Source organism: Aquamicrobium segne (assembly GCF_042656785.1).
Lineage (GTDB): Bacteria > Pseudomonadota > Alphaproteobacteria > Rhizobiales > Rhizobiaceae > Mesorhizobium > Mesorhizobium segne.
In genome coordinates this window covers 1-57671 of the sequence record NZ_JBHSLL010000023.1, presented here as the reverse complement: position 1 = coordinate 57671, position 57671 = coordinate 1, and the positions used below count along the sequence as shown (strand labels likewise).

Sequence of the window (57671 nt, the reverse complement as noted above, 5' to 3'; positions counted from 1 at the left end):
GTGATCATCGCCCTTGGCTGGCCGGTCAACAGCCTGCGCATTCTGGGCCTGTTCCTGGCAATCGACCTGATTTTCCAGGGCTGGGCACTGATTGCCTTCAGCCTTGCGCTCAGAAAATAAAATATTTTGTGATGCCAGATGACACTATCTGCACTCGCAAAATGCGCTAGAGCGCCGTGCGTCCTATCGGACGCACAAAGGACGCTCTAACTCTTTGAATGAGCATCGGAGTTATCCAAAAACCGATTCTACTTTTTGGTCCGATGCGCTAAAAACTTACACTGGCATCAAGGGCTGACAAGGGTCTCATGCCAGCCAGAAGCGCCCTCGCCTCTTGCTCGTCGCGCCTCATCTGCGCGACGAGTTCGTCAAGCCCGTTGAATTTTTCTTCACCACGCAAATAGCTGAAGAAAGAGACGGAACAGTCCTCACCATAAAGACTGTCTGAAAAATCAAAAACAAAAGTCTCCAGCAGCGGTGCGCCATTGTCGTCGACGGTCGGGCGGCGGCCAAAACTGGCAACCCCGTCATGCAGGCTGCCATCAGCCCGGCGAAACCTGACCGCATAAACACCTTCACGCAGTTCAACCGATTCCGGCAGGCGCATATTCGCCGTTGGAAAGCCCAGCGTCCGCCCCAGTTTTTGCCCGTTTATGACCGTCTCGCGCACAGTAAAGCGATAACCAAGCTGTCCGGCGGCCTCTGCCACATGGCCTTGTGCCAGCAATTGCCGAATGCCACTGGAAGAAATGATGTGCGCAGCCTCATCGCGAAAGGCATCGACCAGCGTCACCCCAAATCCATGGCGCCTGCCTGCATTCGTTAGAAATTCCGGCCCGCCTTCACGATCCTTGCCGAAATGAAAATTAAAACCGGTCACCGCATGGCAGATGCCAAGATTGTCCCGCAGGATTGATGTGATGAATGCCTCTGCCGATTTTTCAGACAGATCGTCAGTAAAAGCCTGCTCAACCACGGCAGAAAAGCCGAGATTGTTCAGCAATTGCGCCTTCATTTCAGGCGGGGTGAGAACAAACAGCGGGGATCGAGGCCGGAAAAATTTGCGTGGATGCGGATTGAAGGTCAAAACCAGTGCGGGCCTGTTGCGCTGTCGTGCTTCTGCCAGCGCAGTTTCAAGAACAGCCTGATGGCCGCGATGCACACCATCAAAATTCCCGATGGCGACCACACCATCACGCAAATGCTCAGGCAATGGCCCGGTTCCGGCAATTCGCTCCAGCATTTGAGACCTGCCTATCGCAGCCGTGGCATGACCGCCACAGGTGTGTAACCATGCGTTTTCAAAAATTCGGCCAGTTTTTGCGGGTCCGGGGTCAGTGCCTCGCCATAATCACGCGCATGAATGCCGCCTGAAATATAAAGTGCGGCCAGATCATTGTCGGATGCGCCCTTGATGTCGGTCATCATACCATCGCCAATGGCCAGAATTTCATGGCGCTCCAGATTGTGCCCGCTGCTCTCGACAGCCGCTTTCAAGGCAGCCTCATAGATTGGCCTGTGAGGCTTGCCGGCAATCAATGTGCGCCCTCCCATTTGCGCATAATCTCTGGCAATCGCGCCTGCACACCAGATCAGCCTGTCACCACGCTCCACCACAATATCGGGATTGGCGCAGATGAATGGCAAATTGCGCGAGCGCAAGCGCGCAAGCATGTCATGATAATCCTCCGGCGTCTCGGCCTCATCATCAAACAGCCCTGTGCAGACAACAGCTTGCGCCTCAAACTCCTCGACCAGTTCAACATCGAGGCCATCATAGATATTGGTGTCACGATCAGGGCCGATATGAAAAATGCGGCGCGGACCTTCCGCAATCAGGTCGCGTGTCACATCCCCGGAACTGACCAGCCTGTCATAAGTGTCGTCCGGCACCCCGATTTCACGCATTTGCCTGATGACATCGGCGCCCAGCCGAGGTGAATTGGTGATCATCACCACCGTTGTTCCGCGGTCGCGCGCGGCTTTAAGTGCGGCGGTTGCTGGCGCAAAATGCTCAATGCCATTGTGAACCACGCCCCAGACATCGCAGAAGATGGCAGTATAACGCCCTGATATGGTTTCAAGTGAGGCAATAAGGGGAGAAGAAACCGGCATATCGGCTGGTGCATCCATCATTTCAAATCTGTGTCTATGTGTTGTTTCCATGCAGGGATTAGCCGATACGCCCTGCCCTGTCATCATCATTCCAGTCCGATCAGGATCGGGACTGGTTAATCCCGGCTTAAAAAGCAATCTCATTTTGCACCTGTCATGCAAACCTGAAATTCAGTTGTCTATGTAATTTTAATCTCAGTTTTATTTCTACGCATGATCTTGTCCAAAGAAGAACCTGCGATTTTTTAAGACCATGCTCAAAATTTGGCAGCGGGGATTTGAGCCAGATGTTAAAAAAATTCCTGTCCGATATACGTGGCAACTATGCCATGATAACCGGATTGATCATGGCGCCGCTCTTTGGTGCAGTCGCACTTGCGGTTGATTATTCGGAAATGTCACGCCAGCGCGTGGCCACGCAAAACGCACTGGATGCGGCCAATGTAGCCACAGCGCGCGAGTTGCAATCGGGTATAAGTGATGCGCAAGCCATCACCTATGCCAATAATTTCTATTACACCAATCTGCGTCAGGTCTCACCGGATAAAAGTACACTCAATGTCAGATTGCCAAGCCAGGTGGTCGGCGGCGGCACCATGGAAATGTGCGCCACTTTAAATTATTCACCTTATTTCATGCCCGCTTCTGCAAGACTGATGGGCAAGCAGTCGCGTGATTTCGACTTCATCACCTGTTCGCAAGTGCGGCTGAAAAATACGCTGGAAGTGGCTCTGGTGCTGGATAATTCCGGGTCCATGGACACAAAAGGAACCGGCTCGTCGCAGACACGCATGCAATTGCTGAAAAAGGCTGCTGATGAACTGATCACCACCATGGTGCAGCAGGCCGACAGCGTAAAGCAACTGGAAAAACCCATCCAGTTTGCCGTGGTGCCGTTTGCCGCTTCGGTCAATGTGGGCAAGGACAACAAGAATGAGCCCTGGATGGACACGCGCGGTGTATCCCCCATCCATCATGAGAATTTTAACTGGGCAAGTTTCAACTGGCCCCGCCGCAAGATTCAAAAGCGCAGCGACGGCGTTTATGTCAAAACTGGAACTGACTGGGGCTCGCAGGAAGGCGACATTGTCACCCGCTTTACGCTTTATGATGAGTTGAAATATTACACCGACAGAAACAATACCAGAACCGCATCTTTTGCCGAATGGGATGGCTGTGTCGAGCAACGGCCCTACCCTTATGATGTGACCAATGAACCGGCGCGGCAAAACAACCCTGCTTCCCTGTTTGTGCCGATGTTTTATCCTGACAATGTCGCCAATGGTTATAATGACTGGCCGACACGAAACTCCGGCAGCTATTCGGCATCCTTTTCATGGGACCCGCAAGTGGGCAGCGGCAGGAATGTGACAGGTAATAATCTGTCCAGCTACATGCCCAAATATTTCGATATGCGCGTTACTGCTTCAGGCAGGACAGAACAACTCGGCTTTGTCGCACCTTATGGCTCGGCCAAACTTGCATCTGGAAAAGGCCCCAATGGCAGTTGCACCACTTCTGCGCTCACGCCGCTGGTTGATGTAACCAACGCAGCCGGCATGAAGAAGATCAAGGATGCAATCTCTGCCATGCAACCTTCAGGCGGCACCAGTGTGGGCAGCGGTCTGGGCTGGGGCTGGCGTCTGCTGGCCAGTGACGGCCCCTTTCCGCTCGGACGGCCTGAAACGGATCGCGGCAATGACAAGGTGGTCATTTTGCTGACTGATGGCGCCAATACCTATTATACGCCCGGAACTCTTTCACCCCTCAATGCCAGCGCGTCCCGCGCCAGTGACCAGGAAAGCCAAAGGTCAATCTATGCAGATTACGGCTTTCAGGCTCCTTTTGAGAAAACCACCACCTATGGCCGTCTCTTTATGGGGCTGACCAGCAATATCAACAAAAACAGCCACAGCAATGACAATTACTCACGCGCCATGAATGAAAGGCTGCAAATCCTGTGCGACAATGCCAAGGCTGCAGGGATAATGATCATGACTGTGGGGCTGGATCTGGAAGCGGAAGCCAGAAGAGACAGCAAGGTGCGCGATCAGATTGAGGGAATGAAGAATTGTTCTTCCAACTCCCGCAACCGACGTGATCCTGACAATCCGGCCAAGCCAGCCAAGCTGTTCTGGAACGCTTCAGGCAATGATTTATCCAATGCGTTTCGCGAAATTGCCGATGAATTGTCCAATCTGCGCATCACCGGCTAAAATTTATATTTATAAAGGCCGGCGCCATCCGGCCTTTATAAAAAAAATCCTGCCTGCTAAAAGCCATGATCTGAAGTCTATCAGGGCATCATGAAACAATCTCTGGCCCTGCCTGCTGCTGACACACCCTGTTGCAACCGCCGCACCCTGATCCTGGGTGCGGGTGCTTTTACCCTTGCCGGACTGGCCGGATGCGGCTCTCTTCCGGGCAAGGGAGCCGGTGGTGGCGCCTCTGCGTCAGCACAGACGGCAATGATGAAAATTCGCAAGCAAGCAGGGCTATCTGCTCTGTCAAGCGATCACCAATTGGAACGCGCCGCCCTTCAGCAGGCCCATTATATGGCCGCCAGCGGCAGGATGGATCACACAACCGGCATTGGCAAAGGCTTTGCTGCACGGATAAAAAGCAACAGGATCAAGGGGGCTGTGGCTGAAAACATCGCTGAAGGGCGCATGGACAGCGCCCGCGCCATCACCATGTGGATGAATTCCGCACCCCATCGGCGCAATATGCTGGATGGGCGCTTTACCCGTTTTGGCCTTGCCTGGGCCAGCCATCCTTCGCGCCCCGAATGGCGCTATTGGGCGATAATCCTGGCCAGCTAAAGCATTTTGCAGCCAGATACTTCCATCTGGCGTCGCAAGAATGCGGCTAAAACAAATATTTAAAGCATTTTAAAATCTTTCAAACTCGCTCCTTGACTCTGTTTGAAGCGCTCACTATCTCAGCCCCGTTAGCACTCTCATACTGTGAGTGCCAACAGGTCCGGTACTGCCGGATAGAGGAATTCTTTCTCATCATCATGACCTGAGGAAATCAAACAAATGGCACAAACGAAGTTCCGCCCGCTTCATGACCGCGTGGTCGTTCGCCGGGTCGAATCCGAAGAAAAAACGGCTGGTGGCATCATCATCCCCGACACAGCCAAGGAAAAGCCGCAGGAAGGCGAAATTGTCGCCGTAGGTTCCGGCGCCCGTGACGAAAGCGGCAAGATTGTCGCCCTTGATGTCAAGGCTGGCGATCGTGTTCTGTTCGGCAAGTGGTCGGGCACCGAAGTGAAGCTCAATGGCGAAGACCTTCTGATCATGAAGGAATCCGACATTATGGGCATCATCGGCTGATCTGCTGACCCCTTTCTCACCATTCACTGCAATCCGCATTTCGGGCCACAGGCCCAGGAGTAAGCAATGGCTGCCAAAGACGTAAAATTCTCCCGTGATGCCCGCGAGCGCATGCTGCGCGGCGTCAACATCCTTGCCGACGCGGTCAAGGTCACCCTTGGTCCCAAGGGCCGCAACGTTGTTATCGACAAGTCCTTCGGCGCTCCGCGCATCACCAAGGACGGCGTTTCCGTCGCCAAGGAAATCGAACTGGAAGACAAGTTCGAGAACATGGGCGCTCAGCTCGTTCGCGAAGTCGCTTCCAAGACCAATGACAAGGCCGGTGACGGCACCACCACCGCCACGGTTCTGACCCAGGCCATCGTTCAGGAAGGCCACAAGGCTGTTGCCGCCGGCATGAACCCGATGGATCTGAAGCGCGGCATCGATCAGGCTGTTGCCGAAGTTGTTGCTGATCTTCTCAAGAAGGCCACCAAGATCAAGACTTCGGAAGAAGTTGCCCAGGTCGGCACCATTTCCTCCAATGGCGAAAAAGAAATCGGCGAGATGATCGCCAAGGCCATGCAGAAGGTTGGCAACGAGGGTGTCATCACCGTCGAGGAAGCCAAGACGGCCGAGACCGAGCTTGAAGTCGTCGAAGGCATGCAGTTTGATCGTGGCTATCTGTCGCCTTACTTCATCACCAACCCTGACAAGATGGTTGCCGAGCTTGAGGATGTTTACATCCTGCTTCACGAAAAGAAGCTCTCCAACCTGCAGGCCATGCTGCCGGTTCTTGAGGCTGTCGTTCAGACCTCGAAGCCCCTGCTCATCATTGCCGAAGACGTTGAAGGCGAGGCTCTGGCTACGCTGGTCGTCAACAAGCTGCGTGGCGGCCTGAAGATTGCCGCTGTCAAGGCTCCCGGCTTTGGTGATCGCCGCAAGGCCATGCTGGAAGACATCGCCATCCTTACCGGTGGTCAGGTCATCTCCGAAGATCTCGGCATCAAGCTGGAAAACGTCAGCATCGACATGCTGGGCCGCGCCAAGCGGGTGCGCATCGAGAAGGAAAATACCACCATCGTTGATGGCGCCGGTCAGAAGAACGAGATCGAAGCCCGCGTTGGCCAGATCAAGGCTCAGATCGAAGAGACCACTTCCGACTACGACCGCGAAAAACTTCAGGAACGTCTTGCCAAGCTGGCTGGTGGCGTTGCTGTCATCCGCGTTGGCGGTTCGACCGAAGTTGAGGTCAAGGAAAAGAAGGATCGCGTTGACGATGCTCTGAACGCCACGCGCGCTGCCGTTGAAGAAGGCATCGTCCCCGGTGGCGGTGTTGCCCTGCTGCGTGCAACGCAGGCCATCAAGACTGAAGGCGCCAATGCCGATCAGGCTGCCGGTATTGCCATCGTTCGCCGCGCCCTTCAGGCTCCGGCTCGCCAGATTGCCAACAATGCGGGTGCGGAAGCCTCCATCATTGTCGGCAAGATCCTTGAAAACGACAGCGTCACCTTCGGCTACAATGCTGCGACCGACGAATATGGCGATCTGATCCAGCTCGGCATTGTCGATCCGGTCAAGGTTGTGCGCACAGCCCTTCAGGATGCGGCTTCCGTAGCCGGTCTGCTGGTCACCACCGAAGCCATGATTGCTGATGCTCCGCGCAAGGAAGCTGCAGCTCCTGCCATGCCTGACATGGGTGGCATGGGCGGCATGGGTGGCATGGGCTTCTAAGAAAGTCCTGATACCGATTGGAAAGGGCGGCTTTAAGTCGCCCTTTTCTTTATCTTCATTCCTTTGCAAAATATGTCCGGCTTTGTCCGCATCGCTGCCCTTGGGAAGTTCAAACGATTTGAATATTTTCCCGACCATTCTTTTCTTGAAGCTGGAAGAGCAAAGCGATAGGCCAAAGCTATCCTAATCCTCATTTTCAGGAGACCGGCAGTGAGCGCTCACCAGACCAGAACCGAAACCGATACGTTTGGCCCGATCGAAGTGGCTGCCGATCGCTATTGGGGTGCTCAGGCGCAACGCTCCCTCGACAATTTCAGGATCGGCTGGGAAAAGCAGCCAGCCTCGATCATTCGTGCGCTGGGCATCGTCAAGCGTGCCGCTGCCGAAACCAATATGGAACTGGGCAAGCTTGATCCGGCCATCGGCGCTTCTGTTGTGGAAGCGGCACAAGACGTTATCGACGGCAAGCTTGATGAGCATTTTCCGCTGGTGGTCTGGCAAACCGGCTCCGGCACCCAGTCCAACATGAATACCAATGAGGTGATCTCCAACCGGGCCATTGAAAAGCTTGGCGGCAAAATGGGCTCCAAAAAGCCGATCCATCCCAATGATCACGTCAATATGAGTCAGTCGTCCAACGATACCTACCCAACGGCCATGCATATTGCCTGTGCCGAGCAGGTGGTTCACGATCTATTGCCTGCACTCAAACATATATATGCAGCGCTTGACGCCAAGGCCAAAGCCTTTGACCATATTGTCAAGATCGGCCGCACCCACACGCAAGATGCAACGCCGCTGACGCTGGGACAGGAATTTTCCGGCTATGCGCAGCAGGTCAAGAACGGCATTGAGCGGATTGAAATGACGCTGCCCGCATTGATGGAACTGGCGCAGGGCGGTACTGCCGTTGGCACCGGGCTGAACGCTCCGTTTGGCTTTGCCGAAAAAGTGGCTGAAAAGATTTCAGCCATCACCGGTCTTGCGTTCACCTCGGCCCCCAACAAGTTCGAGGCGCTTGCCGCCCATGACGCCATGGTGTTCACGCATGGTGCAATCAACACGGTGGCCATGTCGCTGTTCAAGATTGCCAATGATATCCGCTTTCTTGGCTCTGGCCCGCGCGCTGGTCTGGGTGAGCTTGCCCTGCCGGAAAACGAGCCGGGTTCATCCATCATGCCCGGCAAGGTCAACCCCACCCAGTGTGAGGCCCTGACGCAGGTTTGCGTGCAGGTGTTCGGCAATAATGCGGCGTTGGGTTTTGCGGGCAGTCAGGGCCATTTTGAACTGAATGTCTACAACCCGCTGATGGCTTATAATTTCCTCCAGTCCGTCAGGCTTTTGGCGGATGCCTCCATCTCCTTTACCGACAATTGCATTGTCGGCATTGAGGCGCGCGAAGATAATATCAAACAGTCGCTGGATCGCTCCTTGATGCTGGTCACTGCCCTTGCCCCGACCATTGGCTATGATGCGGCGGCTCAAATTGCCAAGACCGCGCACAAGAATGGCACAACCTTGCGCGAAGAAGCGCTGGCAACGGGTCTGGTCAGCGCTGAAGATTATGATCGCATCGTGCGCCCGCAAGATATGACGCATCCGGGCTGAGCCTCTGGCTTTATGCGGTGTTTTCAGGCAATAGAAAGCCATGCGCTACGTTATTGTGATTATGATCATCACCTGCTTTTTAATCTGGGACGGCCTCTATAATGGAGGCCACTACATCAATGCGGGTGTGAAAACCTTGAATAACATGGTGCGCATGGTCACTGGTTGACGCAGTCCTGCCCTTAGAGCATCGGACCGAAAAGTGGAATCGGTTTTTGGATAATTCCGATGCTCATTCAAATAGTTAGAGCGTCCTTTGTGCGTCCGATAGGACGCACGGCGCTCTAATCAAAACAACATGAAATGCAATGCGCCGGTGGCGTCTGCTGCCTTTGTTCACCCTTCAGGAGGCCGATTTGATCCGGCACATCATCTTTTTCAGTGTCAAGCCAGGTACGGATGTTGAGACTGTCCGTGAAGGCTTGATGAATCTGGGCCGTATTCCTCATTCCAGCCATTTTGAAGTGACGCTCAATCGCAAACTCGACCTGTATGAAAACGAGGTTGATATCGTCGTTTATGCCGAGTTTGAAAATGAGGCGGCACTGCACGCCTATAAGGCCGATCCGATTTATGGGCAGACGACCGCCAATGTGCGTCCGATGCGCGAAATGCGTTTTTCCGCCGATGTGATTGCCGCAGACAAATAGTTAGATAATAAAATTTGCTAATGTCTCATCGTCACTGATGTCCTGATATTGTATGCCTTCAGCATCAAATCGGGCCTTGAGTGTCGTGAAATTGCGCCTGTCCTTCGTCTCGATGCCAATCAGCACCGAACCAAAATTGCGCGCTGATTTCTTCAGATATTCAAAGCGGGCAATATCGTCGTCAGGTCCAAGCATTTCCAGAAAATCCCGGAGCGCGCCGGGTCGCTGCGGCAAACGGATGATGAAATATTTCTTCAGGCCCTCAAAGCGCAGCGCCCGCTCCTTCACATCCGGCAGCCGTTCAAAATCAAAATTGCCGCCTGAAACGACAGCCACCACTGTCTTGCCGCGAAGGTCTTTTTTCGCAAAATCCTTCAGCACATCAATGGTTAGCGCGCCTGCAGGCTCCAGAACGACACCTTCAACATTCAGCATTTCAATCATGGTGGCACACAGGCGATTTTCAGGCACCAGGCGGCATGTTTCAGGCCCAAAGCCCTTCAATAATTGAAAATTTTCCCGCCCTATCTCACCAACGGCTGCGCCATCGACAAAATTATCCATCAAGGAAAGCTTGACCCGCTTGCCCGCCGCCAGACTGCGCATGAAGCTGGGGGCGCCTGCCGGTTCGCAGAAAATGAATTGGGACGCCTGATCAATGGCCTGAAAATATTGAGTGACACCCGCCGCCAGACCACCGCCACCAACCGGCAGCAGGACAATGTCAGGCACCCTGCCCGGCCCCAATTGTTCAACAATCTCTTGGGCAACCGTTGCCTGCCCTTCAATGATGTTCTTGTGATCGAAGGGCGGTACCATGTGGGCGCCTGCACTTTTCGTAAAATCCAGCGCGGCCTGATAGCAATCGTCAAAAAAGTCTCCCACCAGCCTGATCTCGACAAATTCGCCGCCAAACATGCGCGTCTTGTTGATCTTTTGCTGAGGTGTGGTGACCGGCATGAAAACCACGCCCTTGCGCTTGAAATGCTGACAGACAAAGGCAAAGCCTTGTGCATGATTGCCAGCTGAAGCACAGACAAACAGATCTGCACTGCCATCCAAAATCAGCGCCTTGCGGAAAAAATTTAACGCGCCTCTGATCTTGTAAGAGCGCACCGGCGACAGGTCTTCCCGCTTGAGAAAAATGCGCGCACCATATTTGCGCGACAGATATTCATTTTTCTGCAATGGCGTTTGCGGAAAAATTGCCCTGATCTCTTGTGCGGCTGCTGCAACCTTGTCGACAAAGCCTGTCATCTTGTCATCCCGATATTCTTAAATGAGCGGTGTTCCTGCCGTGAATTCGACCTTTTGGCAACACTGAAGCGCTTATGAAGGATCAACCGCTTGCCAATGGACAGTTCGACTTACTTCCGCCGCACTCTGCGGTTGGTTCAATACACGACTATACGCCTCACAAAATAACGGAAATCTTCAATTGCACCTGAAGCCCCTGCTCATCCTTGTGCTTTTTTTGTTTCTCGCCGGTTGCACCAGCAACAGGTCGGAAGAGATTCTGGGCAGCGCTATCGTGCCGGTTTCCGTTAGTGATATTGCTGGCAATCATTCGATCTTCATCGCCTCGACCCGCAAGCGCTCAGATGATCCGTCAAAAGTTTTTGACAATGAACGCTCCGGTTCTCTCAATTTCGCCCGCGTCAATGTCACGGTTCCGCGTGAGCACAAGACAGGCCGGATCGAGCGGCGCAAGCGGGGTAGTTCGGATGATCCGGCAAAATATTTCATGGCCTCCGATGCTGTCGGCTATCCGGGTGGGCCGCAATTTTCACAGGCGCTGAGTGCCGATATTGCAGCCCGTGGCGATCGGGTCATGGTTTTTGTTCATGGCTACAATACGGGGTTTGATGCCGGTGTCTATCGCGCTGCGCAGATCGTGCATGATTCGGGCTACCCAGGCACTGCGGTGCTGTTTTCCTGGGCTTCGGGCGGCTCCACCACCAGCTATGTCTATGACAAGGAAAGCGCCAGTGCGGCCCGCGACCAGCTTGAAATCACACTGCGCCTGCTGGCCCAAAGCGGCGCCCGGCGCATCGATGTGGTGGCTCATTCCATGGGAACATGGGTGACGATGGAAACGCTGCGCCAGCTTGCCCTGACCGGAAATCGTGATCTTGGCGGCAAGCTTGGCGATGTGGTGCTGGCTTCTCCCGACATTGATGTCGATGTTTTCAAAAGCCAGATGCAGCGCTATGGCAAACCACAAAAACCTTTTATCCTTCTGCTTTCCAAAGATGACAGGGCGTTGCGGCTTTCAGGAATACTTGCTGGTTCACGCCCGCGCGTTGGTGATTATGCCAATGCCAGCGCGGAACTGGAGCGCTATGGGGTCACTGTCATCGATCTTTCCACCGCAAAGGGGGCAGACAGCTTTAATCACACCAAATTTGCAGACAATCCTGCAATGGTGCAGATGCTGGGGCAACATTTGCGTGAGGATGACGGCTTTGCCAGTGAGCGCGACATTACGGACCGGATCCGGCAAGTGACCAGCGCCGGATTGTGATAAGCGCCTCCTTTTTCTTGAACTGGCAGGGATAAAGCGCCATGCGCCCTGTCGAATGTGCAAAGGGCGCTCATCTGTTTTTTAGCCGCATTTATGTAGCGCCAGATGGTATCATCTGTACTCACAAAATGCTCTAAGCTTTTGTTTTAGCCGCATTTGTGCGACGCCAAATGAAATCATCTGGCTGCAAAATGCTCTGGACCGGGACATTTTCTGCCGTTACTGGTTGTATGTTTTAAACGCCACAACTTCAGGAGCAAGAGCACAGTGCGTATCAAGACCTTATTGGCGATAGCGCTTGTGGCGTTGACTGCCGGATGTGTTGCCACAAACCGGCACGAACTGCTCAATACCTCCATTTTTCCAGCCAGCACGGCTGAAATTGCGGCGCAGCATGAGATTTTTGTCGCTACCACCCGCCGCGCCTCAACCAGCCAGCCGCGCATTGTCTATGGTGGTGAGCGCTCTCCCACTATCGCCTATGCCCAGGTCGAGATCACTGTCCCAAAAATTCATGAAACCGGCAGGATCGAACGCGCAAAGGGGCGGGCTCCGGCAGACCCTGCCAAAAATTTTACCGCACAGCGTGTGAATTTCTACAAGAGCGCATCGCAGTTTGAAAAAGCTGTCAATGCCAGTGTCGTCGACCATGAAGGCGAGCGCATTCTGGTTTTCATCCATGGCTTCAATAATGGCTTTGATGACGGGATCTATCGTGTCACCCAGATTGTTCACGATACCGGATATGTTGGAACACCAGTTCTGTTCTCATGGGCGTCAGCGGCAAAAACCACCGGCTACCTTTACGACAAGGAAAGCGCCAATGCCGCGCGTGACGATCTGGAAGCCTTGTTAAAAATGCTGGCCACGACCAAAGCCAAAAGCATCGACATCATTGCCCACTCGATGGGAAACTGGGTGACGATGGAGGCTTTGCGCCAGCTTGCTATCAGTGGTGATCGCACGCTTGGCGGCAAGCTTGGCATTGTGGTTCTTGCCTCGCCCGATATTGATGTCGATGTTTTCAAAAAGCAGATGCAGCGCTATGGCAAACCTGAGCATCCTTTCGTCGTCCTGTTGTCTGACGATGACCGCGCCCTTCAGCTTTCCAGCTTCCTTTCCGGCGACAAGCCTCGGGTGGGCGACTATAGCGATGCGGCCGATCTTGCCGCTCTTGGCGTTACCGTGGTTGACCTGACACAGGCCACGTCAGGTGGCCGACTCAACCATGCCAAATTCGCCGACAATCCTTTTTTGGTAAAATTACTGGGGCGTGAGCTTAGAAATGATGGCCTTGCCGCTGCTGCCACTGATGATTTTGGCGGACTTGGGGGGGGCACACTTGGCAAGGATATTGGTCAGGCTGTCGGATCCGTGGCCGACATTATCATCACCACGCCATTCAGGGTCTTGTCGATTGCTGTCGGCAATTGAGAGTTTAGGGCCAGAAGCCTAAAGCCTGCCTCTCGAACTCAAGAACCAGTTTCGAGATAAAGACATGCGTAAAAACAAAAGCTTAAAGCGGGGTGCGAGAATCTGAAAGAAGCGCGACGCGCTTTAAAATAAACTTTCACCTGATATCCTTTGATCTTTGGAACTTTTACTCGCCATACTGGTTTTGCATCTGCCTTGCTCAAGATGCGTGAGGAAAAGATAAGGATTGCCAAATGACATCAGGCAAAACGCTTTCCAACACTCAATACGCATCGCAAAGCCGGGTTGAAACGATCCCGTCTCAAAGGGCTTCCCTGCCCGGGCTCATATCGCTGGTCGGTGTTTCCGCCATTCTTTACCTTGGCCGTGAGGTCTTCCTGCCGGTTGCTGCCGCTTTTTTGCTGACATTTGCTCTGGCGCCGATTGTAACATTCCTGCGTAAAAAAGGGTTGCCCAAACCCGCAGCCGTTATTTTGACCGTAACGCTTACATTCGCGGCCCTTGGCCTGCTGGGAGCGATAGTCGCAACGCAGGTCACCAATCTGGCGCAGAACATTCCAACCTATCAGTCCAATATCATCACAAAAGTGCATTCGCTCAAGGAAATGGGAGCAAATGGCGGCATTATTGACCGTCTCAGCAGCGCCATGCAGCGCATTGGAGCCGAATTACAAGCCAGCACCCAGACCGTACAGACTGACGCTCAGGCAGTTCCTGAAGAAAACCCGATGCCGGTCAAGATCATTGCGCAAGACAGCACAATCGAGACGTTGAAAAACGTTATCACCCCGCTGGTCAGCCCATTCACAACCGCCGGTCTTGTTATCGTCGTCGTCATCTTCATGCTGCTTGAGCGCGAAGACCTTCGCGACCGCTTCATCCGGCTTGTCGGATATAGTGACGTGCATCGAACAACTGAAGCGTTGCAAGAGGCAGGCACGCGGGTCGGGCACTATCTGCTGATGCAACTGGTGGTCAACACCCTCTATGCTGTCCCGATAACTGCCGGCTTATGGTTGCTTGGCATTCCCAATGCGTTTTTATGGGGTCTGCTTACGCTGGTCCTGCGCTTTGTTCCCTATATTGGCCCGGCCATCGGCATGATATTCCCGTTGTTTCTTGCCCTTGCAGTCTCACCCGGCTGGTCGCTGCTATTGTGGACGGCTGCTCTGTTTCTGATCATGGAACTGATCAGTGGCAATATTATTGAGCCATTGCTTTATGGCTCAAAAACCGGCCTGTCACCGCTGGCCATTATTGTTGCAGCCATTTTCTGGACATGGCTGTGGGGACCGCTTGGTCTGCTTCTTTCAACACCGCTGACCGTGTGCATGGTGGTGCTTGGGCGCTATGTTCCGCAGTTTGAATTTCTGGGTGTCTTGCTGGGCAATGAGCCGGTTCTCGACCCGCCAACACAGCTTTACCAGCGGCTTTTATCCGGCAATGCCGATGAAGCAACCGATAAGGCGGAAGAGTTTCTGGAGAAAAAATATCTCGTCGATTATTACGACACAATCGGCATTCCAGCCTTGCTGCTTGCCGAGCAGGACCGACAGCGCGGCGCTTTGCGAAACGAGCAATCCCAGCGCCTTTACATGACGGTTCAGACACTTGTCACCAATCTGCAAGAAATTGCAGTCGAGGAAGAAAACGAAGAAGAAAACGAGATAGAAACCAGACCTGCCAACCTCTTGCAGGAAGAGGATGAAACGCTTGTCGATCTCTTGCCCGATGGCGAGGGCGTAAAACTTTTATGCGCCGGTGGTCGTGGCGATATTGATGATGCAGCCGCTGCCATGCTTGCCCAGATATTGGAGGTGCAAGGTGCAACCGCAACCTCGATTTCTTATGAAAACCTCCAGCCGCTGGCTGCACGTCAATTGGCGCTCGACAAGGTCGATGTGGTCATCATCACCTTTCTCAATCCGGCATCTGCAAGCCATGCGCGCATTGTGGTGCGTCGTCTCAAGACATTGCGTCCGGGTTTGAGGGTCGGGATTCTCGTTCCTGTCGAAGGTGGCTTTATCAAGGGCCGGACAGACGCGATCGGGGCCGATTTCATTGCTTCCAGTGCCTCGGAGGCAGTTATTGCCGGTTTGACGAAACAAGAGCCTGTTCGTGTTAAAAACGCTCCCCGACGGATAGCGCGATTAAAACCGCCAGCGAAAAGAACCAGCCCTGCCCCTGAACCGTCCCCCACCTGATAAAATAGCAGGCTTTAGATAGCGAACAAAGGCGCCAGTTCCCGCACAGCTGAAACAAACGGGTTGGCAATCAAAGCCATGACAAGCCTTTTTCCAGACAGCAGCTTGGCTCCCACCATTCTTTATGGTTAATTTGAATGGGCAAGGCGGGAGATAATTTAATTATGGATTATACAGGCGGTGAGCCACGCCCTTGGGCATGGGCGCTTTATGTTTGGGCCGCACTGGTCAGCAGCATGGCGGTTTATTTCTTGACAGGCCTGTTACCGGCGATCGCATGGTCATCATGCGTCATAAATTAGAGCTTGCCTCCTGCAAGAATGCCAGCACCTGCCAAAAATTGCAAATTGAACCAATCAAATGCAAAATATCTGTGGTGCGGACGACGGGAATCGAACCCGTACGATCAAAGATCGAGGGATTTTAAGTCCCTTGCGTCTACCAATTCCGCCACGTCCGCACGTGCCGTTTCTCACGTCTTATTGATCATTCGTCAACTGCTGTTTGAACAGTTCACCGTAAAAGGTGAATATGCGCGCTGATATTTGGCCCAATTCTGGCAATGATGTTTTGCCAGTCGAGCCTACCCAACAATTTTACGAAAGCTTTTTTTAAAAAATGAGTGCAGCACTTTTTCAGCCCATCACCCTTGGCGACCTTGAATTGCCCAACCGCATTGCTGTTGCGCCCATGTGCCAATATTCGGCTGATGACGGTTCAGCCACCGACTGGCATATCCAGCACTGGATGAACCTTGCCATGTCGGGCGCTGGCATGATTACCGTGGAAATGACCAATGTAGAGCGGCGCGGACGTATCAGCCATGGTTGTCTTGGTCTTTACTCAAACGCCAATGAAGCATCAGCCAGGCGCGCACTGGATGCCGCCAGACGTGTAGCTCTACCCGGAACAAAATTTGGGCCCCAGCTTGCCCATGCCGGGCGCAAGGCCTCCAACCGTCGCCCATGGGAAGGGGGCGGCGGCCCTCTACGCTTAAATGAAGATCCGTGGCCTGTCGTTTCTGCTTCCGCCATTGCCTATGATAAAGGCTGGCAAACGCCTCATGCGCTGAGCGAAGAAGAAATCTGGCAGCTTGTCGAACAATTTGCCGATGCGGCAAAGCGAGCACAACGCATCGGCTATGATTTCATCGAACTGCACGGGGCGCATGGCTATCTGATTTTCCAGTTCCTGTCGCCTCTTTCCAACCAGCGCAGTGATCGCTGGGGCGGGTCATTGGAAAACCGGATGCGTTTTGCCGTGGAGGTGGTGCGAGCCGTTCGCAAAGCTGTTTCTTCCCTCATGCTTGGCATACGCCTGTCCGTGACGGACTGGGTGGAGGGCGGTTTTACTGTAGATGAAGCCATCGAGGTGGCAAAAATGCTCAAGGCTGAGGGGGTTTCTTATATCTGCTGTTCAAGCGGCGGCAATTCGCCTGCTCAAAAACTGCCGACCGGGCCGCTATATCAGGTTCATCTGGCTGAAGCGGTGCGTAAGGGGGCAGATATTCCTGTGCGTGCGGTCGGCCTTATTACACAGCCACAACAGGCAGAAGAGGTGATTGCCAGTGGCCAGGCCGATATAGTCGCGCTCGGCCGCGCCTTTCTGGCTGATCCGCGCTGGGGGTGGCGTGCGGCTGCGGCACTGGGTGTGGAAATTGCTGTTGCCCCGCAATTGCAACGCGCCATGACCACCATGCGCCACTGGGCGGCCTCCAGCGAATAATTAAAGCCTGTCTCCCAAGACTTAAGAACCAGTTTCGGGATAAAGACATGCGTTATAACAATAGCTTAAAGCGTGGCGCGTGAATCTGAAAGAAAAGCGACGCGCTTTAAGAGGCAACCAACTGGGCGGTCCGGCATTCTTCAATCATGCTTTCAACAAGCAAGAGATGGAGAACAGCAATGACCAGAGTTATTTATAAAATCGTGGAGCATGATGGTGGTTTCGCCTATCAGGTCGGCTCCACTTTTTCCGAAACTTTTGCCGACCGCAACAGCGCTTTGAAGGCTGCAGAACGCGCTGCAAAGGAGCAGCAAATATCAGGTGCAACAAACGGCATTGCCTATGAAGACAGTTCCGGCACATGGCATGAGGAACTGTCAGATGGAAGCGACCGACCGCAAACCGAAGTGTTGGAATAGCCGAAGTCTTTTGCAGCCAGATGTTTCCACCTGCCTGCAAAATTACTCTAAGCTTCTGTTTTAGCCGTGTAGCTTGATGGTGATTTCCGCCACACGCTTGCCTTGAAAATGGGCCCCTTCAAGTTCCTGCTTTGAAGGCTGACGCGAACCATCACCTTCACTGGTGGTTGTCATGCCATAGGGTGCACCACCGCGCACCACATCATTGCCCATCTGCCCCTGATAGGCATAAGACAGCGGTACGATGATCATGCCATGATGCTGAAGCATGGCCTGTGAGGAAATAAGTGCGATCTCGGCGCCGCCATGCTGGGTGGCTGTTGATGCCATCACCGAGCCAACCTTGTTGACCAGCGCGCCCTTGGCCCACAGCGGACCCGTCTGATCCAGAAAATTCTTCAGCTGTGACGCCATCGCGCCAAAGCGGGTGGAAACACCAAGGATGATGGCATCGTAATTTTCCAGCTCAAGCGGCTCGGCAATTTGTGCTGCCTGATCGAGCTTGTAATAGGCGGCCTTGGCAATCGCTTCCGGAACCAGTTCAGGAACCCGTTTGACGGTGACTTCAGCACCAGCTTCACGTGCCCCTTCCGCAGCAGCATTGGCCATCTGCTCCATATGACCCCAGCTCGAATAATAAAGAACAAGCACTTTCGCCATTTCGTCTATCTCTCTGTCATTACAATTTGCAAGCGCCCTGCCCGCTTTCATTACCTTTGAGAGATTTAGAGCATTTCTGTTCATATAAAAGCACGGTTATGCAGACACACCGTTCACTGTTATTCGAATATTTTTGATGGCGGATATGACCTTCAAACCTGCAAAAAATGCTCTGGTCTTGCACTCTATCAGGAGAGCGGTATGAAGCTGCGTGATAGAAACTCGGGAGCCGTCCATGCCAAAAGTGATCACCGCCGCCATGCTTGTGATTGGCGATGAAATTCTGTCGGGCCGCACCAAGGACCAGAATATCGGCTACCTTGCCGACATCATGACAGCGATTGGCATTGACCTGAAGGAAGTGCGTATCGTACTCGACGATGAAGAAGATATCGTCGCAGCCCTCAATGATGTGCGCCAGCGTTACACTTATATTTTTACCTCGGGCGGCATTGGCCCGACACATGATGACATCACAGCCGATTCCATCGCCAAAGCTTTTGATGTGCCCTGTGACTATGATGCTGCTGCGTATAGTCTGCTGGAATCCCATTACACAAAGCGCGGCCTGGAATTTACCGATGCCCGCAAACGTATGGCCAGACTGCCCCGCGGGGCCACACATATTGAAAACCCTGTTTCAGTTGCTCCCGGATTTCGCATCGGCAATGTTCATGTCATGGCCGGTGTGCCATCCGTTTTTCAAGCCATGCTCGACAAGGTGCTGCCAACGCTGGAAACAGGTATAAAAATGCTGTCAGCAACGGTGTCCTGCCCGTTGGGTGAAGGCATTATTGGCGGGCCGCTTGCCGAAATTCAAAAATCCCACCCCCTCACCATCATCGGTTCTTATCCCAGATTCGGGGAAGGTCATTTTATGACAGAACTGGTGGTTCGCGCCCGCTCGCAAGATGTGCTGGAGGCAGCCCGCAAGGATGTCGAGGCCATGGTGAAAAGCCTGACGACCTGAACTTGTAGCCACAATCGGGACTTCCACTTGCCAAACATATTCATTTGGCGCTAATTCCGAGCGCATTCCATGTCACCTGCGCGATTTCGCGCGTCTGCGGAGTGTGTCTGAATGTCCATGCCTGAAGACAAAGCCTTTCCCATATCTTGGGATCAATTCCACCGTGACGCCCGCGCCCTAGCGTGGCGGCTTTCCGGGATCAACCAGAAATGGAAAGCCATCGTCTGCATCACCAGAGGCGGGCTGGTTCCTGCTGCCGTGATTTCACGCGAACTGGGTATCCGCATCATCGAGACCGTGTGCGTGGCCTCATATCATGACTATGCCTCACAAGGGCAATTGCAGGTTCTCAAGGAAGTAAACCCGACATTGCTGGAAAATGGCGGCGAATCGATTCTCATCATCGATGATCTGACCGATACCGGCAAAACGGCGGCTATTGTGCGCGCCATGCTGCCAAAAGCGCATTTTGCCACCATGTATGCCAAGCCGAAAGGCCGTCCGCAGGTCGATACCTTCATCACCGAAGTCAGTCAGGATACCTGGATTTTCTTTCCCTGGGATATGGGGTTCACCTATCAAAAGCCGATCGCTGATGATCAGGTAAAATAATTATCTTTTTACAGTTTTCCATAAAGAAAGGCCGCCCTTGAGGCGGCCTTTCCTTATTGTTTTAGAGCCTTTTGCAGCTAGAGCATTTCTTATTTTCACGGAAACAGATAAAATGCTCTAAGCTCTTGTTTTAGCCGCATTTATGCGACGTCAGATGATTCCATCTGACTACAAAATGCTCTAGAATTATTCGGCGTCTTTTTCAGCTTTTTTCTTCGGTGCGGCCTTCTTCTTGGGAGCCTCAGCCTCGTCCTTGGCAGCGTCCTTCTTCGCCGCAGCCTTTTTCTTGGCCGCCGGCTTTACTGCCGTCTCGTCTTCATCATCTTCAGCCAGCAATTCTTCCTTGCTGACCTTCTGATCCGTTACCGAGATTTCGCCAAGAAGGTGATCGACCACCTTTTCTTCAAAGATCGGCGCGCGCAGCGCGTTCAGCGCCTCGGGATTGCCGCGATAGAACTCGAACACTTCCTGCTGCTGCTCACCGGGGAAGCGGCGAATCTGCTCAAACAGGCCGCGCTGCAATTCTTCCTCAGAGACCGTCAAACCAGCCTTTTCACCAATTTCGGCCAGCACCAGACCAAGGCGCACACGGCGCTCAGCCAGCTTCTGATATTCAGCGCGGGCTTCTTCCTCAGTGGTATCTTCATCAGCAAAAGTGTGGCCAGCGGCTTCAAGGTCTCGGTTGACCTGATTCCAGATATTGTTGAACTCGGACTCCACCAGCCTGGCGGGCGTTTCAAAAGTGTAGGCGCTGTCGAGTTGATCGAGTAATTGACGCTTCACCTTCTGGCGGGTGATGGACCCAAACTGGTTCTCGATCTGGCCACGCACGATCTCACGCAGACGCTCCAGTGATTCCAGTCCCAGCGCCTTTGCCGTCTCGTCATTGATTTCCAGTTCGCCAGGCTTGGCCACTTCCTTGACGGTGACATCAAAAGTAGCTTCCTTGCCAGCCAGATTGGCGGCCTGATAATTTTCAGGGAAGGTGACGGTGATCTGCTTTTCTTCGCCTGTCTTGATGCCGACAAGCTGGTCTTCAAAACCGGGAATAAATTCTCCGGAGCCCAGAACCAGCGGCTGGTCAGCGCCTGTACCACCGGCAAAAGCCTCACCATCGATCTTGCCGACATAATCAATGGTTACCCGGTCGCCATTGGCGGCCTTGCCATCCTTTGGCTCATAGCTGCGGGCTGATTCAGCCACACGCTGCACCTGCTCGTCGATTTCCGATTCGGGAACATCATAAACGGGGCGGTTTATCTTGATGTTCGAAAAATCCTTGATTTCGATCGGGGGGATGACCTCATAGTTCAGGCTGAACTCAAAATCGACGCCGCCTGCCAGAATCTTTTCAGCTTCCTGCTCGTCTTCGGTCATGACGATCTGTGGCTGCATGGCAGCCTTTTCACCGCGTTCAACAAGGATAGAGCGCGAATCATTGAGGATTTCGTTGACGACCTCAGCCATGAAGGACTTGCCGTAAACCTTGCGCAAATGCGCCATCGGCACCTTGCCTGGCCGGAAGCCGTTGATGCGGACCTTGCCTCTGGCATCGGCAAGCCGCGTCATGAGCCTGGCTTCCATATCGGCAGCCGGCACGACGACCTTGATCTCGCGCGAGAGGCCGGAGTTGAGCGTTTCGGTGACCTGCATCATCAAACCTTTATCTTGACCTGAAAGACTGCAACACGGTTCTTACCGCGAGCAGCCCTGCCGGTATATTCTTCCGAGGTTGGCTTCGGGGCGAAGCCGGAAAAGCAGACAAAATAGTGGTCCACTTGCCCGAGACGTTCCTGAAATATGATTAAACCTTTGTTTCTTTGGTCTTTTTCATATTTTTCAGAAGCGGTTCGTCGCATCCCGTCACATTCGACACGCCTTTTGTCACAGGCGGGGCCAATTTTCAACCATCTTAACGCCTAAACACGAGGCAAAGGCGCGACACCTTGACCGATTATGCATCGTATCAAGGCAGATTCATGGATCTGTCTTAACGGAGATCATGGTGCGGGTGGAGGGACTTGAACCCCCACGCCTCTCGGCGCTTGGACCTAAACCAAGTGCGTCTGCCAATTCCGCCACACCCGCAACCGACCCGGCAAATGTCACGAAGACCGGCCGCTGTCAACGCCGGGATGAAAATTTCACCCTGTTTTGCAATCAATAAAGCGGCTCTTCAAACAGCACCTTGCCTTCATCCATCAGCGCCTTGATCTGCGCCTGACCGGACGCAGCTACAGCCACACGAACAGAAAAGTCGCGTATACGCATATCGCGTTCAATGGCCCGGCCCTCGCCTTCCGGCAGGTAATATCGTTCAATTCCATAAGTGACGCGCACTTCACGGCTATAGAGACGGTTCAGGGCAGAAAACCGACCCACAATATCAACCTCATCCTTGCCCGGAGCGCTTGATGGTGCGTTACCAATCCATGCGTTTTTGGCCTGCCAGTAACCGTCGGCATTCTGGCCCAGCCGCACCGTCATCTTTCCCGGCCCATCCATTCTGCTGCGCAGCTCATCCTGATCGACAATCATCGCCAGAGGAATCCAGGAAATATCGTAATTGAGGATCACATAATCTCCGCGCAGCAGATCACGCGGGTCAATTGGCTCAACTTTCAGCACCACCTCCCGGCCATCGCGCAGAACGGCAGCGCGGCTGACAATCATCCAGCCCAGAAACCCGGCCTGAAGCAAAGCCAGAAAAAGGGCAGCCCAAACAAGTTTTTGACCACTTCTCATGCCCCGTCTCCTTGCGCACCAGACTGTGCTGCATCTTTTGCGCGCCGCTCAAGCCTGATGATGAGCATGGCCAAAAGCCCCATCAAAACAGCAGCAAAAACGAAAAATCCTGCGGTGCCGAGCATCGTGCCCATGGTCAGCGCATAAATGAGGCACAACTCGGTGGCGAAGGCCAGATAGGCAATCCAGCGCAAGCCCCGACTTGTATGTCCGGCCATGATGAGTGCGCCCACAATACCTGCCAATGTGATTGCGACCGCAACAGGAAATCCACTTTCTTTCTCCAAATCGAACTGGATCAGCATCATGGCGACCCAAAACCCGATCAGCGCATGAAGAGGCGTGCGACCATCAAGGCGGGCAATCGCCTCCACTGCTTGCGGCATAAAACAGGCCATGACAAAAATGCCAGCGCAAACAGAGGCCATCAGGGCAGAGGTTATAAAAACATCACCATCAAGCGCACACCACGCCACATAGCCGATCAGAGACAGCAGGATGAGATGACGCGCCATCTTGGCTCCGGTCCAGTAGGAAATGCCCCATAAGACAGCCACGATCGGCACAAATAAAATGGGCGGGCCATAGCTGGCAGCGCCTATCCATCCACCGGTCACAGCCCCGGAAAGCCAGGCAATCGAAATACCCACACAAGCTGCAGTCAAAGGTCCGGAGCGCAGGACGAGAGCCGCCAGTGCAGTGGCAGCACACCATGTCAAAAGTGCTGCGGCTTCATCACCGCTGATATGATACATCTGCCCGATCAGGGCCAGTGAGGCCCCAAAAGCAGCGGCTGCTATAATCCAGAGCGCTTCAGCCGCAGCATTATGATGATTGAGCCTGGCAAACGCCCCGCCGACATAGCCGCCAATAATCAGCGCAAACAGCCCGCCCACACGCGCCAGTCGCGGAAAGGATTCCCAGTTGGCGGCAATGAAAATAAGAATTCCGGCCGAAAACAAAAGTGCCGCCATCATGGCGAGAACGGTACTGGACCCAAATGAGCGGCGCTCATTTTTCTGGGCGTCGAGAACCAGATTTTTGGCCGTTTCAGGATCAATCAGACCCGATGCAACCCAGCGTTCGGCATCATGTCTGAGCTGCTTTATATAGCGCGTCATTCGCTATTTCCTATCAAATCAGCCGATTTACCAAGCGGCATTTACAACTCATTGTCATAGCGTGTTTTTTTGAATTTGTCTCTTTTGTGACAGAGGTATGAAAGAGCCATGATATTGCATTGCACAAAACGCATTGCTGCCATGCGTGTTCCGCTCTTTCAAAACCGGAAGGAAGCTCCTATCTAGGATTTGTACGAGACATAAAGACGCTGCAAGAAAAAAGAGGAATAAGACATGAACCTGATCCGCAACTACCGCAACTGGCGCCGCTATCGGGAAACCGTTTCCGAGCTGAGCCGCCTGAGCAATCGTGAACTGAATGATCTCGGCATCAGCCGCGGTGACATTCATATGGTCGCTCGCAAGTCGATCTAACCCCTTCGGAGCGCAAACCCTGCTCCGTCCAGTTTTTCTGGTGAACCAAGATGAACCTGATTCGCAGTTATCGCAATTGGCGCTCTTACCGCAGGACGGTCAATGAGCTTAATCGTTTGTCCAACCACCAGCTTGAAGATGTCGGAATCTTGCGCGACGAAATCGAACAGTTTGCGCGCCGGACACTCTGACCCGAAATTTCATCGTAGCGACCTCCTCCCCGCTTCGGTGAATTGAGATCAGCCACCTCCTCCTCCCAATTGGCTGATCGCTTTCGACGGTGCTTGCCTGAACCTCCTCCCACGGGCAGGTGCCGTCCAAGTTTCCGCTCCTTGATTGGAGCACATTAGAGCGCCGTGCGTCCAATCGGACGCACAAAGGACGCTCTAACACTTTGAATGAGCATCGGAATAATCCGAAAACCGATTCCACTTTTCGGTCCGATGCTCTAAAGCGTGTCGCTTTTCTTGTCAGAAAAGCAGGCTCCGCTTTAAGTTTTTGATTTACGCATGATCTTGTCCGATTTTCCAGGATCATGTTCCAGCTTCGTCGAAGCCGACCTCCTCCCCGGCAACGACGATCGGTCGATCCCCCTCCTCCTCCCATAGGATCGACCTCCCTAACGACACCCGCCGGTCCCTCCCCCGGCGGGTGTTGTTGTTTGTGGAAAGCACATACCGATCTTGCCGCACATTGCTTTCCAGCCTTCAAGGGATTAAGTGCGCAGCCATGAATACTATCAAGCCCGTTCACATCATCGGCGGCGGTCTGGCCGGTTCTGAAGCCGCATGGCAGGCAGCACAGGCTGGTGTTCCCGTCATCCTTCACGAAATGCGCCCGGTCAGGGGCACAGATGCGCATAAGACCGAAGGGCTGGCCGAACTTGTCTGTTCCAACTCCTTCCGCTCCGATGATGCCCAAACCAATGCTGTGGGCTTGCTTCATGCTGAAATGCGGCTGGCGGGGTCACTCATCATGCAATCGGGTGACGCCCATCAGGTTCCGGCAGGTGGAGCGCTGGCTGTCGATCGTGACGGTTTTTCACAAGCCGTAACGGAAAAACTGGAATCACATAGGCTGATCACCATTGTGCGCGAAGAAATATCCTCACTGCCACCAGATGAATGGGAGCAGGCCATAATCGCCACCGGCCCGCTGACCGCGCCTGATCTGGCTGCGGCCATTGCGGCCAAAACCGGCGCTGATGCACTTGCCTTTTTTGACGCCATTGCCCCCATTATTCATTTCGAGACAATCGACATGAATGTCGCCTGGTTCCAGTCCCGTTACGACAAGATTGGTCCCGGTGGCACGGGCAAGGATTACATCAACTGCCCGATGGACAAGGCCCAATATGAGGCCTTCATCGAAGCGCTGATTTCTGGTGGCAAGACCGAATTCAAGCAATGGGAAGGCACACCCTATTTCGACGGCTGCCTGCCTATTGAAATCATGTCCGAGCGCGGGCCCGAAACACTTCGCCACGGTCCCATGAAGCCGATGGGGCTGACCAATGCCCATAATCCAACGGTCAAGCCTTATGCTGTTGTGCAGTTACGGCAGGATAATGCGCTGGGCACACTTTATAATATGGTCGGTTTCCAGACCAAGCTGAAATATGCCGAACAGACCCGTATTTTCCGCACCATTCCCGGCCTGGAAAATGCTGAGTTTGCCCGGCTGGGCGGATTGCATCGCAACACCTATATCAACTCGCCGCAGCTTCTGGATGAAACCTTGCAGCTCAAGGGGCGTGCAGGGCTTCGCTTTGCCGGACAGATCACCGGCTGTGAGGGCTATGTCGAAAGTGCCGCTATTGGCCTGCTTGCCGGACGCTTTGCTGCCGCCAGCAGCCTTGGCCAACAGCTTGCTCCGCCACCGGTGACCACCGCTTTTGGGGCCTTGCTCAATCATATTACCGGTGGCCATATTGTTTCTGACGATGAGCCGGGGAAACGCTCCTTCCAGCCGATGAACATCAATTTTGGACTGTTCCCGCCGGTCGAAACACCAAAAACCGAAGGCAAGCGCCTGCGCGGCAAGGAAAAGGCACTGGCGCGCAGAAGAGAAATCAGCGCCCGCGCCTTGCAGGACTGTCAGGCATGGCTGCAAACAGACCCGGCTTAAATTTTTTACCGCCAGCCGCGCATGGCATGACGCCACAAAAGCCAGTGGCGATACAAATGCGAAAGACCAGTCTTTCCGTCCAGCACATCTTGCGGTCTGGCTTCCATGCGCTGTAACAGGGCCGCTGTCAGGGCCAGTGGCAAATAGGCAGGGCGCAGCGATTGCGGCAGGAACGACGCTTCTTTATGAAACATCTCCAGATGTTCTTTTGCCAGGGCAATCATGGCCCCCACCACACGCAAGCTGCCTTGCCTGTCCTGCCCCTTGATAAACTCTTCTGGTGAACTGCCGACCGCTGCAAGAAGATCAGCCGGGATATAACATTGCCCCCGCGCCCTGTGCCGGGGCAGCAAAAGCAGCAAGCCGGTCATGGCCTGTGCACACCCTGCATGGCCTGCCAGTTGCGAAAATTTTTGTGCAGCCGAGGCATCGAGCATCAGCGATGCAAGCTGGATGATGGTGCTGGCCGTCTCGCCGCAATAGCCTTCAAGATCGGTGCGCGATGGCATGGGGTCATCATAAAGATCAAAGACCCGGGCTTCCAGATAGTTTTGGAAAGCGGCAAGCGGCAGATGATACTGGGCAATGGCTGCCCGCAACGCATAAGCCACCGGGGCCACCGGCTGGCCGGTCTCTTCCTCACCGGCGGGCGCGCCAAGCACATCACGCCACCATTGCAGCCTGACCTCTCCGGGCAGAGCTTCGCGGATGCGGTCACGCACACCGGCAATCTCGGCATTAAAGGCATAAAGCGCCATCAGCGCATCCCGCTTGTCGGATGGAGCGTAAAGGGCTGCCAGATAGCGATCATGATCTGCCTTACGCACAGCCTGCATGGTCAAGGACGATGATTCACCTACCATGATGTCAATCGACAGCAATCAGTGCTGCACCCACGGCGCGCTCGTCAGACAGCAAGACATTGTAAGTGCGCAACGCTGCCCCGCTCGACATGGGATCAGCAGCAATGCCCGCCTCTTTCAGTGCGGCCCGCAATTCTTTGGGAATAGGCTTCAGATCCGGGCCGGTTCCCACCAGAAAAATCTCGATGTCTCCTGCTTCCGCGCAAACCCGACTGAAATCAGCAACGCTCAGCCTGTCCCGGTCCTGCGGTTCCCAGCCATAAATGCCTGAGGGCAAGCATAAAATGGAGCCTTTATGTGACATGTCGGCAAAGCGGAATCCACCATTGCCATAGGCCTCAATCGGCGCACGACCGGGGAAATGCGCCTCGCGTATGATAATTCCCTGTTTCATTTGCAAACAGTACCTGTCCGCAGCGCCAGTCGCCACTGCCACAGCACCAAAGGGTGAAAGTGCCGCAGTTCAGAACATTTAGTTCAGAACACTTAGTTCAGAACACTTAAAATGCTCTGAACTGCTGTTTTAGAGCCTTTATCCCGAACTGGAAACCAGTTCGGGATAAAGACATGCGTAAAAACAAAGGCTTAAAGTGGGTCGCTTGAATCTGAAAGAAAAGCGACACACTTTAATGACCAGAGGCAGACGCCAGTGTGGAGGAGGCTGCGCCCTTCTTGTCTTCAGTATCCTTGTCAAATGTATCGGGCCGGAGCTTAAACAGGATCAGCATCGGACCAGCGATGAACACCGATGAATAGCTGCCGACAAACACACCGATAATGATTGCAAGTACAAAGGAAGAAATGACCTCGCCGCCATACAGATAAAGTGCAGCCAGCGCCAGAAACACCGTCAGACCTGTCAGGAAGGTGCGCGACAGCGTGTGGTTGAGCGCCAGATTGATCAACTCTTCAACCGGCATTTTCTTGTACTTGCGCAGCATTTCACGAATTCTGTCATAAATCACGACCGTATCGTTAATCGAATAGCCGACCACGGTGAGAATTGCCGCAATCGACGACAGGCTGAATTCAAGTCCGAAAAACATATAGATGCCCAAAATCATGATCACGTCATGTGCGGTTGAAACAATCGCACCAATGCCGAACTGCCACTCAAAGCGGAACCAGATATAGATCAGCAAGGCTATCATCGAGGCGAAAACGCCCAGAGCGCCGGTATAGGCCAATTCACCCGAAACAGTCGGGCCGACCGTTTCAACACGCCGGAAATCATAATCCTCGAGAAATTCGCCCCTGATCTTTTCCATAGCCGATTGCTCGGCATTGTCACCGGCATCCTGTGCGCCAACACGCACCATCAACTCGCCCTGATCGCCGAATTCCTGCACCTGGACTTCGCCCAGATTAAGCTGTTCAAGGCGAAAACGCACATCACCGGCATCGGCCACATGTGATTTCGCCTGAATCTCGATGATCGATCCGCCCTTGAAATCGATACCGTAATTGAGATCCTTGACGAACATCATGCCGATAATGGCAATCGACAAAGCGCCCGACAGGGCAAAAGCCCAGTTGCGGTATTTCATGAAAGGCAGGGACGGCTCCAGCGGCAAATAATGCACCAGCCCCTTGGGCAGATCAGTCGGCTTGGTGCGCTTGATCCAGAATGCAACCATCCAGCGTGTCAGGGTAAAGGCGGTAAACACGGTGGTGACGATACCGATACCCAGCGTTACCGCAAAGCCGCGCACCGGACCGGTGCCCACATAAAACAGAATGACCGCGACAATGAAGGTGGTCAGGTTGGCGTCCACCACAGTGGCAAGTGCCTGTTTAAAGCCCTGATCAAAGGACTGGACCACGGACTTTCCATAAGCCCGTTCCTCTCGCACACGTTCAAAAATGATGATGTTGGAATCGACCGCCATGCCCATGGTCAGCACGATACCGGCAATACCCGGCAAGGTCAGTGTCGAACCCAGCAGGGTCAATATGGCAATCATCATGGCAACGTTGGCTGCAAGCGCCAGATTGGCGATGAGGCCCAAAGATCCATAGACCAGCAGCATACAGCCGATGACCAGAATAGCACCAACCATAGATGCAAATTTACCGGCATTGATGGAGTCTGCGCCAAGGCTTGGACCAACCGTGCGCTCTTCCACAATTGTCATGGTGGCCGGAAGCGCACCCGCGCGCAAAAGAACCGCCAGATCATTGGCCGTTTGTGGCGTGAAGTAACCGGAAATCTGCCCGGAACCACCCAGGATCGGTTCGTTGATGCGCGGTGCCGAAATCACCTGATTGTCAAGAATAATGGCAAACAATTTGCCCGTATTCTGCTGGGTTGCCTGCCCAAAACGGCCTGCACCCTTGGAATCGAAGCGGAAGGAGACGACAGGCTCATTGGTACGCTGATCAAAGGTTGCCTGCGCATCAATAAGGCTTTCGCCAGAGACAATCACCCGGTTTTCAATCAGATAAGGAACCGGCGGATCATCGCGGGAATACATGACGGTCGAACCGGCGGGCGGACGCCCTTCCATGGCCTCCTGCACCGGAACGCTCTGATCGACCATCTGGAAGGTCAGCTTTGCGGTCTGGCCCAGAATATCCTTCAGGCGCTGCGGGTCCTGAAGACCCGGCACCTGCACCAGCACGCGATCATCGCCCTGACGCTGAACAATCGGCTCCGTTGTGCCCAGTTCATTAACCCGACGCCCCACCACCTCGATGGACTGGTTCAGCGCTGTTGCGGTGCGATAGCGGATGCCCTCTTCCGTCATGGTGAAGCGAAGCAGGCCCGGCTCCGGCTCATCCATGGCCATTTCAGTTACGCTGCCGGTCCCAAACAGCCCGGAGGAAACCGGCGTGATCAGCGGCTTCAGTGCTTCCCTGGCGGCCGGCACATCATTTGCATCACGAATGCGCACCTGCACCACCTTGCCGGTGCCTGACAGGCCGGTATAGCCAATGCGCTCATCGCGAAGCTGTGTCCTGATCTCGTCACGTGCGCTTTCAAGCTGCGCCTTGATCAGATCATTCGTGTCGATCTTGAGCAGGATATGCGAGCCACCCTGCAGATCGAGGCCCAATGTCATCTGCTTCGTCGGAAACCAGTTCGGCAGCGATGAAATCAATGATTGCGGATAAATGTTGGGCAAGGACAACAGCACGCCCAGCAGGACGACGGCCCAGATAGAAAACGTCTTCCAGCGTGAGAAATACAGCATTTGCTAAAAACCTGTTGGCGTGCCTGAGGGTGGTGCAATCAAGGGCCTTTGACCCTCAATGTGGTTATTTATTGGCGTGGTTGTTTATTTGGCGTTCTGGTTTGCAACCGGCTCGCCCTTGACGCGAACGTCAGCCAGAGTGGAGCGAAGGGCAACGACTTTTACGCCACCAAGATCAACCTCAAGTTCATTGTCATCCAACACCTTGGTGACTTTTCCAACCAGACCGCCACCGGTAATGACCGTATCGCCGCGCCGGACGGCCGCCAGCATGGCGCTGCGCTTTTTCATCTGTGCACGCTGCGGACGGATGATCAGAAAATACATGACCACAAAGATGAGAACGAACGGCAATATGCTAACGAACATATCGGGAGTGCCGCCTGCAGCCTGTGCATATGCCGGGGTTACGAACATGAAAAAAACTCCTGAAACCTTGAGGGGACATTGCTACATGTCCATAAAAATCCGCCGGAATATAGTCTCTCAAGCAGCCATTGCAACCACACTGCAAGAGCAATCCCGCGCTTTTCGCTTCAATCTGCTCATGCTACAGCCACTATTTCCTCAATTGACGGATATGAAGAAGCAATAATCCTCATGACCAATATCAGCATTGATCTCCTCAACAACAAACTTGACCAGTTGATCGAGGTCATCAGCCGCCTTGCCCCTCAACCGGCCCCGGTCAGCGATCTGGATGCCGCCGATTGCTTTGTGTGGCAGGCAGAATCTTCTTTTTTAGAGCCGGTGCATGAGGTCAACCGCGTCGATATCAGCCTGATCAGGGGTGTCGAACATGTTCGCGATATTCTTGTCGATAATACAAAGCGTTTTGCCAGCGGCCTGCCTGCCAATAATGTGTTGTTGTGGGGAGCGCGCGGCATGGGAAAATCCTCGCTGGTCAAGGCAGCACATGCCTCGATCAACGAATCGAGGACGACAGACAAACCTTTGAAGCTGATTGAAATTCACCGGGAGGATATCAACACGCTGCCGCGTCTGATGGCCATTTTAAAAACCGCCCCATATAATTTCATTCTGTTTTGCGACGATCTGTCATTCGATCATGACGATACATCCTACAAATCATTGAAGGCAGCGCTTGAGGGCGGTGTAGAGGGCCGTCCGCAGAATGTGATTTTTTATGCCACCTCGAATCGTCGCCATCTTCTGCCCCGCGACATGATCGACAATGAAAGCTCCACCGCCATCAACCCGTCCGAGGCCATTGAGGAAAAAGTCTCCCTGTCAGACCGTTTTGGCCTGTGGCTTGGTTTCCACAAATGTTCGCAGGAAGAATATCTGGATATGGTGGATGGCTATGCCCGCCATTATGCGCTGGAAATTGACGAAGAAAACCTGCACGCGCAGGCGCTGGAATGGGCAACCACGCGCGGTAGCCGTTCTGGCCGGGTTGCCTGGCAGTTTATTCAGGATCTGGCCGGCCGTCTGGGCCAGTCATTACACTCCTGACGGCAAAATGCTTAAAAAGAAAAAACCCGCCCTTTAGAGCATTTTGCAGTCAGATGGAATCATCTGACGTCGCACAAATGCGGCTAAAACAAGATATTAGAGCATTTCGTCCGTTTCCAAAGAAACAAGAAATGCTCTAATAGAGCGGGTTTTTGTTTTGAAAGACGGGCCGGACTGGAGGGCAGACGTCCCGCAATCAGGCGTTTTCAGTCATTCCAGATAGCTGGATGGATCAACCGGCGCCGAATTCTTGCGAACTTCAAAATGCAGCTTTGGCGCCTTGGCGTTACCACTCATGCCTGACAAGGCAATCTGGTCACCGCGGCGAACGGTCTGACCGCGTTTGACACTCAACTCACTGGCATTGCCATAAACGGTTACCAGCCCGTTTTCATGACGCACCAGAACGGTATTGCCGAATTCCTTGAGACCATCGCCCGCATAGATGACGACACCATTTTCCGCGGCCTTGACCGAGGTGCCTTTCGGAACCGAAATATCAATACCGTCACCGCCCTGCCCGAAGCTGGAAATAACCCGGCCCTTCACCGGCCAGCGCATCTTGCCAATGCCCGTGGCATTGGGGGCAGCAGCACCATCATCATCAACCAGCACAGCCGTTTTTTCAGCCTGCCTGGGTGGCGTATAGGTAGCCGGTGCCTGGCTTGTCGCCTGCTTTGCAGCAGGTGCTGGCAAAGAGGCCGTTTTGACCGGATCAACCTTGGCTGGCTGCGGCTGCTGGACCGCAGCAATGGCTGTGGCTGCTGCCGGAGCGCTTGTTACGCCCGGAATAGTCAGTTTCTGGCCGATGCGGATATTGCCATCAGCCAAACCATTGGCCTGCTGCAAGGCGGCAACGCTTACACCACTCTTGCGCGAGATCGCAGACAAGGTATCGCCCTGTTGAACCAGATAACCGCCACTGGCGACCGTTGTTGCGGCTGTCTTGACCGGCTCGGCCAGACGTTTGGTTTCCTCACCCGCAGCCTGGAATGGTTTGTTTGATGGCGCATGAGCAGGCTGCTCCTGGCGTATGGCTGGCGCTGTATGGGTCGTAACAGGCGCAGAAGCCGTCTGAACAGGCGCTGGCTGCACTTGTGCTGCCGAGGGCTGTGAGGGCGGCGGCAGCGAGGAGCGATCAACCGACCCTGATCCATATCCGCCATTGTTATAAACCGGCTGTTGCTGGGCAACAGGCCCCGGATAGGCTTGAGGGGCCTGCCCGTAATTGCCGACATTGGCCTGGGGAGTGGTAGATGCCGTGGTGATCCCATCCACGGCATCTGTAAAGCGCATGGCGCCGGAGCTGCACCCTGCCGCTGTAGCAGCGACCATAAGCATGGCGCAGCCCCGCGCCAGATTGCGTACTCTGGAGCATTTCTTGTTTCCACGGAAACGGGAAAAATGCTCCAGGTTCTTGTTTGGTTGCATTGTTGCGACGTCAGATGAAACCATCTGACTGCAAAATGCTTTAGCTTTCAAAACGCTGAATTGCATGACATTACCCGCGCTGACCCGGAAAGAAACTGGATACGATTAAAGCGCGTTAATGTTACCGGTCGGTTAAATTACAAAAATCGACCCTGATTTCCTTGCAAGCAGATCACAAGACCGCAGCCATCCCGGACAGCATGGGTTGCAGGCGGATGACGCCAATATCCTCGCGCTCAAAGCGGCTGCCGACCTTTGTCAGCTTTACCACCGCCTGCTCACCCTCTTCAGGGCCGATAGGGGCAATGGCTACACCACCACTGGAAAGTTGTTCGAGAAGAAAACGCGGAATTGATTCGAATGCCGCCCATGCCACGATCCGGTCGAACGGCCCTTCCCCCGGCAGACCGCCAGAACCATCGGCATGGCGCACAATGATGTTTTCAATGCCCAGAGCCTCAAAACGCTGACGCGCCTGTTCTGCAAGGGTTTTGTAGCGTTCAATTGTCACCACCCGTGCTGCAAGGCGCGACATGACCGCAGCCGAATAGCCCGAGCCGGTTCCGATTTCCATGATCCGCATGGCAGGCTCCAGCGCCAGCGCGGCAATGATGGCGGCCTGAATATCGGCTCCTTCAATTGCTTCGCCGCATTCGATAGGCACCATGCGCTCTGACCACGCAACCCCACCATGGGGCGGACTGAGAAAGCCGCGGCGCGGTGTGGCTTCGATCGCGGCAATCAGCGCCTTGGGAACCATTCCCTTGCCACGCAACCGCAAAAGGAAAGCGGCAAACCCCTCGCGATCCTCCTCCATCACGCAAGAACCTTGGCCAGTTGGTCGCGAACCTCATGGGCCGTGAAATCGAGCTTTAACGGTGTGACTGAGACAAAATCATTTTCAATTGCATGAATGTCGGTTCCGGCCTTGCCATTGCTTTCATTGCGGCCAAACCGCATCCAGTAATAGGGCAGACCGCGCCCGTCGCGGCGCTCATCAATCCACAGCCGATGCACGACCTTGCCCTGTGCCGTCACTTGCGTGCCTTTCACGTCTTGCGCTGCGCAAGCGGGGAAATTGATATTGATCAGCACGCCTTCCTGCTGCGGCATGGCCAGAATTTTCTGCAAAAGTGCGGGGGCAAGCGCCTCTGCCGTCTCATAAGGCACAGCGCGATCATCACCCTCGCGCTTGTAGGTCTGGCTAAGCGCAATGGAGCGAATGCCAAGCAGCGTGCCTTCCATGGCTCCGGCCACGGTGCCTGAATACGTCACGTCATCGGCGATATTGGAACCGGAATTGATGCCCGAAAGTACCAGATCCGGCAGGTCCGGCAACACTTTGCGCACCCCCATGATTACGCAATCGGTTGGTGTGCCGCGCACGGCAAAGCGCTTTTCGCTCACCTTTCGCAGACGTAAAGGTTCTGAAATTGACAGGGAATGGGCATAGCCCGACTGATCGGTTTCAGGCGCCACCACCCACACATCGTCTGATAATGTGTGGGCAATCCGCACAAGCGATTCGAGGCCTTCGGCATGAATGCCGTCATCATTGGTAATCAGAATACGCATTTATTTTAGCTCAATCTTTTCAAGGCCCCCCATATAGGGGCGCAAAACATCTGGAACTGTAATGGAACCATCCTCATTCTGGTAGTTTTCCATCACGCCGATCAACGCCCGGCCAACCGCCACGCCAGAACCGTTGAGTGTATGGACAAACAGATTGCCGCGTCCATCCTTGTCCTTGTAGCGGGCATTCATGCGCCGCGCCTGAAAATCACCACAGACCGAGCAGGACGAAATCTCCCGATAGGTCTTTTGACCGGGCAGCCACACTTCAATGTCATGGGTGCGGCGCGCACCAAATCCCATATCGCCGCTGCACAAGACCACGGTGCGGAATGGCAGACCCAGCCGCTTCAGCACCTCTTCGGCACAGGCAGTCATACGCTCATGCTCTTTTATGGAACTGTCGGCATCGGTAATCGACACCATCTCGACCTTGTAGAACTGATGCTGCCGCAACATGCCGCGCGTATCACGCCCTGCCGATCCGGCCTCCGAACGGAAGCAGGGGGTGAGCGCCGTAAAGCGCAGCGGCAGTTTTTCATGGGCGGTGATTTCCTCACGCACCAGATTGGTCAGCGGCACTTCTGAAGTGGGAATAAGACCGAGACGGTTGTCGCCATGCGGCACAAAAAACAGATCTTCCTCAAATTTCGGCAAATTGCCGGTGCCATACAAGGCATCATCGCGCACCAGCAGCGGCACCTGTACTTCCGTATAGCCATGTTCGGTTGTGTGCAGATCCAGCATGAACTGGCCAAGCGCCCGCTCCAGCCGGGCAAGCTGGCCTTTCAACACCGTAAAGCGCGAGCCGGAAAGACGGGCCGCACGCTCAAAATCCATCAGGCCAAGGCTTTCACCAATCTCAAAATGCTCACGCACCCAGTCAGGTGATGGCACAACCTTGCCCACTTTACGCAATTCGACATTATCGTTTTCATCCTTCCCAAACGGCACAGTGTCGAGCGGAAGATTAGGGATGACTGCCAGCGCATCATGAAGCGCACGGTCAAGCAGACGCTCTTGCGCTTCGCCATCCTGAATAAAGGATTTGATATCGCCAACTTCCGCCTTCAGCCTTTCAGCCAGTTCCATGTCCTTTGCGGCCATGGCCTTGCCGATTTCTTTTGAGGCGGCATTGCGGCGCTCCTGCGCCTGCTGAAGTTTCAGCACATGAACACGGCGCGCCTCATCGCTGGCGATAATCGCCTCTACGGTAGAGCGCGCCTCATCTTGCGACCATGAGCGCTTTTCAAGCGCCTCAACAAGAAGGTCGGGGTTGTCGCGAATCCACTTGATGTCCAGCATGGCAGGTCTGTTTCCTCATAAAGCCTGTTGGGCCTAAACCGCACATGAAAAGGTTTCAAGTCCGGGCCGCATGGATGCGCCAAAAATTTCCAGTCACGCGATTACGACAAAAATACTTTTTCAAACCCATAAAGCGCAACACCGGCAATGCCGCCGACAATCATGCCGTTGAAACGTATATATTGCAGGTCCTTGCCGATATTGATTTCAATCAGCCATGTTAACTGGGTCAGATCCCAGCGCTTGACCTGATCGGCGATAAAGGCAGACACACCACTTTTCTGGCTTTCCACAAAACCGGAAAGCGCCACCACAAAACCGGCATTCATATCTGCCCTAACCTTTGGATCACGCGCCAGATGCTGGCCGATGGCAACAAACATGCCGGTCAGATGCGCCTGAATTGCCGTATTTCTGCCCTTGCCCCCCTCTTCGATAAAGGCGCGCAGGCTGTTCCACATCAGATCGATGATCCCGCGCATTTCAGGCCGCATCAGCAAATCATGTTTCAGCTTTTCGGCACGGCGCGCATAATCTTCCGAGGTTTTCAATTCTTCAATGAAACCCTGCACAAAACGGTCGAACTCCTCACGCAGCGGGTGGTCGGGATCCTCATTGACATCTTTCAGCAAGGAGGCGGCGGAAGCTGTAATTTTGTTCAAAAGATAGGCATCGGCGCGGAACATGTTGAAAATGCTGGGAAGTTCCTCATGTATCTTATCGCGCATGGCGACAAGGGTCTTTTCATCAGAAAGCAGGCCGGAAAGCGCACGCACAATCTCATCAAACAGTTTTTGATGCCCCCGATCATGCGTAAAGGTGGATAAAAGCTCGGCGGCAAGGGGCGCTGCGGGCAATTTTTCAAGTTCGGCCCGCACATGTTCGCCAATAAAATTGCGCAAGCCCGATTGCTCGATGGCTGTCAGCATTCGCGGCATCAGGCGCTCGACGAATCGCGACAGACCGGCAGCACGCTTCTCATCTGCCAGCCAGTCGGCAACTTGTGCAGAAAAATCGGCCTGCCGCAATTTTTCACGCACCGGGCCGGGCGCCAGAAAATTCACCTCGATGAAATGGCCCAGATTATCTGCAATGCGGGTTTGATTGGCCGGAATAATAGCCGTATGCGGGATCGGCAGGCCAAGCGGACGCCGAAACAGCGCCACCACCGCATACCAGTCCGCCAGCCCGCCAATGGTTGCAGCTTCGGCAAATGCGGCCACCACACCCATGACCGGATAGGTTTTTTCCAAAATTCTGGCGATGGCAAACAAGGCAACACAACACACCAAGGCGGCAGCGGCCATAAACTTCACCCGCCGCAGTGCTGCAATTTTTGCCTGGTCTTCAAGCGTTCGATTATCGTGCCCGGCGGTCGCTGTTAATTTTGCCATTCACAATCAGCCTGTTTGATTCGCACCATATTATCGACAATGTGACTTTGCGCAGTCATTGCATTTAACTGTCGTGGTGCTGGCAAGTTGCCCCATGTTTCTATAGGTGTTTGCACAATACGCACGTTCCAGGAGCGACCATGCCTGCCAGAACCCCCGCCAAAACAATTGACCATGCCTTTACGGCACGCACCATGCATGGCGCAGCCTCTGATCCGACCTATGCCGGAGCCCTTTCTTTCATGCGCCGCCGCTACACCAAAAATGTGGCAGGCGCGGACGCCATTGTCTGGGGCGTTCCCTTTGATGCGGCCGTCACCAACCGGCCCGGTGCGCGCTTTGGGCCACAGGCCATTCGCCGCGCCTCGGCCATTTTGGACAATGATCCGCAATATCCGTTTTCGCGTGATCTGTTTGAAAACCTTGCCGTTGTCGATTATGGCGACTGTCTGCTCGATAGCGGCAATCACAACAAGACACCGGCAATAATTGAGCGAGAAGCGGCAAAGCTCCTCAAATCCGGGGCTTTTTTACTGACGCTTGGTGGCGATCATTTTATCACATGGCCGCTGCTTAAAGCCCATGCGGCCATTCACGGCCCGCTGGCGCTGGTGCAGTTTGACGCTCATCAGGACACATGGCCTGATGATGGCAGGCGCATTGACCATGGCTCCTTTGTCGGCCGTGCCGTCAAGCAAGGCATTATTGACCCTGACCATTCAATTCAGATCGGCATCCGCACCCACGCTCCTGATACTTTCGGCATCAAAATCTTACATGGTCATGAGGTGGAAGAAATGCGCGCTGCCGACATTGCCGGGGCGATTGTCGAGCGCACCGGTGGCTGTAAAACCTATCTTACTTTCGATATAGATTGCCTTGATCCTGCCTTTGCTCCGGGAACCGGAACGCCAGTGGCCGGTGGCCCCTCTTCAGCGCGGATGCTTTCGGTGCTGCGTCAACTTGGTCAGGTCAATATTGTCGGAGCCGACATTGTAGAGGTTGCACCAGCCTATGACCATGCCGATATTACAGCTATAGCCGCTTCAATGATCGCCATGAACTATCTTGGCCTTCTGGCCGAGCGCAAAGCCAGAGCAGACAAGCAGCATCCATAACAACCACTATGGGCCAGGCTTTTTAAGTTTAGCCCCACATGCAGGCAGACAATTGGAATGAAACCGAAAATCTTCATTGATGGCGAACATGGCACGACCGGGCTCCAGATCCGCACGCTGCTGGCCGAGCGCAGCGATCTGGACATTATTTCGGTGCCGGTTGAACGCCGCAAGGAAACCGAAGCGCGGGCCGAATATCTCAATGCCGCCGACATCGCCATTTTATGCCTGCCCGACGATGCCGCTCGCGAAAGTGTGTCGCTGATTGACAATGACACAACGCGCGTCATCGACGCTTCGACTGCGCATCGCATTGCCGATGGCTGGGACTATGGCTTTGCTGAAATGGACAAGGGCCAGTCAGGGCGTATTGCTGCCGCCAAACGGGTTGCCAACCCCGGCTGCTGGCCGCAGGGGCCGATTGCCACGCTGCGGCCGCTGATTGATGCGGGCCTGCTGCCAGCCGATTTTCCGGTGACGATCAATGGCATTACCGGCTATTCCGGCGGCGGGCGCACCATGATCGAGGATTATGAGGCGCAAGGCAAAAACGCCTGCGAGTTTTTGCCTTACGGGCTTTCACTCCAGCACAAGCACATCCCTGAGATCAGAACCTATGGACGGCTTGCCCGCGACCCGATGCTGCAACCGGCCATCGGCAATTTTGCACAGGGCATGATCACCATTGTGCCGCTGCAACTGGGCACACTGGATCATGTTCCAAGCGGCGCACAGCTTCATGCAGCCCTTGCCGACCATTATGCAGCCATTGCCGGTTCCGTGGTTGAGGTTGCGCCTTATGAGCAGGTCGAGCGCGTGCCTGACATTGATCCTGAGCGCTATAATGGCACCAACCGCATGAAGCTTCATGTCTTTGCCAATGACAAGCGGGCACAGGCTTTGCTGATTGCCGTCTATGACAATCTCGGCAAGGGGGCCTCAGGGGCAGCCGTGCAAAATCTGGGCCTGATGATCGGCAAGGGTTTTTAACCACAGGCTGAATTTTCTTTTGCTTTTTCAAACAATCAGGACGCGGCTGTCATTTAGAGCGCCGTGCGTCCAATCGGACGCACAAAGGACGCTCTAACACTTTGAATAAGCATCGGAATAATCCGAAAACCGATTCCACTTTTCGGTCCGATGCTCTAGCCGCGCCCTGAAACTTTTATGCAAGCACTCTTGCCTCGCCCGGCAGCGGGTAGGCACCCTTGGTTCCACGCCAATGCGCGGCTGCAAAACCCAGCACCACCAGCGCAAAGCCCTGATGGGTCAGCCCCAGATGAAGCGGCACCTGCATGACCAGCGTGGCAATGCCGATCACCGCCTGGACCAGCACCAGAATGAACAGGAATACGGCGCGGCGCGCATGGGTTGTACCCGGAAATTTTCGGCCCGTTGAAATCATGTGCAATGCGGCCACAACAAACAGCGTATAGGCGCCGATGCGATGGATAAATTGCACTGTTTTGGGGCTTTCAAAGAAATTGCGCCATAGCGGCTCGATCACAAACAGATCGCCGGGTATGATGCGCCCATCCATCAGCGGCCATGTCGTGTAGCTCAAGCCCGCATGCAGCCCCGCAACAAGCCCGCCAAGATAAATCTGGATCATCGTCAGCAGCACCAGAATGCCAGCCATGCGCTGCGTGGCGCGATCTGCCTCTGCTTGTGAGTGGGGCGCCAATCCGCGCGCAACAACCATGGTGGCCATGAAAATCAGTGCCGCAAGGGTCAGATGCGTTGCCAGCCGGTACTGGCTGACATTGACACGCTCACTCAAGCCCGAAACCACCATCCACCAGCCAATAGCCCCTTGCAAACCGCCAAGCGCCAGAATGCCGATCAGTTTGGGCATCAACCCTGTTTCGATCCGGCGCGTGGCCCAGAAGAAAACCAGCGGAATGGCAAAGACAAAGCCGACGCCACGCGCCAGAAGGCGATGGCCCCATTCCCACCAGAAAATGAACTGGAATTGCGACAGGCTCATGCCGTGATTGAGTTGTTCATATTGCGGAATTTGCTGATATTTCAGGAATTCCTCCTGCCACTCAAGCGCATTGAGCGGTGGGATGATGCCATGGATCGGCTTCCATTCGGTGATCGACAGGCCAGAGCCGGTCATGCGTGTAGCCCCACCGACAAGGATGAGCGCAAATAAAACAATCAAAATACAATAGAGCCAGTAACGCACCTGCGCCCGGTTTCTCAAAAGACGCTTCTTGTCAGGCAAAGATGATGCGTAATCAGTGGCAGCCATTGCATTCTCCAGCAACAAAGCGTCGGATAGAGCATTTTGTGAGTACAGATGGCATCATCTGGCTTCGAACAAATGCGGCTAAAACAAGAGCTTAGAGCATTTTATCTGTTTTTCGTGAAAACAGGAAATGCTCTAGGTGGACCATGGACACTGTACTGGCAAGAGCGCATGGCGCGGCACGCCGTCGCGCCGGTCAGGCTTGCGCCCACCGCGCTCAGGCCCTATTCGGGAACAGAAAAGGGATAAAACATGCCGGTGCGTCTTAAAAAACTGATCGGAACGATCCTGCTGGTGCTGCTTGTCGTGGTCTATTCCATTCTGGCCACGCTGATTGCTGTCGCCCAGCTTTCGCAATCCGGCCCGATCACCCAATTGCTGTTTTTCCTGATTGGCGGGCTGATCTGGATTTTGCCCGCCATGCTGATCATCAAATGGATGGTCGGTGAACCAAAGAAGAATAGCTAACTCGCAGGCGAACGCACCGCTTCGGTTGCTGCGATTGCCTGTTGCAGGCGCTCGTCACGCCGATAGATATCGCCAAAATACTCTATTGTGCCCGCCATATCCGGCCAGGCGGTGAAATAGGCCACATAGACCGGAACCCGGCGCGTCACTTTTTCGGTGGAATGGCCTTTCGCGATTTTGTCCGCCACATGATCAATACTGGTGCCCAGCACGGCTGCCGCCATGCCGCGCGGGTCCTGCAAACGCACACAGCCATGGCTTAAAGCCCGCACATCACGCTGGAAATAGGCTTTTTGCGGCGTGTCATGCATGTAAATGGCATGTTTATTCGGAAACAGGATTTTTAATTCGCCCAGCGCATTGGCCTCGCTCGGCGTCTGACGCACATTAAACGGCACCCTGCCGCTATATTGCGCCCAGTTGATCGAGGAGGACGCAATGCGCTTGCCTTTGGAATCGGTCACTTCATATCCGGCCCGGTCGAGATAACCCGGATCCTTATGCAGCCTTGGCAGCATTTCATTGACAATGATGGATTGCGGCACGCCCCAGTAAGGGTTGTAGTCCACCTGCTTGATCTCGTCATAAAAGAAACTGGTCTGATTGCTGACACTGCCAATGACGGTGCGTGTTTTCAGTTTTTCCTCACCGCCTTCAATATAGCTTGCGGTAAAAGCCGGTTGGTTGATGAAAACACGAGGACTGCCAAGGTCAGACGGCAACCAGCGGAGCTGCTCCATGGCAATGCGCAGTTTTTCCAATCTGGCGGCCTTCGTTTCACCAGCCAATACAGCAATTGTGCGCGGCCCAATCACACCATCGGGGTTGAGACCGGATTTTTCCTGCACATCTTTAATAAGAGGCACCAGATCAGGCTCATAGATCTCGCTTTGCGAAAGGCGCAGCAAGACCTCGCCATGGCTCGTGCGTAGCGCATCATCAAGATCGCGCTGAATAAGCGTCAGCAATTTTGGCAGTTCGGGGCTGGATTGCCCCGGCTTCAACAGCAATTTGGGGTCTATGACAATATCGTTTTCAGCCTGCGTCTCCAGAGCGCCAAGCTCAGCGCGCAAAGCCTCATATTCTGCATTTTGCGGATGGCGCGATTCCAGATAGGCGCTGACCTGTCCGGTATGTGCCAGAATATCCAGTACGCCGGTCAGGTTGATCGGCTTTTTTGGAAAATCATAATAGGCAGAAATTTTATTCGGGCGGATACGGCCCTGCCGTGCATCGCGCACATAACGCAGCACCCGTGCCGATAAAGCCATTTCAAAACGGATCAGATCATCAACTGTTGCACCCTGCCCTGTATCCGGTCTTTCCACCAGATAATCGGCAGGCAAAAATCCATGGCTGGAGGCTTGCGCCAATACAGCCATGGCCTGCCCGGCCTTGGCAGCTACAGCACCGTTCTCAACCCAGATGAATTCAGGACGGGCCAGATAATATTTTATCAGCGCTTCCGCAATTTCCGGCTCGGCCAGAAGCTGAAAACTGTCCAGCCCGGCCAGCGATTTTTGAAAAGCACCCTGCTGTTCTAGCGCTGTAAAGGCAGCATTTTGCGGCTGCGCCATCAGGCTTGTAAAATCAACGCGCGTAAGACTGTCCGGCTTGTAGGTGTTATAGCTGGGTGCTGAAATCTTCTTGATTGGAGCCGCCACTTTTGGCTTGGGCGGTGGTGGAAACTCGCCCCGAGGCGCAAAATTTTTCCTGGTTGAGCCACCAAACAATATGTCCATAAGATTTTGGGCGCTTGCTGGCTGAGCGCTCAACGCAAGCCCGCCTGCCAGAAAGAAAACGGATGTTAACTGCGCGGCATTTTTCAATGATGTCATCTTCTGTCCCGGCTTTTCCCCTGCTGCGCCAATTCATCCAGATAGGCTTGCCAGAGCGTTTCCTTTTCCGCCCCAAGCTGACGTAAATAAACCCAGGTAAAAATTCCGGTATCATGAAAATCGTCAAAGGCAATGCGCACCGCGTAATTGCCGACCGGGTCGATCTTCATGATGGTCACGTCACGCTTGCCCGGCACGGTTATGCGTTGCTCGGCTGAATGCCCCTGCACTTCAGCCGAGGGTGAGAGCACACGCAGCATTTCTGCCGTCAGATCAATCGGCGCCTGACCGGGAAAAGTGACAGTCAACAGCTTGCGATCTTTTGAAACGCGCAATTCGCTGGGCGATGTCATGGCGTCATCCTGTCATTTACGTCCATCATGATCATACAGCATATGCGGCGCGCGTGGGATAGCCATGCCGCACAAGAGCGGCAATTCGTCTTGAACAAGGGCACGCTTCACATCACATAATGATATAGAGTGCGTATAAGTTTAAAAAGCCGGACTGTTCGGCGAATAGGGAATTCGCAATGGATATGATCGACCCCTTCGGTCGCGCCATCACTTATTTACGGGTTTCGGTAACCGATCGATGCGACTTTCGTTGTGTTTACTGCATGGCGGAAAACATGACCTTTCTACCCAGAAAAGACCTGCTTTCGCTGGAGGAGCTGGATCGCCTCTGCACCGCCTTCATCAACAAGGGTGTGCGCAAATTACGCCTTACAGGTGGCGAGCCGCTGGTTCGCAAAAACATCATGCATCTGGTGCATGAACTGTCGCGTCATCTGAAAAGCGGTGCGCTGGAAGAACTGACGCTGACCACCAATGGCTCGCAGCTTCAGCGTTTTGCTCAGGAACTGGCTGATGCTGGCGTGCGCCGTATCAATGTCTCGCTTGATACGCTTGATCCTGAAAAGTTCCATGCCATCACGCGCTGGGGCCATCTCGACAAGGTTTTAGCCGGTATTGATGCAGCTTTGACTGCCGGTCTTAAAATCAAGATCAATGCGGTGGCGCTGCGCGGCTTCAATGATCAGGAAATTCCCGACATGCTGCGCTGGGCGCATGGGCAAGGCATGGACATGACGGTGATCGAGACCATGCCTATGGGCGAGATCGACACAGACCGCACCGACCAATATCTGCCGCTTTCCCTGTTGCGCTCGCAGCTTGAGCGGCAATTTACGCTGACCGACATTCCTTATAAGACCGGCGGCCCTGCCCGCTATGTCGAAATAGCGGAAACCGGCGGGCGTCTGGGTTTTATCACGCCGATGACCCATAATTTCTGCGAAAGCTGCAATCGCGTGCGCCTGACCTGCACCGGAACGCTTTATATGTGTCTGGGGCAGGAAGATGCTGCCGACCTGCGCGCGCCTTTACGCGCCTCCGAAGGCGATGAATTGCTGTCAAAAGCCATTGATGAGGCTATCGCACGCAAGCCCAAGGGGCATGACTTTATCATCGACAGACTCACCAACCGTCCCTCCGTCTCGCGCCATATGAGTGTAACCGGCGGCTGATGTGATTTTTTGAATTTTTTGAATTTTTTATTTTTTAAAGAGCATATGAGAGAGGACATATGCACCATACCATTGCCGGGCTGATTGTCGCTGGCGGCCTGTCAAGCCGCATGGGCGGTGGTGACAAATCCTTGCTGGAACTGGACGAAAAGCCGATCCTCGATCACATCATCTCCCGCCTCCAGCCACAGGTCCACACGCTTGCCCTGAACGCCAATGGCAAGGCAAGCCGCTTTGCTGCCTATGGGCTGCCGATCCTGCCCGACACGTTGCCCGATTTTCCCGGCCCTCTGGCCGGGGTTCTGGCCGGGCTGGACTGGATGGAAACGCAAACGCGGCATCAGTTTCTGGCAACCGTCGCCAGCGACACGCCGTTCCTGCCGCATGATCTGGTTCACCGGCTTTTTGCTGCAAAAACTGACAATCCTCAGACCATCATCCTTGCCGGTTCCAATGGCCGTCAACATCCTGTTTTTGCCCTGTGGCCAGCAGGCTTGTCGGGTGAATTGCGAAATTATCTGCAAGCAGGTCACAGAAAAATGTTTGATTTCATTGCGGCAAAACCATTCATTACGGTCGAATTTGCTGCCCAAAACGGGCTTGATCCGTTCTTCAACATCAATACGCCTGCCGATCTGGCTGCCGCCCTGCCTTTCATCCGGGAAGATCGCGCATGAAAAATCAGCGAATCTTTGGCATTACCGGCTGGAAAAATTCAGGAAAAACAACCCTTGTCGAGCGCCTTGTCAAGGAACTGGTTGCCCGCAAATGGACGGTTTCAACCGTCAAACATGCCCATCATGATTTTGACATTGACCAGCAAGGCACGGACAGTTTTCGACATCGGCAGGCAGGAGCCGGCGAAGTCGCCATCGTATCGCCCCGGCGCTGGGCGCTGATGCACGAGTTGGCGGGCAAGCCCGAGCCTGCCCTTGACGAAATTCTCACCCATCTGGCGCCTTGCGACATTGTACTGGTCGAAGGTTACAAAAATGAGCCGCATCTCAAAATAGAGGTGCGCAGGCGTGAGGCGCGCGAGCATAGCCATCTTTCATTGCGTGATTCCCGTATCATTGCAGTGGCTTGCGATTATCCCCAACCGGATGAAACCTTGCCGGTATTTGATATTGATGACATCAAGGCCCTTGCCGATTTTATCGAGTTTTCAACAAAGCTGGGTAGTTAGCGCCTGAAAATGCGGTTTGCAGTTGCTTTTCAGGCAAAAACAATATGCGTTGAAGACATGATCTGATTCCGCAGACGCGAAACTGAAAAATTGCAATCTGCTTCAAGGTTCGGAAAAACAAGACGGAGTAGTGCAGAGCGTGTGGTCGCTGCTGAGTTGGGGATCTGAAGGCTGGCTGGATGAGATCGCCTATGGCATTTTCATTACTGTCAGTCTGGCTTTGGCCACGCTGCCAGCCGGTCTGCTTATCGGCTTCCTGATTGCCGTGGCAAAACAGTCGCAAGAGCGCTCCTTAAGGCTGGCTGCAGATATTTACACCACTATTTTTCGCGGTCTGCCGGAACTTCTGACACTGTTTCTGGTGTTTTACGGGGCCCAGATCGGCATTCAGCAGGCCATCCGGCTTTTCAGCCCCAACGCCACCGTTGAAGTCAACAGCTTCGTTTCAGGCATGATCGCGCTTGGTGTCGTGTTTTCTTCCTATGCCAGCGAAGTATTCCTGTCTGCCTTCAGGGCTATCCCTCAGGGCCAGTATGAGGGCGGTCACGCTATTGGCCTGTCCAGATTTCAAACCCTGCGACTTGTCGTGCTGCCCCAACTCATGCGCATAGCTTTACCCGGCCTTGCAAATCTATGGCTGATCCTGCTGAAGGATACGGCTCTGGTTTCCGCCATCGGCCTGACGGATATATTGCGCCAGGCCAGTGTTGCGGCCCGGGTCAGCAAGCAGGCTTTCCTGTTCTTCGGCTTTGCCACGCTCATCTATCTTGCGCTGGCGATTTTATCGTCAATCGGCATTGGCCTGATCGAACGCCGCCTGAATAAACAGGGGGCCTCACGATGAGTGCAGTCAAGGATATGCCACCTCCGCCGCTGCCACCACGCGGCTGGTCACGTGAACGCCTTATTGGCTATACGCTGATTTTCTTATGGATGCTGGCGCTTGGCGGCCTCGCCTCCTACATGGTTGGCGCATGGAACGCGGACATGTTCTGGAAATATGCGCCCAGTTATGTGTCAGGCGTATGGGTAACGATCAAGCTGGTGGTCATTTCGATCATCATCGGTGCGGTGATTTCAATTCCGGTTGCCTATGGCCGCATGTCCCAAAACCCGATCATTTCCTGGATTGCCTATATTTATGTGTATTTCTTTCGCGGCACACCACTGCTGGCGCAGGCATTCCTTGTCTATTACGGCTTTGGATCCTTTCGCCCGCAACTCGACGCCATTGGTTTGTGGAGTTTTTTCCGTGACGCCTTCAATTGCGCGCTGTTTGCATTTTCGCTGAACACTGCCGCCTATCAGGCTGAAATCCTGCGTGGCGCGATACAAGGCGTAGCAAAGGGCCAGTGGGAGGGGGCCGAATCTCTGGGGCTTTCCCGCCTGGTCACATTGCGCAAGATCATCCTCCCACAAGCCTTGATCATTGCTTTAAGACCTTACGGCAATGAATTGATTTTAATGATCAAAGGATCAGCCATCGTTGCCATTATAACAGTCTATGATCTGATGGGAATCACGCGCCTGACCTATTCGCGCACATTTGATTTTCAGGCTTATTTGTGGGCAGCCATCATCTATCTGATGATTGTGGAGGCAGCGCGCCACGCGATCGACTGGGTTGAAAGACGCATCACCCGCCATCTCAAACGCTGATTTGTTTTTTACAGCCTGATCCCGAAAAGTTGCAGACTTTTTGGACAAGATCATGCGTATGAATAAAAAACCAATCCCGAAAAGTTGCAGGTTTTTCGGACAAGATCATGCAGATTAAAGAGCCTGATCCCAAAAAGCTGCAGATTTTTTTAAAATTTTCCCAGCTTGAGCAATATTCTTGCATATAGGGATATCAATAGAGTAATCATTGCAAATCATGACCATTACATTGCAAGATTCTCGTAAAAGCAATCTGGATCGTATCGACCTTGCCATTCTCGATACGCTACAGAAAGACGGGCGCATTCCCAATGCGGCTTTGGCTGAAAAAGTTGGCCTGTCCCAATCGGCCTGTTCACGGCGGCTCGACAATCTGGAGCGCTCCGGCGCCATTCGCGGCTATCACGCAAGACTGTCCAACGCAGCCCTTGGCCACCACACAACCGTGATCGTCCATATTTCACTGTCAGGCCAGTTTGAAAAAACCTTGTCCGACTTCGAGGCGGCGATCAAGCGTTGCCCCAATGTCTTGTCCTGCCATCTCATGTCGGGTGAATATGATTATATATTGCGCATCGCGGCGCGTGATCTGGCCGATTATGAGCGCATTCACAAGGAATGGCTATCGGCCATGCCCCATGTGACCCGCATCAACTCTTCCTTTGCCTTGCGCGAAGTGGTGGACCGGACCGCACTTGGCATGAAGTCAGAAATGGCATGATTAAAGCCTGTCTCTCGAATTGGGAACCAGTTTCGAGATAAAGACATGCGTAAAAACAAAGAGATAGAAATCTATTCCTCAACAGCCAGGGAGACAGGCCGTCCAAGCACCTTGCCCAGTTGCGTCACGCGCGCCGCAGGTCGCTCTCCATACAAGGCGCTTAGATTTGCAGGCAAAACAAGGGCCAGTTCACCATCCTTGCCCCTGCCCCACTTTAATTGTGGAATGATGCCCGGCATGGCTGCAGACAACAGATAGACCACCCGCATCGTGCCCGCCAGAATACGTGCGCGTTCAAGATAGCGTTCACCAGCCAGCTTTTGAATGCCAGCGGCTGAATTGCTATACAGGCCTTCATGGCGAAACATGTTTGTCATCGCCATATAGGCGCGTCCGGGGTGATCCACGCTCAGAAGTGCTGCATGTGCGATGATATTAAGCGATTGTGTGCCCCGATATTCGGGATGTGCGCGCCAGCCTATATCGGCAAGCAGGCATGTGGCTCTGCGATAGCGGGCCTCTTCGGGTGTTTCTTCTATGCCAAATTCTTCAAAAGCGGTTCCGGTCCAGTCAGCCAGTTCCCGCGCATGGGTGAATGAGCGTGAGCGCAATTGCGCCAGTTCTGCACAGGCAGCCAGCAATGGATCGGCCTCCTGCTCGGATGGCAGTAAAAGCGAATGCAGATAGCCTTCACGCACCCCTGCGGCCGAAATCACAATGCGGGCCGGCTTCATGGCGGCGATGATTTCCTTTTGCACGATAGCCCCATAAGGCAAAAGCGCACGACGCGCCTTGGACACGCCCTCAATGCCCTTCATGCGCTCAATATCACCCTTTGCCACCTGTTTGAGAAAGGGCAGGATATTTTCCATTGGCGGCTCATAATGATGCATGACATCAAGCGGATAGCCGGTTTTTTCCATATACAGGCGAGCCAGATTGCGCCAGGTTCCGCCAACGGCATAAAAGACACGCCCCTGCCCGGCCTTGAGCATATGTGCCCTGGCCACTTCCCGCCGCGCAATTTTTACCGCCTCTTCCAGATCGTTTCCGGCCATATCCTGAAGACGCAAGCCACCAAGCGGCAGGGTGATGCCGTCGCCGATCTTTTCACCCTTTATATCAGTCAGTTCCAGACTACCGCCGCCCAGATCGCCGGAAATACCGTCTGGAGAACAAAAGCTGGAAATAATGCCAAGCGCCGAATAATGCGCTTCCTGCCTGCCGCTCAATACATGAATTTCGGTGCCCAGAACCTCTTCGGCACGGCGAATGAAATCGGGGCCGTTTTCGGCCTCACGCGCAGCAGCGGTTGCCACCACATGCATATGGACAGCGCCCGCCTGATTGGACAGCGCACGAAAGCGGCGAAATTCCGCCATGGCCCGTGTAACGGCCTCAGGATCGAGCCTGCCGGTTGAAACAATGCCGCGACCAAGGCCAGCCAGCATTTTTTCGTTGAACAAAACCGTGGGCGCGCGCGCCAGCCCCTCATAGACAACGATGCGAATCGAGTTGGAACCAATGTCGATGATGGAAACCGGACGCCTGTCCTGAAGCCGGCCTTGCGAGACAGCAATCATCAGCCTTGCGTCGGAACGCTTTTCTTGCGGCGCTGAAACCGGGCGATCTGCTTTGGCGCATGAGATTTCAAGGCATCGCCACGTCCCGAAAGGCTGGGATTGGTCATGAAATACTCCTGCGCATTGAACGGCTCCTCGCCTTCTTCAAGCACCACCCGGCGCGACGTTCCATCGACCAATACTTCAAAACTCTGCTGATTGTCCACCAGATTGCCCAGCATGATCTGATCCAGAATCTGCTCATGCACAGTCGAGTTGGTGATCGGCACCATGGTTTCAACCCGGCGGTCCAGATTGCGCGGCATCAGGTCCGCCGAACTGATATAGACAATTGCCTCATCAGAAGGCAGTCCATGGCCATTGCCGAAACAATAGACGCGGCTGTGTTCCAGAAAACGCCCGACAATGGATTTGACCCGGATATTTTCCGACAATCCCGGCACCTGAGGTCGCAAGCAGCAAATACCACGCACAATCAGATCAATTTCCACACCGGCCTGGCTTGCCTCATAAAGCGCATCAATAACAACGGGATCGACAAGCGAGTTCATCTTCATCCATATGCTGCCGACACCCCCTTCGCGCACATGGCGGACTTCATCTTCAATATGCGACAGGATGCGAGTGCGCAGCGTGAAAGGAGACATGGCAAGCTGCATTTCCTCAGCCGGTTCGGCATAGCCGGTGATGAAATTGAAAACCTGCAACACATCGCTGGCAATCTGCGGGTCTGTGGTGAAAAATGACAAATCCGTATAGATACGCGCCGTGATGGGGTGATAATTTCCGGTGCCCAGATGCACATAATTGCGCATTTTTCCTTCTTCGCGCCGCACCACCAGCGACATTTTGGCATGGGTTTTCAGTTCCAGAAAACCAAACACCACCTGAACACCGGCGCGCTCAAGATCACGCGCCCAGCGAATATTGGCTTCTTCATCAAAACGCGCCTTGAGTTCAACCAGCGCGGTAACAGATTTACCCGCTTCCGCCGCATCGATCAGCGCACGTACAATGGGGCTGTCATTTGATGTGCGATAAAGTGTTTGCTTGATTGCCACAACTTCAGGATCAAGGGCTGCCTGCCGCAGAAACTGTACCACCACATCAAAAGATTCATAAGGGTGGTGAACGACAATGTCTTTTTCCTGGATGGCTGCAAAACAATCGCCCCCATGCTCGCGAATACGCTCGGGAAAGCGAGGATTATAAGGGATAAATTTAAGATCATCACGCGCCAGGCCGACAATTTCGGAAATCTGGCTGAGCGCCAGCGGCCCGTTCATGACACTGACGCGATTTCTGGCGACACCCAGTTCACTGGTTACAAATTCGCGCAGGCTTTCCGGCATATGGCTGTCAAATTCAATGCGGATGACCGAACCGCGCCGACGGCGCTTGAGAGCCGTTTCAAACAGTTGTACCAGATCTTCGGATTCTTCCTCAACCTCGATGTCACTGTCACGAATAATCTGAAACGTGCCTGATCCTCTGACTTCATAGCCGGGAAACAGACGGCCGATATAAAGGCCCACCACATCTTCCAGCAACAAAAAGCGCACATGCTTTTTCCGATCCGGCAGGCGGATATAACGCTTGAGAGCCGGCGGCAGCCGCAAAAGCGCGCTCATATCTTGGCTCTGTCTTATCTGATGCAACTGAAGCGCAATGGAAAAGCCAAGATTGGGAATGAAGGGAAAGGGATGGGCCGGATCAATCGACAAAGGTGTCAGAACCGGAAACACCTGTTCGTGAAAATACTCATCCAGCCAGGCTTTTTCATCCCGGTCGAGATCTGACACCTTGACCGTTGCAACACCTTCTTTTTCAAGAAGCCTCATCAGTTCAGCCAGCACTTTCTGCTGGTCATTTTGCAATCGCTCAATCTCGCGCAAAACCTGCTCAAGCTGCTGTTCAGGCGTTCGACCATCCGGGCTTTTCAGTGCAATGCCCTGGCGCACCTGTCCGGCAAGCCCCGCCACGCGCACCATAAAGAACTCATCAAGATTGGCCGCTGAAATCGACAGAAAACGTACCCGTTCCAGAAGCGGATGCCGTTCATTACGCGCCTCTTCCAGCACACGCCGGTTAAATTGCAGCCAGGAGAATTCACGATTGACGAAGCGGTCCGGATTACCATTTTCATCCGGGGCAATTTCGGCAGTGGTAAACTGCGCCTGTTTCGGCTTCAATTCATTCATGTTTTCAGATTTCCCTCAAGGCTTTCAATATGCAAGCCTCACCATCAGTCAACCGTATATTATACAGCATCCTTTGGCAGAGTTTTACGACAGTTTCATTTCATATGCTTGCAAAGATTCCGCTTATGATCCAAATGCAGAGGACAGTTTGAAGGAGACACGCATGGCTGGCAGCCCCATTCCCCATTTCCATAATCAACAGGGCCACGCGGCAATCGAGATCGGTGTGAAGGAATTCAAATGCGTTGGTTCCAAACCGCCTTTCGATCATCCTCATATTTATCTGGATATGGGCGAGGATGATGAAAGGGTTTGTCCTTATTGCTCCACGCTCTATCGCTACAATGCAACGCTGGCTTTTTCTCAAACCATGCCTGAGGGATGCGCCTATGTTGAGAACGCAGCCTGAGCAGGCCATGTAAAGCAAACAATGGAGCCCGTAAGCACAAAACCCGTGCTGATTGCCGGGGCAGGGATCGCCGGTCTGACACTGGCCGTTGCCCTGGCACGGCAAGGCATTGCCAGCAAGATTTTTGAACAGGCTCCACAATTACATGCCTTTGGCGCCGGACTTCAGCTTTCACCCAATGCCACACATATTCTGGCAGAGCTTGGTGTTTTGCCGCATCTGCATGATCTGGCGCTGCAACCGGACTGCGTACAACTCAAGGATGCAAAGTCACTGCGCCTTCTGGCCCGTGTGCCACTGGGAAAATTTGCACAAACGCGCTGGAACGCGCCCTATCTTGTGGCCCACCGTGCAGATTTGCAGCAAGCATTGCTGACGCAGGCTGCCGCCTCCCCCTTGATCAAACTATCAACAGGAATGCGCCTTTCCAAAATTTCAACAGGTGCACATGACAGGATCAGCGCCTGCTTTAAAGAGGAAAACGGCGCAAGCCAAACCATTGAAAGCCATTTATTGATCGGCGCCGATGGTGTCTGGTCCCAAACCCGTCAAAATATCGCTGGTGGCGCCAGCAACCGGTTCAGCGGGCAGATTGCCTGGCGCACCACCATCAGCACCGAAAGCCCTGCCGGAAAAGCATTTTGTCAGATCGCAGATATAAATTGCGTAACCGCCTTTCTGCATGGCGACTTTCATCTGGTTGCCTATCCCTTGCGTGCCGGCAGGGAAATCAATCTGGTCGCCTTTACCCCCACGGGCAAAAATGCTGTTGCCGTGACCAGTCCCGTTGTCTTGCTCGACGCCTTTGCTCATGCCTCAAACCAGCTTGCAAGGCTTGCAGAACTGGTAGAGCATTGGACCCCATGGCCGCTTAATACGGTTGATTTTACGGCAAAGTGGAGTGCGCCGGGTCTGGTGCTGATTGGCGATGCCGCTCATGCTGTTACCCCCTTTGCCGCACAAGGTGCTGCCATGGCGATAGAAGACGCTGCCCTGCTTGCCCAGATGCTGGCTCAAAATCCTGCCACCATGCCAAATGCAATTGCCTCATGGGAAGAAAGCCGCAAGACGCGCCTTGCCAGGGTTGCAAGACGCGGAGCCTTGAACAAGCTGGCGTGGAACGCCACAGGGCCTGTAGCCCTTGCCCGCAATTTTATGCTGCGCGTCAAATCACCTGAAAGCCTGGCTGCCGATCTTGACTGGCTGTATGGCTGGCGCTTGCCGCAGGTTTAAGGTTTTTTGGCTTATGGCCAAAATGAAATCATTCGGCGTCGCATAAATGCAGCTAAACAAGAGTTTAGAGCATCTGAGATTCAACGCCGGCCAAAAAGCCGTTCAATATCGGTAAGTTTCAACTCGATATAGGTCGGTCGGCCGTGATTGCAGGTGCCTGAACCCGGCGTTTCCTCCATCTGGCGCAACAGCGCATTCATTTCTTCCGGCTTGAGACGCCGTCCCGAACGCACCGAGCCATGACAGGCCATGGTCGCGGCAATCTGGTGAAGTCGCTCAAGCAATGTCTGCGTCGTCTCATGGTCGGCAATCTCATCGGCCAGATCACGCACCAATTGCTGCACATCAACCTCGCCCAGCATGGAAGGGGTTTCACGCACGGCAACGGCACCCGGCCCGAAGCGCTCCAGCCGCAAGCCAAATTGCGCAAATGTTTCAGCGTGAGAGGCAAGGCGCTCGGCATCATCAAGCGGCAGATCGACAATTTCAGGCAGCAGCAATAATTGCGAGGCAACAGGGCGTGAATGAAGCGCTGCCTTCAGCTTCTCATAAACCAGCCTTTCATGAGCGGCATGCTGGTCTACAATGATGAGTGAATCCCCGGTCTGGGCAACAATATAGTTTTCATGGATTTGAGCCCGCACGACACCAAGCGCCAGTCCTTGCAGGGCTGCATCATCCTCTTGCATGATGCTGGCGCGCATATCGGCACTGCCTGATTGTGTGCCTGAAAACACCGCCTGCCCACTCTCGGCAAAACCCTGTGGCCCCATATCAAGCGGTCTGTGCGGGGAGCGATATGGATCAAAACCTGTCATATTTTCAGGGGAGGAAGCGGGGCGGAAAGCCGCCATCATGCCAGCCGCTCCGGTGGTGGCCGGTCGGATGCCCGCCTGCGCCAAGGCTTGCCGGATCGCCCCCACAATCAGACCGCGCACCAGACCGGGATCGCGAAAGCGCACATCCGACTTTGCCGGATGAACATTCACATCCACGGTTGCGGGGTCCACACTCAGGAAAAGCACGGTAACGGCATGGCGATCGCGTGGCAGCACATCTGCATAAGCCCCCCGAATGGCCCCGGAAAACAGCTTGTCACGCACCGGCCTGCCATTGACATAGGCATATTGCTGCAAGCTATTGGCCCTTGTGTAAGAGGGTATGGAAACATAACCCTCCAGTTTCACGCCATCGCGCATCGCATCAATAGCAATGGCGTTATCGGTAAATTCACGCCCCATCACCTGTGCTGTTCGCTCAAGTCGACCATCAGGCGTATTGTCTGTCGCAGGCAGGTCGAGCGTTGAGCGGTCAGCGCCTGAAAGGGTGAAGGCCACAGCCGGAAATGCCATGGCAATGCGGCGGATCATATCGCTGGAGGCCGAGCTTTCCGCCCGTTCGCTCTTCATGAATTTCAGCCGTGCGGGTGTGGCAAAAAACAGATCCCGCACCTCCACACTGGTACCGCGATTGGCAGGTGCGGGGCGCACCGGCATGACACGCCCCCCTTCGATTTCGATGAGCGCACCATTTTCACTGTCGTGTGCGCGTGAGCGGATCGACAGACGCGCCACCGACCCGATGGACGGCAACGCCTCACCGCGAAACCCCAGCGAGCGAATATCATGAATGTCATCTGTCAATTTGGAGGTGCAGTGGCGGCCCGTTGCCAAAGGCAGTTCGCTTTCACTCATGCCCTTGCCATCATCCGTCACGCGGATGAGATTAAGGCCGCCGCCCCCGGTCACGATCTCGATACGCTTTGCCCCGGCGTCCAGCGCATTTTCCACCAGTTCCTTCACCACCGATGCGGGGCGTTCAATCACCTCACCGGCGGCAATCTGGTTGATGATGGTCTCGCTTAATTGTCGAATGCTCATGGCTCATACTAACCAGATTCTGCCTTCAGAACAAAACAGATGAAAGCAAAACGTCCCCCTCAAGAGTAATGGGTCAAATAGAAGGCGCGGCCTGACGGAATCACAAAATTTCGCATAATTTAAAATTATGCGAAGCAGCAGGTTTTTCAGGCGTTACAGGATGATAAGATCGCGTTAGCATGATATCCGCGCAAGATACTAGAGCATTTTGCAGTCAGATGGAATCATCTGACGTCGCACAAATGCGGCTAAAACAAGAGCTTAGAATGTTTCATCATGTTTCTATGAAAACAAGAAACATTCCAAGGCTCGGGAGGAGAATATGGACACTGCGGAAATCACCGGCGAGAACACAGGCCCGGCGCCTCGTCGTGAACGGGGTGGACGCCATGCAAGGCGCGAATTGCGCATGCAAGGCCCACAGGAGGCCGGTCGCCCCTATATTACACGCGCCATTCCCCCCTATGACATCCTGTCGGAAGAAAATCTCATTCGCATCGAGGACACCGCCGATCGTATTCTGGCGGAAATCGGCATCGAGTTTCGCGATGATCCTGCAGCCCTTAATATGTGGAAAAAAGCTGGCGCAAAAGTCGATGGCGTTTTAGTGAAATTTGAACCTGGCCTGTTGCGCGAGATCTTGAAGACCGCACCGGCTGAATTTACCCAACATGCCCGCAATCCGGCCTGCTCAGTACAGATCGGCGGCAAGAACATCGTGTTTTCACCGGCCTATGGTTCGCCCTTCGTCATGGATCTGGACAAGGGCCGCCGCTATGGCACGATTGAGGATTTTCGCAATTTCATCAAGCTTGCCCAGTCCTCGCCCTGGCTGCACCATTCAGGCGGCACGATTTGTGAGCCGGTGGATGTGCCGGTCAACAAGCGTCATCTGGATATGGTCTATAGCCATATCAAATATTCCGATCGCGCCTTCATGGGGTCTGTGACCTCTGAAGACCGGGCCGAAGATTCCATCGAAATGGCGCGCATCCTTTTCGGCCGTGATTTTGTCGATAAGAACTGCGTCATTCTTGGCAATGTCAATGTCAATTCACCGCTGGTGTGGGACGGCACCATGACACTGGCCCTGCGCGCCTATGCGCGCGCCAATCAGGCAGCCGTCATTGTGCCCTTCATTCTGGGCGGGGCCATGGGGCCTGTCACCAATGCGGGGGCCATTGCCCAGGCCTTAGCCGAAACCATGGCGGGCTGCGCACTCACCCAGCTTGAGCGCCCCGGTGCTCCGGTCATCTTTGGCAACTTCCTGTCGTCCATGTCGCTGCGCTCCGGCTCGCCAACTTTTGGCACGCCTGAGCCTGCAATCGGCTCACTGGTAGTGGGCCAGCTTGCAAGGCGGCTCAACCTGCCCTTGCGCTGCTCCGGCAATTTTACCACCTCCAAACTGCCGGATGCGCACGCCATGAATGAAGGCACCATGTCGATGTTGGCAGCGGTGCAATGCGGGGCCAATTTCATCCTGCACTCAGCCGGTTTTCTCGACGGGCTTTTGTCCATGTCTTATGAAAAATTCATCATGGATGCTGATTTCTGCGGGGCCTTGCACACTTATCTCGATGGTGTGAAAATCGACGACAATCAGCTTGCTCTTGAGGCCTTCCGTGAGGTCGGCCCCGGCCATCACTTCTTTGGCTCAGCCCATACGCTGGCCAATTATGAAACAGCCTTCTGGGATTCCGACATTGCCGACAATGAGCCTTATGAAAAATGGGAAGCTGCGGGCTCGACAGATGCGGCGACACGCGCCAATCTTCGTTGGAAAAAAATGCTGAATGAATACGAGGCCCCGCCCCTTGATGAGGGCATTGACGAGGCGCTGCGCGATTTCATGACCCGCCGCAAGGAGGCGATGGAGGACGCATGGTATTGAAAACGCCTGACCAAATCAGCTTTGCATAAGGGACAGGATGATGACGGTAATCCCTCCTGAAATTAAGGGTCTTCATTAGTAGAATTTTCTCGGCAAGATGTCTGAGGAGAATTTGAATGAAGAA

The 57671-nt window shown here is 54.0% G+C and carries 54 protein-coding genes and 2 tRNA genes (1 of these 56 running past the window's edge); 31 read left to right on the top strand and 25 right to left on the bottom strand.

Annotated features, from left to right (window positions below):
- Positions 1-120: the end of an HdeD family acid-resistance protein gene (locus tag ACFPLB_RS08610; protein ID WP_378228940.1), read on the top strand. The gene continues 435 nt to the left of window position 1, outside the view; 120 of the gene's 555 nt are visible here — the last part of the coding sequence; its start codon lies beyond the left edge, outside the window; it ends in the stop codon at positions 118-120.
- 148 nt (positions 121-268) lie between these two features.
- Here ACFPLB_RS08610 and ACFPLB_RS08605 read toward each other — a convergent pair whose 3' ends face one another.
- On the bottom strand, positions 269-1243 hold the full coding sequence (locus tag ACFPLB_RS08605; RefSeq protein WP_378228939.1) for a bifunctional riboflavin kinase/FAD synthetase: 975 nt from the start codon (positions 1241-1243) through the stop codon (positions 269-271).
- 11 nt (positions 1244-1254) lie between these two features.
- Positions 1255-2115 carry a TIGR01459 family HAD-type hydrolase gene (locus tag ACFPLB_RS08600; protein WP_378228955.1) on the bottom strand — a complete coding sequence of 287 codons (861 nt, stop codon included), beginning with the start codon at positions 2113-2115 and terminating at the stop codon, positions 1255-1257.
- A 287-nt stretch (positions 2116-2402) separates the two neighbouring features.
- On the opposite strand from ACFPLB_RS08600, the gene ACFPLB_RS08595 reads away from it, so the two are divergent.
- The 7 genes from ACFPLB_RS08595 to ACFPLB_RS08565 all read left to right on the top strand — a co-directional run bounded on the left by ACFPLB_RS08595 (position 2403) and on the right by ACFPLB_RS08565 (position 9424).
- Positions 2403-4331, top strand: a complete 1929-nt coding sequence (locus ACFPLB_RS08595; RefSeq protein ID WP_378228954.1) for a TadE/TadG family type IV pilus assembly protein — start codon at positions 2403-2405, stop codon at positions 4329-4331.
- A 90-nt stretch (positions 4332-4421) separates the two neighbouring features.
- Positions 4422-4937, top strand: coding sequence for a CAP domain-containing protein (locus ACFPLB_RS08590; protein ID WP_378228938.1), 516 nt, complete (start codon positions 4422-4424; stop codon positions 4935-4937).
- 219 nt (positions 4938-5156) lie between these two features.
- Positions 5157-5453, top strand: a complete 297-nt coding sequence (gene groES, locus ACFPLB_RS08585; RefSeq protein WP_378228937.1) for a co-chaperone GroES — start codon at positions 5157-5159, stop codon at positions 5451-5453.
- A gap of 66 nt (positions 5454-5519) precedes the next feature.
- Positions 5520-7166, top strand: coding sequence for a chaperonin GroEL (gene groL / locus ACFPLB_RS08580; RefSeq protein WP_378228936.1), 1647 nt, complete (start codon positions 5520-5522; stop codon positions 7164-7166).
- Positions 7167-7376: 210 nt separating this feature from the next.
- Entirely contained in the window at positions 7377-8774 is a 1398-nt protein-coding gene (fumC, locus tag ACFPLB_RS08575; RefSeq protein WP_378228935.1) for a class II fumarate hydratase, read from the top strand.
- A gap of 40 nt (positions 8775-8814) precedes the next feature.
- On the top strand, positions 8815-8943 hold the full coding sequence (locus ACFPLB_RS08570) for a hypothetical protein (RefSeq protein ID WP_378228934.1): 129 nt from the start codon (positions 8815-8817) through the stop codon (positions 8941-8943).
- Between the two features lie 187 nt (positions 8944-9130).
- Complete coding sequence (locus tag ACFPLB_RS08565; RefSeq protein ID WP_378228953.1) at positions 9131-9424, top strand: Dabb family protein; 294 nt, start codon at positions 9131-9133, stop codon at positions 9422-9424.
- On the opposite strand, the gene ilvA is transcribed toward ACFPLB_RS08565, so the two are convergent.
- A complete protein-coding gene (ilvA, locus tag ACFPLB_RS08560) occupies positions 9425-10681 on the bottom strand; it encodes a threonine ammonia-lyase IlvA (protein WP_378228933.1) in 1257 nt (418 codons plus the stop codon). It abuts the gene before it with no gap.
- Between the two features lie 196 nt (positions 10682-10877).
- Between ilvA and ACFPLB_RS08555 the strand changes: the two genes are divergently transcribed.
- The 3 genes from ACFPLB_RS08555 to ACFPLB_RS08545 all read left to right on the top strand — a co-directional run bounded on the left by ACFPLB_RS08555 (position 10878) and on the right by ACFPLB_RS08545 (position 15586).
- Positions 10878-11948: an alpha/beta hydrolase gene (locus ACFPLB_RS08555; protein WP_378228952.1), complete on the top strand. Its 1071-nt coding sequence runs from the start codon at positions 10878-10880 to the stop codon at positions 11946-11948.
- A 267-nt stretch (positions 11949-12215) separates the two neighbouring features.
- Positions 12216-13382: an alpha/beta hydrolase gene (locus ACFPLB_RS08550; protein WP_378228932.1), complete on the top strand. Its 1167-nt coding sequence runs from the start codon at positions 12216-12218 to the stop codon at positions 13380-13382.
- 233 nt (positions 13383-13615) lie between these two features.
- The gene (locus ACFPLB_RS08545) at positions 13616-15586 is read left to right on the top strand and encodes an AI-2E family transporter (protein WP_378228931.1); all 1971 of its coding nucleotides are present in this window, start codon (positions 13616-13618) and stop codon (positions 15584-15586) included.
- A 374-nt stretch (positions 15587-15960) separates the two neighbouring features.
- On the opposite strand, the gene ACFPLB_RS08540 is transcribed toward ACFPLB_RS08545, so the two are convergent.
- Positions 15961-16046 (bottom strand) — tRNA-Leu (locus tag ACFPLB_RS08540).
- 158 nt (positions 16047-16204) lie between these two features.
- On the opposite strand from ACFPLB_RS08540, the gene ACFPLB_RS08535 reads away from it, so the two are divergent.
- Both ACFPLB_RS08535 and ACFPLB_RS08530 read left to right on the top strand, forming a co-directional pair.
- Positions 16205-17311 (top strand): NADH:flavin oxidoreductase/NADH oxidase, encoded by a 1107-nt coding sequence (locus ACFPLB_RS08535; RefSeq protein WP_378228930.1) that lies wholly within the window; start codon positions 16205-16207, stop codon positions 17309-17311.
- A 179-nt stretch (positions 17312-17490) separates the two neighbouring features.
- Positions 17491-17730 carry a hypothetical protein gene (locus tag ACFPLB_RS08530; RefSeq protein WP_378228929.1) on the top strand — a complete coding sequence of 80 codons (240 nt, stop codon included), beginning with the start codon at positions 17491-17493 and terminating at the stop codon, positions 17728-17730.
- A 60-nt stretch (positions 17731-17790) separates the two neighbouring features.
- Here ACFPLB_RS08530 and wrbA read toward each other — a convergent pair whose 3' ends face one another.
- Positions 17791-18390, bottom strand: a complete 600-nt coding sequence (gene wrbA / locus ACFPLB_RS08525; RefSeq protein WP_378228928.1) for an NAD(P)H:quinone oxidoreductase — start codon at positions 18388-18390, stop codon at positions 17791-17793.
- A gap of 235 nt (positions 18391-18625) precedes the next feature.
- On the opposite strand from wrbA, the gene ACFPLB_RS08520 reads away from it, so the two are divergent.
- Both ACFPLB_RS08520 and gpt read left to right on the top strand, forming a co-directional pair.
- A complete protein-coding gene (locus tag ACFPLB_RS08520; protein ID WP_378228927.1) occupies positions 18626-19360 on the top strand; it encodes a competence/damage-inducible protein A in 735 nt (244 codons plus the stop codon).
- Positions 19361-19471: 111 nt separating this feature from the next.
- Positions 19472-19972 carry a xanthine phosphoribosyltransferase gene (gene gpt, locus ACFPLB_RS08515; RefSeq protein ID WP_378228926.1) on the top strand — a complete coding sequence of 167 codons (501 nt, stop codon included), beginning with the start codon at positions 19472-19474 and terminating at the stop codon, positions 19970-19972.
- Positions 19973-20158: 186 nt separating this feature from the next.
- Here gpt and tig read toward each other — a convergent pair whose 3' ends face one another.
- The 5 genes from tig to ACFPLB_RS08490 form a co-directional block, all read right to left on the bottom strand.
- Complete coding sequence (gene tig / locus ACFPLB_RS08510) at positions 20159-21625, bottom strand: trigger factor (protein WP_378228951.1); 1467 nt, start codon at positions 21623-21625, stop codon at positions 20159-20161.
- 2 nt (positions 21626-21627) lie between these two features.
- Positions 21628-21831 (bottom strand): hypothetical protein, encoded by a 204-nt coding sequence (locus tag ACFPLB_RS08505; RefSeq protein ID WP_378228925.1) that lies wholly within the window; start codon positions 21829-21831, stop codon positions 21628-21630.
- A 144-nt stretch (positions 21832-21975) separates the two neighbouring features.
- Positions 21976-22060, bottom strand: a tRNA-Leu gene (locus ACFPLB_RS08500).
- A 72-nt stretch (positions 22061-22132) separates the two neighbouring features.
- Positions 22133-22717 (bottom strand): GDYXXLXY domain-containing protein, encoded by a 585-nt coding sequence (locus tag ACFPLB_RS08495; RefSeq protein ID WP_378228924.1) that lies wholly within the window; start codon positions 22715-22717, stop codon positions 22133-22135.
- The gene (locus tag ACFPLB_RS08490) at positions 22714-23838 is read right to left on the bottom strand and encodes a DUF2157 domain-containing protein (RefSeq protein WP_378228923.1); all 1125 of its coding nucleotides are present in this window, start codon (positions 23836-23838) and stop codon (positions 22714-22716) included. Before ACFPLB_RS08490 ends, ACFPLB_RS08495 begins: the two co-directional genes overlap by 4 nt.
- A gap of 234 nt (positions 23839-24072) precedes the next feature.
- On the opposite strand from ACFPLB_RS08490, the gene ACFPLB_RS08485 reads away from it, so the two are divergent.
- From ACFPLB_RS08485 to trmFO, 3 genes are all read left to right on the top strand, one after another.
- A complete protein-coding gene (locus tag ACFPLB_RS08485; RefSeq protein WP_378228922.1) occupies positions 24073-24213 on the top strand; it encodes a DUF1127 domain-containing protein in 141 nt (46 codons plus the stop codon).
- Between the two features lie 50 nt (positions 24214-24263).
- On the top strand, positions 24264-24404 hold the full coding sequence (locus tag ACFPLB_RS08480) for a DUF1127 domain-containing protein (RefSeq protein WP_378228921.1): 141 nt from the start codon (positions 24264-24266) through the stop codon (positions 24402-24404).
- A 538-nt stretch (positions 24405-24942) separates the two neighbouring features.
- Positions 24943-26340, top strand: a complete 1398-nt coding sequence (gene trmFO / locus ACFPLB_RS08475; RefSeq protein WP_378228920.1) for a methylenetetrahydrofolate--tRNA-(uracil(54)-C(5))-methyltransferase (FADH(2)-oxidizing) TrmFO — start codon at positions 24943-24945, stop codon at positions 26338-26340.
- A gap of 5 nt (positions 26341-26345) precedes the next feature.
- On the opposite strand, the gene ACFPLB_RS08470 is transcribed toward trmFO, so the two are convergent.
- The 4 genes from ACFPLB_RS08470 to yajC form a co-directional block, all read right to left on the bottom strand.
- Positions 26346-27176, bottom strand: coding sequence for a phytoene/squalene synthase family protein (locus ACFPLB_RS08470; RefSeq protein WP_378228950.1), 831 nt, complete (start codon positions 27174-27176; stop codon positions 26346-26348).
- 31 nt (positions 27177-27207) lie between these two features.
- Positions 27208-27597, bottom strand: coding sequence for an Mth938-like domain-containing protein (locus ACFPLB_RS08465; protein WP_378228919.1), 390 nt, complete (start codon positions 27595-27597; stop codon positions 27208-27210).
- A gap of 232 nt (positions 27598-27829) precedes the next feature.
- Entirely contained in the window at positions 27830-30397 is a 2568-nt protein-coding gene (gene secDF, locus ACFPLB_RS08460; RefSeq protein ID WP_378228918.1) for a protein translocase subunit SecDF, read from the bottom strand.
- 84 nt (positions 30398-30481) lie between these two features.
- A complete protein-coding gene (yajC, locus tag ACFPLB_RS08455) occupies positions 30482-30814 on the bottom strand; it encodes a preprotein translocase subunit YajC (RefSeq protein ID WP_378228917.1) in 333 nt (110 codons plus the stop codon).
- 183 nt (positions 30815-30997) lie between these two features.
- On the opposite strand from yajC, the gene ACFPLB_RS08450 reads away from it, so the two are divergent.
- Complete coding sequence (locus ACFPLB_RS08450; RefSeq protein WP_378228916.1) at positions 30998-31873, top strand: ATP-binding protein; 876 nt, start codon at positions 30998-31000, stop codon at positions 31871-31873.
- A gap of 210 nt (positions 31874-32083) precedes the next feature.
- On the opposite strand, the gene ACFPLB_RS08445 is transcribed toward ACFPLB_RS08450, so the two are convergent.
- The 5 genes from ACFPLB_RS08445 to ACFPLB_RS08425 form a co-directional block, all read right to left on the bottom strand.
- Positions 32084-33208: a peptidoglycan DD-metalloendopeptidase family protein gene (locus ACFPLB_RS08445; RefSeq protein WP_378228949.1), complete on the bottom strand. Its 1125-nt coding sequence runs from the start codon at positions 33206-33208 to the stop codon at positions 32084-32086.
- Between the two features lie 268 nt (positions 33209-33476).
- Positions 33477-34121, bottom strand: a complete 645-nt coding sequence (locus ACFPLB_RS08440; RefSeq protein ID WP_378228948.1) for a protein-L-isoaspartate(D-aspartate) O-methyltransferase — start codon at positions 34119-34121, stop codon at positions 33477-33479.
- On the bottom strand, positions 34121-34879 hold the full coding sequence (gene surE, locus ACFPLB_RS08435; RefSeq protein WP_378228915.1) for a 5'/3'-nucleotidase SurE: 759 nt from the start codon (positions 34877-34879) through the stop codon (positions 34121-34123). The genes ACFPLB_RS08440 and surE overlap by 1 nt, the downstream gene beginning before the upstream one ends.
- Positions 34880-36184: a serine--tRNA ligase gene (gene serS, locus ACFPLB_RS08430; RefSeq protein ID WP_378228914.1), complete on the bottom strand. Its 1305-nt coding sequence runs from the start codon at positions 36182-36184 to the stop codon at positions 34880-34882.
- A gap of 101 nt (positions 36185-36285) precedes the next feature.
- Positions 36286-37578 (bottom strand): DUF445 domain-containing protein, encoded by a 1293-nt coding sequence (locus ACFPLB_RS08425; protein WP_378228913.1) that lies wholly within the window; start codon positions 37576-37578, stop codon positions 36286-36288.
- 140 nt (positions 37579-37718) lie between these two features.
- On the opposite strand from ACFPLB_RS08425, the gene speB reads away from it, so the two are divergent.
- Complete coding sequence (gene speB / locus ACFPLB_RS08420) at positions 37719-38696, top strand: agmatinase (RefSeq protein ID WP_378228912.1); 978 nt, start codon at positions 37719-37721, stop codon at positions 38694-38696.
- A gap of 57 nt (positions 38697-38753) precedes the next feature.
- Entirely contained in the window at positions 38754-39686 is a 933-nt protein-coding gene (gene argC / locus ACFPLB_RS08415; protein WP_378228911.1) for an N-acetyl-gamma-glutamyl-phosphate reductase, read from the top strand.
- Positions 39687-39861: 175 nt separating this feature from the next.
- On the opposite strand, the gene ACFPLB_RS08410 is transcribed toward argC, so the two are convergent.
- Positions 39862-40953 (bottom strand): COX15/CtaA family protein, encoded by a 1092-nt coding sequence (locus ACFPLB_RS08410; RefSeq protein ID WP_378228910.1) that lies wholly within the window; start codon positions 40951-40953, stop codon positions 39862-39864.
- Between the two features lie 249 nt (positions 40954-41202).
- Between ACFPLB_RS08410 and ACFPLB_RS08405 the strand changes: the two genes are divergently transcribed.
- Positions 41203-41418 carry a DUF2842 domain-containing protein gene (locus ACFPLB_RS08405; RefSeq protein WP_378228909.1) on the top strand — a complete coding sequence of 72 codons (216 nt, stop codon included), beginning with the start codon at positions 41203-41205 and terminating at the stop codon, positions 41416-41418.
- Here the strand turns inward: ACFPLB_RS08405 and ACFPLB_RS08400 are convergent.
- Positions 41415-43256 carry a L,D-transpeptidase family protein gene (locus ACFPLB_RS08400; RefSeq protein ID WP_378228908.1) on the bottom strand — a complete coding sequence of 614 codons (1842 nt, stop codon included), beginning with the start codon at positions 43254-43256 and terminating at the stop codon, positions 41415-41417. The genes ACFPLB_RS08405 and ACFPLB_RS08400 overlap by 4 nt on opposite strands.
- The gene (locus ACFPLB_RS08395) at positions 43253-43609 is read right to left on the bottom strand and encodes a gamma-butyrobetaine hydroxylase family protein (protein ID WP_378228907.1); all 357 of its coding nucleotides are present in this window, start codon (positions 43607-43609) and stop codon (positions 43253-43255) included. The genes ACFPLB_RS08400 and ACFPLB_RS08395 overlap by 4 nt, the downstream gene beginning before the upstream one ends.
- A gap of 179 nt (positions 43610-43788) precedes the next feature.
- On the opposite strand from ACFPLB_RS08395, the gene moaA reads away from it, so the two are divergent.
- The 6 genes from moaA to ACFPLB_RS08365 all read left to right on the top strand — a co-directional run bounded on the left by moaA (position 43789) and on the right by ACFPLB_RS08365 (position 48350).
- Positions 43789-44784, top strand: a complete 996-nt coding sequence (moaA, locus tag ACFPLB_RS08390; RefSeq protein ID WP_378228906.1) for a GTP 3',8-cyclase MoaA — start codon at positions 43789-43791, stop codon at positions 44782-44784.
- 59 nt (positions 44785-44843) lie between these two features.
- On the top strand, positions 44844-45461 hold the full coding sequence (mobA, locus tag ACFPLB_RS08385; RefSeq protein WP_378228905.1) for a molybdenum cofactor guanylyltransferase MobA: 618 nt from the start codon (positions 44844-44846) through the stop codon (positions 45459-45461).
- Positions 45458-45970 (top strand): molybdopterin-guanine dinucleotide biosynthesis protein B, encoded by a 513-nt coding sequence (gene mobB, locus ACFPLB_RS08380; RefSeq protein ID WP_378228904.1) that lies wholly within the window; start codon positions 45458-45460, stop codon positions 45968-45970. The genes mobA and mobB overlap by 4 nt, the downstream gene beginning before the upstream one ends.
- A 130-nt stretch (positions 45971-46100) precedes the next feature.
- Entirely contained in the window at positions 46101-46814 is a 714-nt protein-coding gene (locus ACFPLB_RS08375; RefSeq protein ID WP_378228903.1) for an ABC transporter permease, read from the top strand.
- Positions 46811-47629 (top strand): ABC transporter permease, encoded by an 819-nt coding sequence (locus ACFPLB_RS08370; RefSeq protein WP_378228902.1) that lies wholly within the window; start codon positions 46811-46813, stop codon positions 47627-47629. Before ACFPLB_RS08375 ends, ACFPLB_RS08370 begins: the two co-directional genes overlap by 4 nt.
- Positions 47630-47846: 217 nt before the next feature.
- Entirely contained in the window at positions 47847-48350 is a 504-nt protein-coding gene (locus ACFPLB_RS08365; protein WP_378228901.1) for an Lrp/AsnC family transcriptional regulator, read from the top strand.
- 71 nt (positions 48351-48421) lie between these two features.
- Here the strand turns inward: ACFPLB_RS08365 and ppx are convergent, their stop codons facing one another.
- Together ppx and ACFPLB_RS08355 are read right to left on the bottom strand one after the other, a co-directional pair.
- The gene (gene ppx / locus ACFPLB_RS08360; RefSeq protein ID WP_378228900.1) at positions 48422-49933 is read right to left on the bottom strand and encodes an exopolyphosphatase; all 1512 of its coding nucleotides are present in this window, start codon (positions 49931-49933) and stop codon (positions 48422-48424) included.
- Positions 49933-52134: an RNA degradosome polyphosphate kinase gene (locus tag ACFPLB_RS08355; protein WP_378228899.1), complete on the bottom strand. Its 2202-nt coding sequence runs from the start codon at positions 52132-52134 to the stop codon at positions 49933-49935. Before ACFPLB_RS08355 ends, ppx begins: the two co-directional genes overlap by 1 nt.
- A gap of 163 nt (positions 52135-52297) precedes the next feature.
- Between ACFPLB_RS08355 and ACFPLB_RS08350 the strand changes: the two genes are divergently transcribed.
- Together ACFPLB_RS08350 and ACFPLB_RS08345 are read left to right on the top strand one after the other, a co-directional pair.
- A complete protein-coding gene (locus tag ACFPLB_RS08350) occupies positions 52298-52543 on the top strand; it encodes a zinc-finger domain-containing protein (protein ID WP_378228947.1) in 246 nt (81 codons plus the stop codon).
- 21 nt (positions 52544-52564) lie between these two features.
- Positions 52565-53776, top strand: a complete 1212-nt coding sequence (locus ACFPLB_RS08345; RefSeq protein ID WP_378228898.1) for an FAD-dependent monooxygenase — start codon at positions 52565-52567, stop codon at positions 53774-53776.
- An 80-nt stretch (positions 53777-53856) separates the two neighbouring features.
- Here the strand turns inward: ACFPLB_RS08345 and mutL are convergent, their stop codons facing one another.
- Positions 53857-55656 carry a DNA mismatch repair endonuclease MutL gene (gene mutL / locus ACFPLB_RS08340; protein WP_378228897.1) on the bottom strand — a complete coding sequence of 600 codons (1800 nt, stop codon included), beginning with the start codon at positions 55654-55656 and terminating at the stop codon, positions 53857-53859.
- A 322-nt stretch (positions 55657-55978) separates the two neighbouring features.
- On the opposite strand from mutL, the gene ACFPLB_RS08335 reads away from it, so the two are divergent.
- Positions 55979-57547 (top strand): trimethylamine methyltransferase family protein, encoded by a 1569-nt coding sequence (locus ACFPLB_RS08335; RefSeq protein ID WP_378228896.1) that lies wholly within the window; start codon positions 55979-55981, stop codon positions 57545-57547.
- Positions 57548-57671: the final 124 nt, after the last annotated feature.

Coding starts and splice junctions, on each gene's coding strand:
- secDF (WP_378228918.1), bottom strand. CDS start 30,397: ATGCTGTATTTCTCACGCTGGAAGACGTTTTCTATCTGGGCCGTCGTC.
- ACFPLB_RS08485 (WP_378228922.1), top strand. CDS start 24,073: ATGAACCTGATCCGCAACTACCGCAACTGGCGCCGCTATCGGGAAACC.
- groES (WP_378228937.1), top strand. CDS start 5,157: ATGGCACAAACGAAGTTCCGCCCGCTTCATGACCGCGTGGTCGTTCGC.
- ACFPLB_RS08425 (WP_378228913.1), bottom strand. CDS start 37,578: ATGGCAAAATTAACAGCGACCGCCGGGCACGATAATCGAACGCTTGAA.
- yajC (WP_378228917.1), bottom strand. CDS start 30,814: ATGTTCGTAACCCCGGCATATGCACAGGCTGCAGGCGGCACTCCCGAT.
- ACFPLB_RS08590 (WP_378228938.1), top strand. CDS start 4,422: ATGAAACAATCTCTGGCCCTGCCTGCTGCTGACACACCCTGTTGCAAC.
- ACFPLB_RS08400 (WP_378228908.1), bottom strand. CDS start 43,256: ATGACATCATTGAAAAATGCCGCGCAGTTAACATCCGTTTTCTTTCTG.
- ACFPLB_RS08355 (WP_378228899.1), bottom strand. CDS start 52,134: ATGAATGAATTGAAGCCGAAACAGGCGCAGTTTACCACTGCCGAAATT.
- groL (WP_378228936.1), top strand. CDS start 5,520: ATGGCTGCCAAAGACGTAAAATTCTCCCGTGATGCCCGCGAGCGCATG.
- surE (WP_378228915.1), bottom strand. CDS start 34,879: ATGCGTATTCTGATTACCAATGATGACGGCATTCATGCCGAAGGCCTC.
- moaA (WP_378228906.1), top strand. CDS start 43,789: ATGGATATGATCGACCCCTTCGGTCGCGCCATCACTTATTTACGGGTT.
- ACFPLB_RS08365 (WP_378228901.1), top strand. CDS start 47,847: ATGACCATTACATTGCAAGATTCTCGTAAAAGCAATCTGGATCGTATC.
- ACFPLB_RS08450 (WP_378228916.1), top strand. CDS start 30,998: ATGACCAATATCAGCATTGATCTCCTCAACAACAAACTTGACCAGTTG.
- ACFPLB_RS08480 (WP_378228921.1), top strand. CDS start 24,264: ATGAACCTGATTCGCAGTTATCGCAATTGGCGCTCTTACCGCAGGACG.
- gpt (WP_378228926.1), top strand. CDS start 19,472: ATGTCCATGCCTGAAGACAAAGCCTTTCCCATATCTTGGGATCAATTC.
- ppx (WP_378228900.1), bottom strand. CDS start 49,933: ATGATTGCTGTCTCGCAAGGCCGGCTTCAGGACAGGCGTCCGGTTTCC.
- ACFPLB_RS08470 (WP_378228950.1), bottom strand. CDS start 27,176: ATGCAGGCTGTGCGTAAGGCAGATCATGATCGCTATCTGGCAGCCCTT.
- ACFPLB_RS08520 (WP_378228927.1), top strand. CDS start 18,626: ATGCCAAAAGTGATCACCGCCGCCATGCTTGTGATTGGCGATGAAATT.
- ACFPLB_RS08570 (WP_378228934.1), top strand. CDS start 8,815: ATGCGCTACGTTATTGTGATTATGATCATCACCTGCTTTTTAATCTGG.
- ACFPLB_RS08465 (WP_378228919.1), bottom strand. CDS start 27,597: ATGAAACAGGGAATTATCATACGCGAGGCGCATTTCCCCGGTCGTGCG.
- ACFPLB_RS08490 (WP_378228923.1), bottom strand. CDS start 23,838: ATGACGCGCTATATAAAGCAGCTCAGACATGATGCCGAACGCTGGGTT.
- serS (WP_378228914.1), bottom strand. CDS start 36,184: ATGCTGGACATCAAGTGGATTCGCGACAACCCCGACCTTCTTGTTGAG.
- ACFPLB_RS08395 (WP_378228907.1), bottom strand. CDS start 43,609: ATGACATCGCCCAGCGAATTGCGCGTTTCAAAAGATCGCAAGCTGTTG.
- mobA (WP_378228905.1), top strand. CDS start 44,844: ATGCACCATACCATTGCCGGGCTGATTGTCGCTGGCGGCCTGTCAAGC.
- trmFO (WP_378228920.1), top strand. CDS start 24,943: ATGAATACTATCAAGCCCGTTCACATCATCGGCGGCGGTCTGGCCGGT.
- ilvA (WP_378228933.1), bottom strand. CDS start 10,681: ATGACAGGCTTTGTCGACAAGGTTGCAGCAGCCGCACAAGAGATCAGG.
- mutL (WP_378228897.1), bottom strand. CDS start 55,656: ATGAGCATTCGACAATTAAGCGAGACCATCATCAACCAGATTGCCGCC.
- speB (WP_378228912.1), top strand. CDS start 37,719: ATGCCTGCCAGAACCCCCGCCAAAACAATTGACCATGCCTTTACGGCA.
- mobB (WP_378228904.1), top strand. CDS start 45,458: ATGAAAAATCAGCGAATCTTTGGCATTACCGGCTGGAAAAATTCAGGA.
- ACFPLB_RS08350 (WP_378228947.1), top strand. CDS start 52,298: ATGGCTGGCAGCCCCATTCCCCATTTCCATAATCAACAGGGCCACGCG.
- ACFPLB_RS08405 (WP_378228909.1), top strand. CDS start 41,203: ATGCCGGTGCGTCTTAAAAAACTGATCGGAACGATCCTGCTGGTGCTG.
- ACFPLB_RS08605 (WP_378228939.1), bottom strand. CDS start 1,243: ATGCTGGAGCGAATTGCCGGAACCGGGCCATTGCCTGAGCATTTGCGT.
- ACFPLB_RS08595 (WP_378228954.1), top strand. CDS start 2,403: ATGTTAAAAAAATTCCTGTCCGATATACGTGGCAACTATGCCATGATA.
- ACFPLB_RS08440 (WP_378228948.1), bottom strand. CDS start 34,121: ATGGAGGAGGATCGCGAGGGGTTTGCCGCTTTCCTTTTGCGGTTGCGT.
- ACFPLB_RS08505 (WP_378228925.1), bottom strand. CDS start 21,831: ATGCGACGAACCGCTTCTGAAAAATATGAAAAAGACCAAAGAAACAAA.
- argC (WP_378228911.1), top strand. CDS start 38,754: ATGAAACCGAAAATCTTCATTGATGGCGAACATGGCACGACCGGGCTC.
- ACFPLB_RS08410 (WP_378228910.1), bottom strand. CDS start 40,953: ATGGCTGCCACTGATTACGCATCATCTTTGCCTGACAAGAAGCGTCTT.
- ACFPLB_RS08335 (WP_378228896.1), top strand. CDS start 55,979: ATGGACACTGCGGAAATCACCGGCGAGAACACAGGCCCGGCGCCTCGT.
- ACFPLB_RS08495 (WP_378228924.1), bottom strand. CDS start 22,717: ATGAGAAGTGGTCAAAAACTTGTTTGGGCTGCCCTTTTTCTGGCTTTG.
- ACFPLB_RS08545 (WP_378228931.1), top strand. CDS start 13,616: ATGACATCAGGCAAAACGCTTTCCAACACTCAATACGCATCGCAAAGC.
- ACFPLB_RS08530 (WP_378228929.1), top strand. CDS start 17,491: ATGACCAGAGTTATTTATAAAATCGTGGAGCATGATGGTGGTTTCGCC.
- ACFPLB_RS08535 (WP_378228930.1), top strand. CDS start 16,205: ATGAGTGCAGCACTTTTTCAGCCCATCACCCTTGGCGACCTTGAATTG.
- ACFPLB_RS08345 (WP_378228898.1), top strand. CDS start 52,565: ATGGAGCCCGTAAGCACAAAACCCGTGCTGATTGCCGGGGCAGGGATC.
- ACFPLB_RS08600 (WP_378228955.1), bottom strand. CDS start 2,115: ATGCCGGTTTCTTCTCCCCTTATTGCCTCACTTGAAACCATATCAGGG.
- ACFPLB_RS08445 (WP_378228949.1), bottom strand. CDS start 33,208: ATGGTCGCTGCTACAGCGGCAGGGTGCAGCTCCGGCGCCATGCGCTTT.
- tig (WP_378228951.1), bottom strand. CDS start 21,625: ATGCAGGTCACCGAAACGCTCAACTCCGGCCTCTCGCGCGAGATCAAG.
- ACFPLB_RS08370 (WP_378228902.1), top strand. CDS start 46,811: ATGAGTGCAGTCAAGGATATGCCACCTCCGCCGCTGCCACCACGCGGC.
- wrbA (WP_378228928.1), bottom strand. CDS start 18,390: ATGGCGAAAGTGCTTGTTCTTTATTATTCGAGCTGGGGTCATATGGAG.